At 73.6% G+C, this 56,404-nt stretch carries 51 protein-coding genes (2 of these 51 running past the window's edge); 29 read left to right on the top strand and 22 right to left on the bottom strand.

Translation table 11 applies throughout. From position 1 onward, the window contains the following. From ACZ3KJ_RS07385 to ACZ3KJ_RS07375, 3 genes are all read left to right on the top strand, one after another. Positions 1-86, top strand: the end of a protein-coding gene (locus ACZ3KJ_RS07385) for a MarR family winged helix-turn-helix transcriptional regulator (RefSeq protein WP_467525313.1). 349 nt of this gene lie to the left of the window's left edge; the window shows 86 of its 435 coding nt (coding positions 350-435); its start codon lies off the left edge, out of view; its stop codon occupies positions 84-86. Between the two features lie 79 nt (positions 87-165). After that, positions 166-507, top strand: a complete 342-nt coding sequence (locus tag ACZ3KJ_RS07380; RefSeq protein ID WP_389519170.1) for an antibiotic biosynthesis monooxygenase family protein — start codon at positions 166-168, stop codon at positions 505-507. 114 nt (positions 508-621) lie between these two features. Beyond that, positions 622-1,017: a luciferase domain-containing protein gene (locus ACZ3KJ_RS07375; protein WP_467525312.1), complete on the top strand. Its 396-nt coding sequence runs from the start codon at positions 622-624 to the stop codon at positions 1,015-1,017. A 33-nt stretch (positions 1,018-1,050) separates the two neighbouring features. On the opposite strand, the gene ACZ3KJ_RS07370 is transcribed toward ACZ3KJ_RS07375, so the two are convergent. From ACZ3KJ_RS07370 to ACZ3KJ_RS07355, 4 genes are all read right to left on the bottom strand, one after another. Continuing rightward, positions 1,051-1,425 carry a DUF952 domain-containing protein gene (locus tag ACZ3KJ_RS07370; protein WP_467525310.1) on the bottom strand — a complete coding sequence of 125 codons (375 nt, stop codon included), beginning with the start codon at positions 1,423-1,425 and terminating at the stop codon, positions 1,051-1,053. A 34-nt stretch (positions 1,426-1,459) separates the two neighbouring features. Beyond that, complete coding sequence (locus ACZ3KJ_RS07365) at positions 1,460-1,837, bottom strand: hypothetical protein (RefSeq protein WP_467525308.1); 378 nt, start codon at positions 1,835-1,837, stop codon at positions 1,460-1,462. Positions 1,838-1,916: 79 nt separating this feature from the next. After that, on the bottom strand, positions 1,917-2,243 hold the full coding sequence (locus tag ACZ3KJ_RS07360; protein ID WP_389519166.1) for a putative quinol monooxygenase: 327 nt from the start codon (positions 2,241-2,243) through the stop codon (positions 1,917-1,919). 2 nt (positions 2,244-2,245) lie between these two features. Further along, positions 2,246-2,632, bottom strand: a complete 387-nt coding sequence (locus ACZ3KJ_RS07355; protein ID WP_467525306.1) for a VOC family protein — start codon at positions 2,630-2,632, stop codon at positions 2,246-2,248. 63 nt (positions 2,633-2,695) lie between these two features. Here ACZ3KJ_RS07355 and ACZ3KJ_RS07350 point away from each other — a divergent pair, with 63 nt between their 5' ends. Then, positions 2,696-3,661, top strand: a complete 966-nt coding sequence (locus tag ACZ3KJ_RS07350; RefSeq protein ID WP_467525305.1) for a helix-turn-helix transcriptional regulator — start codon at positions 2,696-2,698, stop codon at positions 3,659-3,661. A 24-nt stretch (positions 3,662-3,685) separates the two neighbouring features. On the opposite strand, the gene ACZ3KJ_RS07345 is transcribed toward ACZ3KJ_RS07350, so the two are convergent. The 3 genes from ACZ3KJ_RS07345 to ACZ3KJ_RS07335 are packed head-to-tail and all read right to left on the bottom strand — an operon-like array spanning position 3,686 to position 5,519. Continuing rightward, positions 3,686-4,351 carry a YdcF family protein gene (locus ACZ3KJ_RS07345; protein ID WP_467525304.1) on the bottom strand — a complete coding sequence of 222 codons (666 nt, stop codon included), beginning with the start codon at positions 4,349-4,351 and terminating at the stop codon, positions 3,686-3,688. A 41-nt stretch (positions 4,352-4,392) separates the two neighbouring features. Then, positions 4,393-4,647, bottom strand: coding sequence for a DUF397 domain-containing protein (locus ACZ3KJ_RS07340; protein ID WP_467525303.1), 255 nt, complete (start codon positions 4,645-4,647; stop codon positions 4,393-4,395). Further along, on the bottom strand, positions 4,644-5,519 hold the full coding sequence (locus ACZ3KJ_RS07335) for a helix-turn-helix domain-containing protein (protein WP_467525301.1): 876 nt from the start codon (positions 5,517-5,519) through the stop codon (positions 4,644-4,646). Before ACZ3KJ_RS07335 ends, ACZ3KJ_RS07340 begins: the two co-directional genes overlap by 4 nt. Before the next feature lie 112 nt (positions 5,520-5,631). Between ACZ3KJ_RS07335 and ACZ3KJ_RS07330 the strand changes: the two genes are divergently transcribed. The 5 genes from ACZ3KJ_RS07330 (at position 5,632) to ACZ3KJ_RS07310 (ending at position 13,425) form a co-directional block, all read left to right on the top strand. Continuing rightward, positions 5,632-6,099 (top strand): ATP-binding protein, encoded by a 468-nt coding sequence (locus tag ACZ3KJ_RS07330; protein ID WP_467525767.1) that lies wholly within the window; start codon positions 5,632-5,634, stop codon positions 6,097-6,099. A gap of 214 nt (positions 6,100-6,313) precedes the next feature. Continuing rightward, positions 6,314-7,201, top strand: coding sequence for a helix-turn-helix domain-containing protein (locus ACZ3KJ_RS07325; RefSeq protein ID WP_467525299.1), 888 nt, complete (start codon positions 6,314-6,316; stop codon positions 7,199-7,201). Positions 7,202-7,379: 178 nt separating this feature from the next. Beyond that, positions 7,380-7,550, top strand: a complete 171-nt coding sequence (locus tag ACZ3KJ_RS07320; RefSeq protein WP_467525298.1) for a hypothetical protein — start codon at positions 7,380-7,382, stop codon at positions 7,548-7,550. 46 nt (positions 7,551-7,596) lie between these two features. Further along, positions 7,597-8,079, top strand: a complete 483-nt coding sequence (locus tag ACZ3KJ_RS07315; RefSeq protein ID WP_467525297.1) for a Uma2 family endonuclease — start codon at positions 7,597-7,599, stop codon at positions 8,077-8,079. A 126-nt stretch (positions 8,080-8,205) separates the two neighbouring features. Then, positions 8,206-13,425, top strand: coding sequence for a hypothetical protein (locus ACZ3KJ_RS07310; protein WP_467525296.1), 5,220 nt, complete (start codon positions 8,206-8,208; stop codon positions 13,423-13,425). A 120-nt stretch (positions 13,426-13,545) separates the two neighbouring features. Here ACZ3KJ_RS07310 and ACZ3KJ_RS07305 read toward each other — a convergent pair whose 3' ends face one another. The 3 genes from ACZ3KJ_RS07305 to ACZ3KJ_RS07295 all read right to left on the bottom strand — a co-directional run bounded on the left by ACZ3KJ_RS07305 (position 13,546) and on the right by ACZ3KJ_RS07295 (position 15,234). Next, positions 13,546-14,469 carry a M12 family metallopeptidase gene (locus ACZ3KJ_RS07305; RefSeq protein WP_467525294.1) on the bottom strand — a complete coding sequence of 308 codons (924 nt, stop codon included), beginning with the start codon at positions 14,467-14,469 and terminating at the stop codon, positions 13,546-13,548. A gap of 160 nt (positions 14,470-14,629) precedes the next feature. Beyond that, a complete protein-coding gene (locus ACZ3KJ_RS07300) occupies positions 14,630-14,971 on the bottom strand; it encodes a hypothetical protein (protein ID WP_401687868.1) in 342 nt (113 codons plus the stop codon). A 2-nt stretch (positions 14,972-14,973) separates the two neighbouring features. Then, positions 14,974-15,234, bottom strand: coding sequence for a hypothetical protein (locus ACZ3KJ_RS07295; protein ID WP_467525292.1), 261 nt, complete (start codon positions 15,232-15,234; stop codon positions 14,974-14,976). Positions 15,235-15,933: 699 nt separating this feature from the next. Between ACZ3KJ_RS07295 and ACZ3KJ_RS07290 the strand changes: the two genes are divergently transcribed. After that, the gene (locus ACZ3KJ_RS07290; RefSeq protein ID WP_467525291.1) at positions 15,934-16,704 is read left to right on the top strand and encodes a hypothetical protein; all 771 of its coding nucleotides are present in this window, start codon (positions 15,934-15,936) and stop codon (positions 16,702-16,704) included. Between the two features lie 378 nt (positions 16,705-17,082). Here the strand turns inward: ACZ3KJ_RS07290 and ACZ3KJ_RS07285 are convergent, their stop codons facing one another. Next, the gene (locus ACZ3KJ_RS07285) at positions 17,083-20,385 is read right to left on the bottom strand and encodes a helix-turn-helix transcriptional regulator (protein ID WP_467525290.1); all 3,303 of its coding nucleotides are present in this window, start codon (positions 20,383-20,385) and stop codon (positions 17,083-17,085) included. Between the two features lie 306 nt (positions 20,386-20,691). Here ACZ3KJ_RS07285 and ACZ3KJ_RS07280 point away from each other — a divergent pair, with 306 nt between their 5' ends. From ACZ3KJ_RS07280 to ACZ3KJ_RS07270, 3 genes are all read left to right on the top strand, one after another. Continuing rightward, positions 20,692-21,417, top strand: a complete 726-nt coding sequence (locus ACZ3KJ_RS07280) for a helix-turn-helix transcriptional regulator (RefSeq protein WP_467525288.1) — start codon at positions 20,692-20,694, stop codon at positions 21,415-21,417. Between the two features lie 150 nt (positions 21,418-21,567). Continuing rightward, on the top strand, positions 21,568-22,221 hold the full coding sequence (locus ACZ3KJ_RS07275; RefSeq protein ID WP_389519152.1) for a Pvc16 family protein: 654 nt from the start codon (positions 21,568-21,570) through the stop codon (positions 22,219-22,221). Then, positions 22,218-24,206, top strand: coding sequence for an ATP-binding protein (locus ACZ3KJ_RS07270; protein ID WP_467525286.1), 1,989 nt, complete (start codon positions 22,218-22,220; stop codon positions 24,204-24,206). Before ACZ3KJ_RS07275 ends, ACZ3KJ_RS07270 begins: the two co-directional genes overlap by 4 nt. A 21-nt stretch (positions 24,207-24,227) precedes the next feature. Here ACZ3KJ_RS07270 and ACZ3KJ_RS07265 read toward each other — a convergent pair whose 3' ends face one another. From ACZ3KJ_RS07265 to ACZ3KJ_RS07245, 5 genes are all read right to left on the bottom strand, one after another. Next, positions 24,228-25,610, bottom strand: coding sequence for a ricin-type beta-trefoil lectin domain protein (locus ACZ3KJ_RS07265; RefSeq protein WP_467525285.1), 1,383 nt, complete (start codon positions 25,608-25,610; stop codon positions 24,228-24,230). A 131-nt stretch (positions 25,611-25,741) separates the two neighbouring features. Further along, positions 25,742-27,175 carry an RICIN domain-containing protein gene (locus ACZ3KJ_RS07260; RefSeq protein WP_467525283.1) on the bottom strand — a complete coding sequence of 478 codons (1,434 nt, stop codon included), beginning with the start codon at positions 27,173-27,175 and terminating at the stop codon, positions 25,742-25,744. An 88-nt stretch (positions 27,176-27,263) separates the two neighbouring features. After that, positions 27,264-28,676: a hydrolase gene (locus ACZ3KJ_RS07255; protein WP_467525282.1), complete on the bottom strand. Its 1,413-nt coding sequence runs from the start codon at positions 28,674-28,676 to the stop codon at positions 27,264-27,266. A 216-nt stretch (positions 28,677-28,892) separates the two neighbouring features. Further along, complete coding sequence (locus ACZ3KJ_RS07250) at positions 28,893-30,458, bottom strand: peptidoglycan-binding domain-containing protein (protein WP_467525281.1); 1,566 nt, start codon at positions 30,456-30,458, stop codon at positions 28,893-28,895. 113 nt (positions 30,459-30,571) lie between these two features. Beyond that, positions 30,572-32,284: an eCIS core domain-containing protein gene (locus tag ACZ3KJ_RS07245; protein ID WP_467525280.1), complete on the bottom strand. Its 1,713-nt coding sequence runs from the start codon at positions 32,282-32,284 to the stop codon at positions 30,572-30,574. Between the two features lie 221 nt (positions 32,285-32,505). Between ACZ3KJ_RS07245 and ACZ3KJ_RS07240 the strand changes: the two genes are divergently transcribed. The 12 genes from ACZ3KJ_RS07240 (at position 32,506) to ACZ3KJ_RS07185 (ending at position 46,811) form a co-directional block, all read left to right on the top strand. Continuing rightward, complete coding sequence (locus ACZ3KJ_RS07240) at positions 32,506-34,110, top strand: phage tail sheath subtilisin-like domain-containing protein (protein WP_467525279.1); 1,605 nt, start codon at positions 32,506-32,508, stop codon at positions 34,108-34,110. Between the two features lie 61 nt (positions 34,111-34,171). Continuing rightward, entirely contained in the window at positions 34,172-34,615 is a 444-nt protein-coding gene (locus tag ACZ3KJ_RS07235; RefSeq protein ID WP_385073941.1) for a phage tail protein, read from the top strand. Beyond that, positions 34,615-35,109 (top strand): hypothetical protein, encoded by a 495-nt coding sequence (locus tag ACZ3KJ_RS07230; RefSeq protein ID WP_389519143.1) that lies wholly within the window; start codon positions 34,615-34,617, stop codon positions 35,107-35,109. Before ACZ3KJ_RS07235 ends, ACZ3KJ_RS07230 begins: the two co-directional genes overlap by 1 nt. Next, positions 35,106-35,264 (top strand): DUF6760 family protein, encoded by a 159-nt coding sequence (locus ACZ3KJ_RS07225; protein ID WP_389519142.1) that lies wholly within the window; start codon positions 35,106-35,108, stop codon positions 35,262-35,264. The genes ACZ3KJ_RS07230 and ACZ3KJ_RS07225 overlap by 4 nt, the downstream gene beginning before the upstream one ends. Before the next feature lie 2,730 nt (positions 35,265-37,994). After that, positions 37,995-39,284, top strand: coding sequence for a hypothetical protein (locus tag ACZ3KJ_RS07220; RefSeq protein ID WP_467525276.1), 1,290 nt, complete (start codon positions 37,995-37,997; stop codon positions 39,282-39,284). Between the two features lie 72 nt (positions 39,285-39,356). Beyond that, positions 39,357-39,779, top strand: a complete 423-nt coding sequence (locus ACZ3KJ_RS07215; protein ID WP_389519138.1) for a phage tail protein — start codon at positions 39,357-39,359, stop codon at positions 39,777-39,779. Between the two features lie 36 nt (positions 39,780-39,815). Continuing rightward, complete coding sequence (locus ACZ3KJ_RS07210; RefSeq protein WP_467525274.1) at positions 39,816-40,541, top strand: CIS tube protein; 726 nt, start codon at positions 39,816-39,818, stop codon at positions 40,539-40,541. Next, positions 40,541-42,448 carry a VgrG-related protein gene (locus tag ACZ3KJ_RS07205; RefSeq protein WP_467525273.1) on the top strand — a complete coding sequence of 636 codons (1,908 nt, stop codon included), beginning with the start codon at positions 40,541-40,543 and terminating at the stop codon, positions 42,446-42,448. Before ACZ3KJ_RS07210 ends, ACZ3KJ_RS07205 begins: the two co-directional genes overlap by 1 nt. Positions 42,449-42,488: 40 nt before the next feature. Further along, positions 42,489-42,932 (top strand): GPW/gp25 family protein, encoded by a 444-nt coding sequence (locus ACZ3KJ_RS07200; RefSeq protein WP_389519135.1) that lies wholly within the window; start codon positions 42,489-42,491, stop codon positions 42,930-42,932. Then, positions 42,932-44,890: a putative baseplate assembly protein gene (locus tag ACZ3KJ_RS07195; protein ID WP_467525271.1), complete on the top strand. Its 1,959-nt coding sequence runs from the start codon at positions 42,932-42,934 to the stop codon at positions 44,888-44,890. Before ACZ3KJ_RS07200 ends, ACZ3KJ_RS07195 begins: the two co-directional genes overlap by 1 nt. Continuing rightward, a complete protein-coding gene (locus ACZ3KJ_RS07190) occupies positions 44,887-45,456 on the top strand; it encodes a phage tail protein (RefSeq protein ID WP_467525270.1) in 570 nt (189 codons plus the stop codon). The genes ACZ3KJ_RS07195 and ACZ3KJ_RS07190 overlap by 4 nt, the downstream gene beginning before the upstream one ends. Then, positions 45,453-46,811: an NADase-type glycan-binding domain-containing protein gene (locus ACZ3KJ_RS07185; protein ID WP_467525268.1), complete on the top strand. Its 1,359-nt coding sequence runs from the start codon at positions 45,453-45,455 to the stop codon at positions 46,809-46,811. The genes ACZ3KJ_RS07190 and ACZ3KJ_RS07185 overlap by 4 nt, the downstream gene beginning before the upstream one ends. A 333-nt stretch (positions 46,812-47,144) precedes the next feature. Here ACZ3KJ_RS07185 and ACZ3KJ_RS07180 read toward each other — a convergent pair whose 3' ends face one another. The 3 genes from ACZ3KJ_RS07180 to ACZ3KJ_RS07170 form a co-directional block, all read right to left on the bottom strand. Continuing rightward, a complete protein-coding gene (locus ACZ3KJ_RS07180; protein ID WP_467525266.1) occupies positions 47,145-48,443 on the bottom strand; it encodes an LCP family protein in 1,299 nt (432 codons plus the stop codon). Positions 48,444-48,799: 356 nt separating this feature from the next. After that, positions 48,800-49,930, bottom strand: coding sequence for a hypothetical protein (locus ACZ3KJ_RS07175; RefSeq protein WP_467525265.1), 1,131 nt, complete (start codon positions 49,928-49,930; stop codon positions 48,800-48,802). A 93-nt stretch (positions 49,931-50,023) separates the two neighbouring features. Next, a complete protein-coding gene (locus ACZ3KJ_RS07170) occupies positions 50,024-50,701 on the bottom strand; it encodes a flavin reductase family protein (RefSeq protein WP_467525263.1) in 678 nt (225 codons plus the stop codon). Positions 50,702-51,024: 323 nt separating this feature from the next. Here ACZ3KJ_RS07170 and ACZ3KJ_RS07165 point away from each other — a divergent pair, with 323 nt between their 5' ends. The 3 genes from ACZ3KJ_RS07165 (at position 51,025) to ACZ3KJ_RS07155 (ending at position 54,238) form a co-directional block, all read left to right on the top strand. Continuing rightward, positions 51,025-51,975, top strand: coding sequence for a glycoside hydrolase family 26 protein (locus ACZ3KJ_RS07165; protein ID WP_467525262.1), 951 nt, complete (start codon positions 51,025-51,027; stop codon positions 51,973-51,975). A 53-nt stretch (positions 51,976-52,028) separates the two neighbouring features. Beyond that, the gene (locus ACZ3KJ_RS07160) at positions 52,029-53,168 is read left to right on the top strand and encodes a M23 family metallopeptidase (RefSeq protein ID WP_467525261.1); all 1,140 of its coding nucleotides are present in this window, start codon (positions 52,029-52,031) and stop codon (positions 53,166-53,168) included. Between the two features lie 188 nt (positions 53,169-53,356). Then, positions 53,357-54,238, top strand: a complete 882-nt coding sequence (locus ACZ3KJ_RS07155) for a sulfotransferase family protein (RefSeq protein WP_467525259.1) — start codon at positions 53,357-53,359, stop codon at positions 54,236-54,238. Positions 54,239-54,281: 43 nt separating this feature from the next. On the opposite strand, the gene ACZ3KJ_RS07150 is transcribed toward ACZ3KJ_RS07155, so the two are convergent. The 3 genes from ACZ3KJ_RS07150 to ACZ3KJ_RS07140 form a co-directional block, all read right to left on the bottom strand. Continuing rightward, complete coding sequence (locus ACZ3KJ_RS07150) at positions 54,282-54,470, bottom strand: hypothetical protein (protein ID WP_389519125.1); 189 nt, start codon at positions 54,468-54,470, stop codon at positions 54,282-54,284. Between the two features lie 14 nt (positions 54,471-54,484). Next, the gene (locus tag ACZ3KJ_RS07145; protein ID WP_467525258.1) at positions 54,485-55,087 is read right to left on the bottom strand and encodes an ArsR/SmtB family transcription factor; all 603 of its coding nucleotides are present in this window, start codon (positions 55,085-55,087) and stop codon (positions 54,485-54,487) included. An 85-nt stretch (positions 55,088-55,172) separates the two neighbouring features. After that, positions 55,173-55,709, bottom strand: coding sequence for a DUF7144 family membrane protein (locus ACZ3KJ_RS07140; protein ID WP_467525256.1), 537 nt, complete (start codon positions 55,707-55,709; stop codon positions 55,173-55,175). A 208-nt stretch (positions 55,710-55,917) separates the two neighbouring features. On the opposite strand from ACZ3KJ_RS07140, the gene ACZ3KJ_RS07135 reads away from it, so the two are divergent. Then, on the top strand, positions 55,918-56,404 hold the 5' portion of the coding sequence (locus ACZ3KJ_RS07135; RefSeq protein WP_467525254.1) for a hypothetical protein. 26 nt of this gene lie beyond the right edge of the window; the window shows 487 of its 513 coding nt (coding positions 1-487); its start codon is at positions 55,918-55,920; the stop codon falls past the right edge of the window.

Here is a 56,404-nt window from a genome sequence, read left to right as displayed (position 1 = left end):
ACACCTTCAGCCCCGAAGAGCAGGGACAACTGCACGACTGCGTCCTCCTGCTGTCCCGCCTGACCGCACGCCTCACCGGCAGGTGACGGACCGGCGCCTGACGCCTGACGCCGCCACGGCCGGCGGGAACCGCTCCGTCCGGGCCCGCTGCGGGACAATGGGCCCATGAGCATCGTCAAGATCAACGTACTCACGGTCCCCGCGGAGCAGCGCGAGACGCTGGAGAAGCGGTTCGCCGCCCGGGCCGGCGCGGTGGAGGGCTCCGACGGCTTCGAGTGGTTCGAGCTGCTGCGGCCGGTGGAGGGCACCGACACCTACCTCGTCTACACGCGCTGGCGCAGCGAGGAGGACTTCCAGAACTGGATGTCCGGGCGGGCCCAGGCGGCGCACGGCGGCGGCTCCGGCGCCGGCTCCGCGGAGGGCGGCGAGCGGCCGAAGCCCGCCGCGACGGACGCGACGCTGTGGTCCTTCGAAGTGGTCCAGCAGGCGGCGCCGAAGCAGGACTGACGTCCCGTCGGGCCGGGGCGTGAGGCGGAGCCGGGGCCTCCGGTCCACCTCACGCCCCGGTTACGTTTCCCTCAACCCCTGGTTGCGGCGCGGTGATCGGGCGACCATGGGCACATGACTCTGGCCGAGCGTGCCCTGGAACGACTTCAAGTCTGGCCCGATCTCACCGCGGTCGACGCCAGTTGCGGCGCAGGGCGGGCGATGCGCTCCGTTCACAGCGAGATACTCCACTTCCACTCCGGGCACGACGTGGACCTCCACCTCACCGTCCCGGCGATCCAGCGCATACGTGACGACCTGCGGGCGTCGACGGCGGTCCGGGTGGTGCCGGGCTCCCGCTGGGTCACCGTCCACCTCGACTGCGACGCGGACGTCGACCTGCTGATGAGCCTGGTCAGCATGGCGCTCAAGGCACACCTGGCCACCGTTCCGGGGGCCGTTCCGGCCGCCGGCTCCTGCAACCTGCACCGGGTGACACTGGTGCCACGGGACGACCCCGACGAGCGCTGACCGACCGGCAGGGCTCACCATGGCGCTGAGCGGTCAGCCCGCCGCCTCCGCCGGGTCCACCAGTCCCGTCGCCCGGCCCCGTCCGTCCCACCGCACTTCCAGTACACGGGTGACCGCCTCCCGGTCGAGCGGCCCGAAGACGTGCGGGAACAGGACGCCCTCGGCGACCCCCGGCGGCGGGACGGGGTCCGGCGCCTCCCACGCGCAGCGCGCGGAGAGCCGGTCCTCGTCGAGGACCACGGCCAGCAGCGGCCGGGGCGCACTGCGGTAGAAGAGGTTCACGACGGCGAGGGTCGTCTCCTCGTCGGGGGAGCAGTGGACGAAGCCGTCCGCCGCGAGCGAAGCGGGCGCGTAGGGCTCGCCGGGGTCCGCCTCCCACTCGTCCTTCGGTACGACGTGGTAGATCATCGTTCGGTTGTACCAGGCGCTGCCGGTACGCCGCTCATCCGGCCGCCGCCGTGGCCAGCAGCCCGTACGGCAGCAGGACCGCGGGCAGCGTCAGCAGGCGCGGCCCGAGCGGGTGCTTCCTCGCCCGGGGACGCAGCACGTCGAAGACCAGCACCAGCACCGCGACAAGAAGCCCGGACCCGACCAGCCCGATCAGCACGAACCCGCTGTTCTCGATCTGGTCGTACGTGCACCCGTCCAGGTCGCGCCGCGCCAGATCCCCGTTGTCGCAGTGCCCGTGGGCGGCGTACCAGCGGGCGCACACGACGAGCACGACCGTCGGTACGCCGATGGCCAGGTTCACCAGCAGCGCGGCGACGTAACCGCGGACGATCGCGGCGGGGGTGGTGGCGGCGGATGTGGTGGCGGGCATCCCGCCACCCTACGGGCGTGCGCCCTCCCGACCGCAGGAATGACTGCCGAGCGGGCCCCCTCGCCGTAAGGGGCGTGTGTCAGGGTCGGCCGTCGGAAGCGGGGAGGCCCACTCCGCCCAGGACGGTGAGGTCGGTGCGGCGCGGCGGGGACGACAGCAGCGCGAGGACGTCCGCGGGCTGGGGGCCGTCGGGGCGCGACGGAGCTGCGAGGGCCGCCTGCGCACTGGCCTCGTCCCGCCAGACCTCGGTGACGTGCACCGTGTCCGGGTCTGCCGCGTCCTGGCTGATCAGGTAGATCTCGCAGCCGGGGAAGCCGTGCAGCCCGTCCGCGACCCTCAGCAGGACGGCGGCGAGTTCACCGCCCTTGCCCGGGTGCGCGGTCATGGTCATCAGTCTGCCGATCATGTTCAGACCAGGGTGGTGATGCAGAACGGGTGGCCGGCGGGGTCCAGCAGGACCCTCCACCGGTCGGGCCGGGGCTGGGTCGGGGGCTCGACAGCCCCCAGGGTCAGCAGGTGCGCCTGCGCGGAGTCCAGGTCGTCGACGCCGAGTTCGATGTGGGCCTGCTTCTCCTGGGAAGGGTCCGGCCAGGTGGGGCGCCGGTAGTCGGCCAGGCGGTTGAACCCCAGTCCGGCCGAGCCCTCCCGGCCGAGCAGGACGAAGTCGTCGCTGGAGTAGGCGACGGGCAGACCGAGGGCCTCGCCGTAGAAGCGGGCCAGTTCGGCGGGGTCCGGGCAGTCGAACGTGACGGCCGCGTAGCGGATCGCGGGTGCGGACGTGCTTCCAGTGCTCATGAGGAGGACGCTATGACGGGACCAGGACAGTTTCGGTCCTGGTCGTGCGGGACACTTCCCGATGTGATCAGCACATCCGCCCGCCTGCTGCGACTGGTGTCCCTGCTGTCCGCGCGGCCGTCGTGGACCTGCGGCGAGCTGGCCGACCGGATGGCGGTCACCGAGCGCACGGTGCGGCGGGACATCGCGAGGCTCCGGGAACTCGGCTACGGCGTCGAGTCCGACCCCGGGCCATGGGGCGGTTACCGCCTCCGTGCCGGATCCCGCGTGCCGCCGTTGATCCTCGACGACGAAGAGGCACTCGCCGTGGCCGTCGGGCTGCGCGAGGCCGCGCTCAGCGGCGTCCTCGGCGGCGACCAAGCGGCACTGTCCGCACTCCTGAAACTACGTCAGGTGCTCCCGGGCCGGATCGCCGACCGACTGGGCGAGATGGACGCCGCCTTCGTCCACACCACACGGCCCGACGCGCCGCAGATCGCGCCCGGCATGCTGCTGGACCTGGCCGGCGCGTGCCGCCGGGCGGAGCGCTGCCGCCTGTCGTACCGCGACCGGCAGGGGACGGCCACGGTCCGGGACGTCGACCCCTACCGCCTGGTGCACACGGGACGCCGTTGGTACTTCGTCGCGCGGGACGTGACGCGGGACGAGTGGCGCACCTTCCGGGCCGACAGGGTCGGCCGGATAGAACCGACCGGGCGCCCGGTGGAACTCCTCGACCCACCCGACCCGGCGGCGCTCGTCTCCCGCTCCATCGCGACCGGCGCCTACCCGCTCCACGTGACGATCCGCCTCCCGCTTCCCCTGGACCAGGCGCTGCGACTGATCCCGCAGACGGTCGGCACCCACCGCCCGGATGGCCCCGACGCCACGCTCGTCGACATCGGCGGCCCCGACGCGGACGGCCTCGCCAGGTACCTCCTCAGCCTAGCCACACCCCTGCGGGTCCTCACCCCGGACGCCGTACGGGAAGCCCTGCTGCACCGCACCCGGGAACTGTTCGAGGAGAACGCGAACGGTCAGCCCCGGTAGAGAGACGTTGTGGCGGCAGGGAGCTCAGGAGATGAGGCGGCGGGTGAAGCCTTCGCGAATGAGGGATTCGTACGCTGCACGCACGTCCTCCGGGACCTCCTGCTCGATGGCGAATCCGAGCTTCGGGTACTCGATGACCCGCTGAAGATCGCCGACGAGCATGTCCAGGACCAGCTTCTCGTCGCCGATGGACTTCACGTAGTCGTCGAACTCAAGCGGCGCCGAAGCACAGAGGATCTCGACGTCGGGCCACAGCTTGCGGGCGGTCGCGAACGACCGCCTCTCCATATAGGGCTTCGAGACCAGCAGCACCCTGGTCGGGTGGATGCCGGCCGCCGCTAGGACCTCACGGGACAAGGTGATGTTCTGTCCGGTGTTGCCCGCGTTGGGCTCCAGCAGGATCGCGGCGGCGGGGACACCGAGATCGATGGCGTGCTCGCGGAAGTGGACGGCCTCGCCGCGCGGGAAGACCTTGGCGGTGGTGCGGCTGGTGCCGCCAGTGAACACCAGGTGGGGGAAGAACCCGGCGCGGTACAGCTCGGCGGTGTGGGCCGCGACGCCGAGGTCGTGGCTTCCCAGCCCGATCGCCACGTCGACGGGCCGCAGCTCGTGGTGCATCCGGTGGTAGTCCCAGATCAGCTCCGCCTGGCGCCGCTGGCCTTCGGTGATGACCTGCTGATCGTTGCTCACGCGTGTTCTCCCTGGTCAGCGTTGCCGAGGCCTAGCGCGCCTCAGGTCCGGGCCGCGGCGTACCGGACGAAGTCCGCCCAGGGCCGGGGCGCGAGGGCGAGGCGGGGGCCGTCGGTGACCTTGGAGTCGCGGATGTGGATGGTGGTGGGGGTGGGGGCTACTTCGAGGCAGGAGTCGCCGTCCGGGCCGTCGCTGTAGCTGCTCTTGAACCAGGCAAGCGCTACTTCGACGCAGGAGTCGCCCTCGGAGCCGCTGCTGTAACTGCTCTTGAACCAGGCCAGGTCCTCGCGGGTCATGTCTCCCCCAGCAGTCGCTCGATAAAGGCCAACGACTCACGCGGCGTGAGCGCTTGAGCCCGGATGATGCCATATCGCAGTTCAAGGATACGGAGGTCCTTGGGTTCGGAGACCGGTCGGCCGTTGCTCACGGCCGGCGAACGACCCACCGATGAGCCGTCACCGAACTTCAGCACCTCGATACTGCCGTCAACCCCGGCGTGCTCCTCCCGATTCATGGGCATGATCTGAAGCTCGACGTTCCGCAGCTGTCCGATTTCCAGCAGGTGTTCCAACTGACGGCGCAGCTGGACCTTTCCGCCGAGCGGTCGCCGTAGCGTCCATTCCTCCAGGACGAAGCCGAGTTCAGGCGCCGGATCCCGCTCGAAGATCGACTTACGAGCCACACGAGCCGCGACGAACCGCTCCACCTCTACCTCGGAGTACGCGGGTCGGCGCATGAGGAGAAGCCCGCGCCCGTACTCCGGTGTCTGCAACAGCCCATGGATGCTCAGCGGATCGTAGAGCTGTAGCTCAACCGCCTTACCTTCCAACTCCGCGATCTGCCGCACCTTCTTCGGATACTGGACCCTCTCCACATCCGCCTTCATCGCCGAGAGCAGCCCACCCGCCCCCAGCACCTCGTCCGCCTTGTCCAGGTACTCCGGCCGGGGAATCCGCTTGCCGCCCTCGATCTTGTAGACGAGGTCGTCGCCGTACCCGACCGCCGCCGCGAACTCGGTGGCCCGCATGCCCACCGCCTCGCGGCGGAGCCGCAGTTGCCGTCCCACGGTCGCAACGACCGCGACGCCCCACTCGTCGTCGGGGTCGACCTCCCACCCCGGCTCGTCCGCTTCCCCCTTGAGGCGCGCCGCCTCTCCGTCGACCAGCATCCGGTCTCCCCTCTCCACCCCGCCGACGTGCCCGGACACGCCCGGACAAGCGACCGACAGTGACCCTACGTATCGATGTCGTCACTGTTCACGGTAGGCGAGCCCGGCCACTCTGGGTGATGTGATCCACGAAACACACCAACTCGACTCGCCCCTCCGCCACTTCCACGCGCAGCTGTCCCCCACGCCCCGAGGGGCCCGACTCGCCCGGCTGCTCGCCACCGAGCAACTCCGCAGCTGGGGGCTTCCGCCCGACCCGGCGGCGCTCATCGTCGCCGAGCTGGCGGCCAACGCCGTCACGCACGGCCGGGCCGACGGCCGCGACTTCCGGCTGCTGCTCTACGTCATCGGCGACACCCTGCGCATCGAGGTCTCGGACACGCGCGGTGACCGTACGCCGTGCGTCGGGCAGGTGCCGCCGGACAGCGAGTCAGGCCGGGGGCTGGTTCTCGTGGACGCGCTGGCGGCCCGATGGGGGGTGAGTGAGGGTCCGGCGTCGCGCAAGACCGTCTGGGCCGAGGTGTCTTCGTCACCGGAACTCGCGTCCCCGTGCTCCGGTGACACGGGCGGTCTCTTTTAAGAACCACCAGGGTGAAAGAACCCCACCAAGCCCCACCCCTCCCGCCCGCGCGGCAAACTCACCCGGGTGGGTGAAAATGCCAACTCGGCGGGGTTTGGGGGGCATTGCCTGCCCTACGCTCAGCGCGACGACACAGCAGACATGCGTCGGCCCCCGCCGGGACTGCCATCCCAGTGCGAGGGCCTGACCACCGAGGAAGGCAACAACTTCCCCAATGGGTACCGAAAACCCTAGCGCGCCCCCGCCCGCCCAGCCCCGGCTTGGCGCCAACCACCACCCGAACCGGCGGCATTCCGGCGGACTGCACCACGAGAACGCCCGCCACACCACCCACTTCACGGTGGTCGGCAACCACCTTGCCCAACACCCCGAGCTCTCGCTGCTGGCGATCGGACTCGGCGTGCACATCCAGTCGCTGCCCAAGGGCGCCCACGTGGACATCAAGTCCCTCACCGCCCGCTTCCCCGAGGGCGCGGCCCGGATCTCCGCAGCCCTGCGGGAGCTGGAGGCGCACGGCTACCTGCGGCGCGAACGCACCCGCGTGCCCGGCGGCCGGATCGTCACCCGCACGATCTCCTGCAACCGGCCCGGCCACCACCGTCAGGGCACGGCAGCCGACGGCCGCCGCCCCGCACCGGCGCCCACACCCACACCCACGCGGCAGCGCCCGCCCGCCGCTCCCCGCAAGAAGGCCCTCCCGGACGTCCCCCGGCCGTCCTTCCCCGCCGCCGCCCTGCTCCAGACGGCGACGGACCTCCTCGCCTCCCTCCGCCGGCTCGACTCCCGCCTCCTCTTCTCAGCCGACGACACGGCCCACCTGGCGCCCGGTGTCGCCGCCTGGCTGGAACGCGAGGTCACCCCCACGGCCGTACGCCACGCCCTCACCTCCGGCCTCCCCGAGGAGCCGCTGCACCGCCCCGCGGCCATCCTGGCCCACCGCCTCACCGCCCTGCTCCCGCCGCCACCGCCCGTCCGGCCGTCCGGCCCGCCCCCACCCGCCCGACACCCCTTCCAGACCTGCCCCGGCTGCGACCGCCCCTTCCGCGCCCCCGAGCCGGGCCGCTGCCGCGACTGCCGCGATCACATTCACTCGGATGTCTGAATGCACGGTTCACACCTCTCGCGCTCCCCGCTCCTGGTTCCTCGTCCCGCGCGGACCCCTGACGCCCTTCGCGCCGCCCTCGCCGTCGTCGCACCCGGCCGCCTGGCAGAGATGCGGGCCACGAAGGACGAGGCCTTCGCCAACGCGGTCGAATGGACTCCCTCAGCCCGGACGGAGCTTGGTCCTGACCTGGGCCCGGGACATAGAGATCGCCCGCCGTCCCGACCTCTCCAGCCGCTACGCCCGTGCCAGGAGCAACCTGGAGCACGAGGACGCCGTCGTCGCGGAGGAAGCCCTGGAAGAGCTGAGCGCCGTACTGGACGACGCGATGAGAGCAGTACGCGAGTGACCTGGAAGCCCCGGAGGCGCCCAGCAAACGACGAGGAGCGAGCGTCATGACCATCGCCCCGGACGACGTGCCGCAGGGCGCCTCCCACCGGTACCGGGCCATGCGGGACTTCGTTCAGTCCATGGACGACACCCTTCCCGGCAAGTTCGAGGTGACCAAGGAAGGAATCGTCCACGACATGACGACGCCCGTCGGCCCGCACGAGCTGACCACCCTGCACCTGCGGAAACGCCTCGAAAAGGTGATGCCGGACGAGATCGTGGCCCACACGGGCAAGCCGGATGTCGAGGACGAACCCGAGGGCATCATGCGCCACCCCGACGTGATGGTGATCGCCGAGGCGGAGATGGAAGGAGAGGGGTCCTTCGACCCCCGCACCGGCACCGGCGCCGTCCTCTCCGACATCCACTCCACCCCCGACGGCCCCCGCTACGCGACCCGCAAGGACTTCGTCTACGGCGAGGACGTCACCGTCGCCGAGTGGACGATCTCCACGGAGGGGCTGCCGCTGTACCCGGACCCGCGCTGACCCGGACCCGCCCGCAGCGCCCCGCACACACCCCCGCTGACCGGCGACGATGACCTTTTGTCGTACACGAGTTGAACACTCGACGCTCAGCCCCCGCAGGCGGCCGGCCGTTCCTACGCTGACGCGGTGCGAGGACAGCGGCAGACGACGGACGACCGTCACGGCATCGGCACCGAGCGGGCTCCCTGGGCGTCCCGGACGTCCCGGACGCCGCGCTCGGCCGCGCCTCCCCTGCTCGGGCTCCAGCAGACGGCGGGCAACGCCGCCACCGCACGCGCACTGAGCGCCGGCGGCCCCTCCACCGCGCGCGGCGGACAGCCCCTCGAAGCGCTCACCGAGGTCGCCGACGACTCCCTCGAACTCCCGCCGTACCTGAAGGACATGGACGCGCCGGGGCTGTCCTCGGCGTACGGGCTGAGCGGGCACGAGTTCGTCGCCACCACCCTCGTCACCGTCGTCGGCCACCGCGACGAGACGATCGACGACATCGCCACCGAACTCGCCGGACGCCCCGAGAGCTTCTACGGGCAGGGCCGCGCCTTCGCCGTCACCGGGCCGCGCGGCCGGGACCGCTACGACGTCACGGTCACCGTGACGCCCGCCGACGACGACCGGCCCCCGACCTTCGCCCCCAAGAACCCGGACGCCGAGGGCGCGGCGACCAAGGTGGACGTGCACCACAACACCTCCGCCACCGTCGCCCAGTCCACCGGCTCCTCCGCCGCGAAGGGCGCCGCCTTCACCGCGTTCGGGCTGGCGCCCGTCGCCCCCGGCGTGTGGGCGGGCGGGGCGGTGACCGCGTCCGCCCAGCCCTGGCAGTCCTCCCGCGACTCCCGCAGCCAGCGCAACGTCGCCGAACCCCGCGTCCTGCGCAGCGACAAGGGCACGGTGGAGGTGCCGCGGAAGGTGCGCTACGGCGTACGGATCGCCAAGGACGGCACCCCGGGTGCCCAGACCTTCGCCGCGACCGGCGGGCTCACCATGCGGGTGCCGACCGAGCACCTGGTGCCGGTGTCCATGGGTGCCCCGGCCCGGCCGCGCCGGGTGAGCGCCGCGACCGCCCGGCGGGTGTCGCTGGCCGACTCCATGGCGCCCCTGGCCGTCGCCGACCGGGCCGCGCCGCACGGGGGCGGCGGCGGGCTGTTCGACGCGGTCGCCTCCGTGCTGCCCCCGTCCCTGACCTGGCCCGGCGCCCCCGGCCGGGCCCGGCTGTACGAGGCGACGGCCGCCTCGACCGTGCTGGAGGACATGCCCCGGCTGCTGCGCGACGGCGTCGTCGGCGAGGACCTCACCAGCCGGGACGGCTCCACCACCGGCACCTACCGGATGCGCGCCGCGATCACCGCGCTGGCCCCCGGCTGGGGCACCGGCAAGACCCAGCTGCGCACCCACCAGCAGACCCAGCAGTCGGTGACGGACACCGCCGGGAAGGGCCGGGGCGGCATGTTCGGCGCCGGTCCCGCGATGGGCGTGGGCGTCCTCGGCAGCGCCGCCGCCGTACGCGGCACCGTCATGCCGATCACGGGCGCCCGCAAGGCCCGCTTCACGGTCGCCGACCAGACCGTCTCCAGCCGGCAGGGCGCGGAGGTCCGCGGCGACAAGGTCCTCTACCTCGGCACCGTCCGGTTCACCGTCGAGGGCAGCGGACCCGAGTCGCCCCTGGTCAAGGGCGACCGTACGGCCCACCACTCCATGAAGGTGTGGATCACCCTGCGCGCCGACGAGGCCCGGGAGCTGGGGCTGCCGCTGCCGGACGGGGTCACCGCCGGGGACTTCCTCACCCGGCCGGAACGGCCCGCCGACGACCCCAAGGGCAAGGGCAAGGCGAAGGCCAAGGGTGCCAAGGGGCGGGCGCCGGTCGGCGTCCGGCAGGGTGAAGCCGGGAGTTCCACCGGGCCGGGCACCCTCGCCGGGCAGGAGACCGAGGAGGCGGTGGACGCCGTCGACGCCGTGGAGGAGGCGCCCGAGCACATCGTGCGGCACCTCCCGTTCGGCGCCATGGGGTCGAGTGTGGCGATCAGCCAGCTCGACACCGCGCCGATGATGAAGGCGGTGCTGGACCTCTTCGCCACCGACCCGCGCCTCGCCGGCTACCTGCCCGCCTTCGGCGCCGAGCGGCAGGCGGGGAAGGTCAGCGCGGAGGAGGCGGAGGTCCAGCGGCGCAACTACCGCGAGCTGGTGACCGTCCTGTCGGAGACCAACCTCCGCGTCCACAAGGACCAGTTGCTGTCCACCGGCGTACGGGTGCGGCTGCGCCGCAAGAGCACCTTCCACGCGCACGACGTGCAACTGCGGGTCACCGGCTCGCTCCGGGAGACCGGCTACCTCGGCGACGCCAAGGACTGGCTCGTGCGCAGCCACACCGGCGTCACCACCAGCGCGCAGAGCGGGCGGGCCAGCTCCCGCACCATCGGCGGCATGGCCCTCGGCCAGTTCCGGCTGATCCCCGGCGCCCTCACCGCGTCGGTCCGCGCCGACAAGACCCGTACGACGACCCGGCGCGGGCAGGCCGGGCCGACCACCCGCACCGACGTCCTCACCAACGGCTCCGAGGACGCGAGCGCGTTCGGCGCGGCGCTCGGGCTGAACGTCGACGTCACCATGACGAGCCGGCAGCGCAAGGCGGCCCGCGCCGTCACCCTCGGCGCCCCCGGCCACGACGTGCCGGAGGCCACGACCCTCGCCGGGCTGCGCCTGGACGAGCAGGACGTACGGCTGCTCACCCCGACCGCGTTCACCCTCGACGACGACGGCAAGCAGCGGCTGGACGACGCGACCGCCGCGCGCGCCGCCGCCCACCGGGACGTCCGCACGGACTTCGCGGCGGCCGGCATCGGCGACCTCGCCGGGCTCGCGCCCCGCCAGCTGGGCGGCAAGGGGGTGCGGGACTGGACGCTGGTGGAGACCGTCGGCGACGGGCAGCCCGTACGGGACCTGGCGTTCGAGCTGCTGGCGAAGGCCGCCGCCCGCAACAAGGAGGCCCGCGAGGACCGGGCCCTCCAGACGGAGGGACTGGCGCCCCGCGTCACCCTGGAGGACCGTTTCAGCCCGCAGGCCCTCACCGCCGCGCTGCGCCAGGGCGTCTCCGCCGGGTGGGTGGTGAAGAACCTGCGCCACCCGCGCCGGCTGAACGGGCTGACCGGCGCGGTCGGCACCCGGTTCGCGCTCAGCGGGGCGCGGGTGGTGCACCAGGGGACGGGCCCCGGTACCGAGACGTTCGTGCTGGGCGGCCACCAGGTGACCGGCCAGGAGGGCAAGAACCACGGCACGTCCGTGCAGGGCGGCCTCATGGGCTCGGAGAACGGCCCCGAGTGGCGCCTCGGCCAGGGCGTGTCCGCCGGCCGCAGCCTGGGCTCGGGCGACACCTCCGCCCTCACCCTCTCCGGCACCGTGGAACGCAACGCCCACACCTCCCGCAAGAGCCCGCTGTACCTCGTCCAGTGCGACCTCGTGCTGCGCATGGTCGCCGAGGTGGCGGTCACCGGCGGCGGCCCGTACGTCGCCCGGGGCGGGCGCACGGCGCCGGGCGCGGTGGCCGTGTGGATGACGGAGGCGCAGGTGCGGGCGGCGGGGCTGCGGCTGCCGGGGGAGACCTCCGCGGACAAGGACGGCGGCAAGGGCAAGGGCAAGGACGCCGCGTCGGCGGGGAAGGACGGCACGTCCGCCAAGGGCAAGGAGACCGCCCGCGACGACGGTGGCGCGCGGGGTTCGACGGCCGGGGGCGCCCCGAAGTCGGCTTCCCTCGTCCCGCCCGCTCCCGTTCCCGACCTCGCCCAGGGGCTGCCGCTGGGCTTCGGGATGATCGAGGACCTGCCCGACTTCGTGCCGCTCCTGGAGCGGCTGCGCGGCCGGCTCGACCGCTCCCTCGCCGACGACCTGCTGCCGCGCACCCAGTCGACGGACCGCAACGACAACGTGCAGCGGCTGCTGCGGGTCCTCGACCGGGACGGCTCGGCGGGCCTGCTGTCGAGCGCGATGGACGGCGGCGTGGGCGTCGAGCTGTTCGACGGGCGCAAGCGACCCTACCGGGCGGTGTTCCACGTCCGGCGGACCGGGCGGGGCAAGTACGCGGAGACGGCGTCCGACGGGCGGGACATGGAGTACATCACCTCCGCCGCCGCGCAGAAGGCCTCCGCGCACGACGAGAGCGACTCCCGGGGCGTCGAGGCCGTCCTCGCCGGCGCCGGGAAACCCGACGGCGGCGCCGGACAGCTGAAGAACGTCGGCGGGGCGGCCGGCCTGGGCCTCGGGCGGAGCGACGCGCGGCGCACCGCGTCCGCCGGACGGGCCCAGCTCGGTGTCAAGACGGTCGCCGAGGCGTCCTCCGCGTCCTCGTCCCGGATGAGCGTGCCGATCGACGCCACCCTGGAACTGTGGAACGGCAACCGCCGGATCGCCCTCACCGGGCTGACCGGGCTGTCCCTGACCCACCGTGTCCTCGACGCCGACCTCCACGCCCTGTCCCGGCTCGCGCCGCCACCGCCGCGGCAGGTCGGGCGGCGGTCCGCCCCGGCCTCCGACGCGCGCGCCGACCGGCTCGGGTCCTGGCGGGCCAACGGCGTACGCCTGCCGATGGAGTCGCAGGTCAACGGCTTCCAGGGCACGCCCAGGGTGCAGCAGGCGGTCGACGACGCCGTCCAGCGGGCCGGCGGCGGCGACCGCTTCCGCACCGGCGGCGAGGCGGCCTTCCACCTGCTGCGCGAGGCGGTCTCCACCGAGTGGCTGATCGCGGCGCTGCCCCTGCTGACCTCCGTGGGCGTGGACCTGCCGCCGGTGCACGCGACCGGCGCGTCCGGCCAGGACCTGCGCGCCTCGCTGCACGCGCGGCTGCGCGAGGGCCGGGTGCTGGGCGTCGGCGACACCATGACCTTCGAGACGGTCGCGCAGAGCGGCCTGGACGCGCCGCGCCCGACGGGCGCGGACGGGCAGCAGTCCAACGAGCACGGCTCGTCGGCGCGCGGCCTGTTCGGCGCGGGCGTGCTCAACGCGGACGAGTTCCGCATGAACCAGCTCCTCGGCACGGTCGACGGCTCCGGCAGCGGCACGTCGACCGCCGCGAACGCGGCCGGCTCGATGCCGATGCACAAGCCGAAGTTCAAGTCCGTGCTGGTGCAGTTCACGCTGGACGTGCGGGTGGTGGCGCGGGTGACCGACCGGGTGCGCGGCGGCCGCCCGTCGGTGGCCGTGCAGGAGGTCACCCTCCCGGCCCCCGTGGTGATCCGCATGCCGGACCCGGCGGTCCGCCGGCTGCTCGCCGACCCGGCCAACGCAAGACGGCTGAGCGACCCGGACGACCGGCTGGGCCTGCGCGCGGCGGCCCGGGCGACACCGCCCGAAGGGGCCTGAGGACGCCCGGTGTTCCGGGAGGGCCGGCCCGGTGGCGGGCCGGCCCTCCGTCGGTCACCCATCCATGGACGGGCGGTCACCCCTCCACGGACGGGCGGTCACCCATCCATGGCCGGACGGTCACCAGTACATGACCGACGCGTTCCCCGCGCCCCACGTGGAGTACATCCGGAGGCGGAGGACGTAGCGGCGGCCCGCGAAGAGTTTGACCTCGAACTGGCCGTTGCGGTCCTCTCCGCTGTCGTCCTCTCCGGTGACGAAGCGCAGGTCGTGTTCCGCCCCTTCGAAGAGGACCATCCGCACGTCGGCGTCCCCGAAGGTACGGAACCGGTACTTCTGGCTCTTCTCCGGGACGATCTCGAAATCGGCCTGCTCTCCGGTACCGAGGCCGAGGACCGCCGACCGGAACGGCTGGAGCGCCTCCATGTGCGGAGCCAGCGGCGGATACCACGTGCGCACGTACTCCTTGTCCTGTTCGGACAGCCCCCGCGGGGAGGGAATGCCGTTCCGGTACGCTTCCGGCCGCTTGATCAGACCTGCCCCGAATCCGTAATGCATGATCGATGTCGGGTCCCAGTGCGAGCCGCTCACCTGGTCCGTGGAGAGTTTTCGGACGATGTTGTGGTAAGTCGTCTCCGGTGGCCAGAAGTTGGGCGGGCCGCCCATGTACGCGTACAGTTTCGGCTCGTCCCACTCGATGCCCGCGAACGGATTCTGGTGTTCGTGGCAGTAACCGAGCGCGTGCCCTATCTCGTGCCGGACCGTGGTCTTGCCGTAGGGCGAGGTCGGATCCCATCCGAAGTTCATCGTGGCCTCGTCGACACCGATGCCGAGACAGTCGGTGCCGACGTACGACCAGGATCCGTCATCGGCGAAGGTGATCCGGATCTCCGATTCCGCGGGGTTGTCCTCGGGGCGGAAACGCAATCCGATCCCGAGGTCCTCCCATTCCTGGAAACCGTTGTGGACCTCGGCCAGCCACGCCTTCTCCACCCCGTTGTCGGCGCCGTCGAGGAAGCAGTACCGCAGCGGTGTACCGTTCACCCATTTCGAGTGGTTCTGTAGTATCGCTCTGGTCCGCGGAAGGCTGAGATCCGGACGGAGCGCGGGAATTCTCTGCGGGGGCTGGGCGCAATACCGCGGAGTTTCGTTGTCGTTCTGAGCGACCATGACGATTGCTCCTGGGTCCTGCTCGTGGTCGGGCTCACAGATCGACGTTCACGCCGCCGGGGAAGGCGTACGTGTCGTGCTCGCGCATCGTGACCGTCTTCCACGCGGCGGTCGAACCGATGCCCAGGCAGGAGTCGAACGGGTAGAGGTAGGTGTAGACGGGCCCGTAGCGGCCCTCCCACTTGTTCCCGTCGTCGGATTCGGCGTACCAGTAGAAGAACTGGTTGTTGTTGGGCGCGATGAGGATCCGCTCGTAGGGCTTGATGCGCCACCAGCCCACGGTCCGGTAGTTGCCGTAGGCCCCGCAGGCCTGCGAGTCCCAGTACATCCCGACGACCTGGATCGTCGAGGAATGGCTGTTGCGGAAGTACGGCATGGTCATGCTCCTTGCTGTCGGGAGGCCTCCACGTGCTCGCGCCAGCGCTCCGCGAGCGTGGTCCGCGGCACGTCCTCCACCGCCACGACGGGAGGTCGCCGCACCGCCGTGGTCTCGTCGGCTCCGGCGGTCGGTGCCTCGTCGTGGACCGTCGAGTCGAGCCCGCCCCGGGCGTCCTCCTCCGGCGCCTCCTGGAGCAGTTCGACACCCGGCTCGAAACTCTGGAGCGGCGCCGGGAATCCGGTCGGTTGATTGTTGGACATGTCGAAACACCCCGTCGCTTTCCCCTGGCGCGGGTATCCCGAACCCTTCCGCAACGAAACTGATTGACCTTTGAAGGGCCCGGCCCGGCCCGGCCTGTCGTGTGATCTCGAAACGTTCAACGGGTAATTACCGTCGTCTTCCACAGAATCCCCGCCGAACTGATTCCCCTACCACCGATCCTGCTCCTGGTCCTGCCGTCGCGCATCCCGGGAACCGCGTTCACCGCAGTAATGAACGGCGCGACGGGCCGACGGACGAGACACCGTCTCCCTTTTGAATTCGTCTGGTTCAAGGGGTCATGAACCCCAGGGCCCCGGGGAGAGTCACGTTCGCCCGTTCGATCACGGGATGCCGTGGAGGGTCAGGACGGCCTCGGGTTGACCGCGCGCGCGTCGGGCGCTGACGGCGTTGGCCCAGCCGACGCAGTGGAAAGTGGCGTGTGCCGGTCGCGCAGGACGGTCATGACGGTGGGGGTGCGGTGGTGCTGAACCTGGCTGGCGTCCTCGGCCGCCGGGATCGATCACGGGCCGGTCGCGGTGCGGCTGTGCGCTCCAGAAGGAAGGGCAATCCTGACGAGAAAGAAGGGCAGACCCATGTCAACGCCTCGCAAAATACGATGAGTTGAAGAGAAACTGTGCGACGATGCCTTCTCCGCCTGTCGCTGCGGAGATGTCGACACGTCACAAACGGAGTTTTCCATGCAGAAGGTCATTGACTACATCGAAGAACATCGGAAAACGTACGAGAACCATGAATTCTTCACTCGTCTACTCGCCGACGAGTCGCTCCCCGGAGAAAGGCGTCTGGCGTGGGGGCCCAGCGTGGTTCCCTTCATCATGGGCTACTCCGACCTGAACAAGTACGTCTTCCGTAAAGAAGAAGGCGATGCCCGGCCCGATCAGCTGCAGGCCCTTCTGAACGCGCACACGTACGAAGAGGACTTCCACTGGCAGTGGATGCTGACCGACCTGGAGAAGCTGGGGGCCGACAGCAACATGCCCCTGTCGGACGCCACGCGGGTCCTGTGGAGCGCGGACTTCAGCCACTCTCGACGTCTCTGCCTGGAACTGGCCGCGCTCGCCGCGGGCGCCCCCACGTACGCCGTTTTCGCGATGGTCGAGTCCATCGAGGCCGTCTCCCTCACGATCTTCACCCACTGCCGGGGAATCGCCCTGCGGGACGGTCGCGAATGTGAGTTCTTCGGCACCAAGCACTACATGGCGGAGGCGTCGCACAGCATAAAGTCGCCCGAGGTAGAAGAAAAAAGCCTGCCGTCCCTCGACGACGCACAGCGCGAGGAAGCCAAGCGGATGGTGGACCGCACGTTCTCGCTCTTCGACAACTGGTCCGGCGCGCTCCTGCGGTTCGCTCTCGAAAGCGGAGACCACGAGCGCACGTACGAGAGGTTGATCCAGGAGAGCAAGGACTTGCTGCCGGAAGCCGAGGCAGCGGCCGCTGCCGCCTTCTAGCCTCGATCGTTGCAGGTCAACTGCAGAGCCCGGGGAGAGTCACGTTCACCCGGTCGAGTAAGTGACGCTGTGGACGCGGCGCCCCTGCCCTCCTCGCCGCCGGGGACGCTCGTGCCTGCGGGGCTGGTGGAGGCACGTCACCTTCGCCGAGGACGCCAGCCAAGTCCGGCGCCACGGCACCCCCGCCGTCATGAGCGCCCTGCGCGATCTGGCCCGCGCTGCACTCCACCGCGCCGGATGGGCCGACATCGCCAGCGGACGCCGCGCCCACACCGCCCCCGAAACCGCTCTCACCCTCCATGGCATCCCATGAACACAACGGACGAAGGCCACTCTCCCCAGGGCCCTGTCATGGACCCTGCGTCCACGGGACGGCCCTCAGGGCCTGGCCAGGGCCTCCCGCAGCTCTCCCCGCCGCCGTATCCCCAACTTGCGGTAGGCGCTGGTCAGATGGGTCTCGACGGTGCGGCGGGCCACGTGCAGGGAGTCGGCGATCTCCGTGTTCGTACGGCCTTCCGCGGCGAGTTCGGCGATCCGGCGCTCGCTGGTGGTGAGGGCCGCGGAGCCGGTGCGGGCGGTGCCGCTGCGGCGGGCGCCGCCCGCGCGCAGGGCGTGCTCGGCCCGTGTGCGCAGGCGGACCGAGCCGAGGCGTTCGGCGCGCTCGGCGGCCTCGCGCAGGCACTCCCGGCCCCGGGCGCGTTCCCCCGTGGTGGTCAGCAGCAGGCCCCGGGTGAGCAGGGCGGCGATCAGTTCGCCGTCGGCCGGTGACGTCCGCAGCAGGGCGACCGCCTCCTCGGCGAGCTCCAGGCCGTGCCGCCCGCCGGTCGCGCGGGCCAGGACGCGCAGCGCCCGGCCGACCGTACGGGGGGTGTCCCAGACCCGGGCCAGCCGCAGCTCCTCCTCCGCGAGCGCCCGCGCCTCCCGTACGGTGCCCAGGGCGATCTGGCACTCCGCGGCGGCCGAACGCCACGGGGTGACGACCGGGCTGAGCACGCCCCGGCCGGACTGGCGGCGGCCGCACTCCAGGAAGTCGTGCAGGGCACCGGTGACGTCGCCCTCCGAGAGCCGCAGGACGCCCCGCGCGTACAGGAAGCGGTTCAGTTCCCAGGAGTCGTGGGCGGCCCGCAGGTCGAACCCGTCCGCGAGACGCCGTGCCTCCGCGCCGCGGCCGGTCTCGACGAGGGCGAGCAGGGCGTGGGCGTCGGCGTTGGTGGGACCGGCGTCCTCGGGTGCGCGGCCGGCGAGGAGCAGGTCGTACCGGCCGCGGGCGGCGGCCACGTCCAGGCGGACGTCGTGCAGGGCCCGCTGCATCGGGTGCAGCAGGGAGGGGAGCTGCCCGGCCATCCCGCGCTCGGCGAGCCGCTCCGCCTCGTCGAGCTCGTCGGCCCACTGGGCGACCGCGGCGGCCGTCCCCAGCAGGAACGGCTCGGCCAGCGGATCCGCCGGCTCGGTCAGCAGCGTCCGCAGCCGGGCCATCGCCGACCGGGCCGAAGAGGCTCCGGCGGTCGCCGCGTACCGCACGAGCAGGGCCTGGCCGGTGGCGCCGACGAGCTCCGGGGAACGCCCGGCCGCGTCGGTCAGCCACCGGTAGGCCTCGCGGCGGACCGTCTGGTCCCGGTCGGACAGCAGCGCGGACGCCGTCCGCACGGTCCGCACCAGCTCGGAGTGGCCGGCCAGCCGGTCCTCCAGCCGGTTCAGCACGTCCACCGCCGTACGGACCTCGCCGCGGGCCGCGAGCGCGGTGCCCAGCGCGATCGCCGTCCGCACCCGGTCGCGGGGCTCCGCCGGCAGGCTCAACGCCTCGGCGAGACGCGGGATGCCGGCCGGGGCGCCCGCCGAGGCGTACTCCAGCGAACCGAGTTCGGTCAGCAGCCGTTGCCGCAGCTCGTCGGAGAGCGGTTCGGCCAGGGCGCGGCGGAGGTAGGCGACGGCGTCACCGGGACGGCCCTCGCGGACGGCGACGGCGGTGGCGTACCGCAGCACCCGCAGCACCCAGGGCAGGCCGACCGGGCCGCTGCCCAGCAACTGCCGCGCCACCGGCTCGGCCCGGTCCCCGCGCCGCAGCATCGCCTCGGCCACCGCGAGCCGAGCGGCCCGGCGACGGGCGGTCGGCCAGCCCGCGAGCACCGCGTCCCGCAGCAGGGGGTGCGCGAAGCGCGGCCGCCCGTCCGCGTCCGGCCGCACCACCCCCAGCCGCGTCATCGCGGTCAGCCAGCCGGCCACCCGGACGGGATCGGCACCGGTGGCATCGGCGAGGAGAGCGGCCAGGGCGGGGGCGGGGGCCGGGGTGGTGCCGTGGGCGGGGGGTGGGGTGGCGGGGGCGCCATGCGCGGGGGGCAACGTGGCGCCGTGGGCGGGCGGCGGGGTGGTGCCGTGAGCGGGCGGCGGGGTGGTGCCGTGGGCGGAACTCGACGCGCCGTCACCGGCGGTCGTCGCGCCGGGGAAGCCCGCAGGCCCTCCGACGGCGGTGCCGGTCCCGTCGGCGGGGACCGGAGGAGCGACAGGGGCGTCGGTGCCGTGGCCGGAGGCCGGACGAACGACAGAGACGTCGGTGCCGTAGACGGAGGCCGGACGAACGACAGAGGCCTCGATGCCGTAGACGGAGGCCGGACGAACGACGGAGGCCTCGATGCCGTAGACGGAGGCCGGGGGGCCGACGGGGGTGCCGGCCGCGTCGGCGGGGGCCGGGACGTCGAACGGTCCGTCGGCGGGGGCCGGGACGTCGAACGATGCGTCGGCGGGGGCCGGGACGTCGAACGATGCGTCGGCGGGGGCCGGGACGTCGAAGGCGTTGGCCGGGACGTCGAACGGCGCCCCGGGGAACGCCGGACCGCCGCCCGGCGCGGGGGCCTCGGCGGTGGGCGTCCACGAACCCTCCAGTGCCGCCAGCGTGCGGGCCACCTCCGCCGTCGCCGGGCCCGCGCTGTCCAGCCACCACGAGACGGCCGCCGGGTAGGCGCCGGGGTAGAGGGCGGCGCAGGTCTCCGGTACGGCCGTCGGGGGCGGGGTGCCGTGCAGGTCCTCCAGGAGGGCGCGCAGCAGCAGCGGGCTGCCGGCGCCCGCGCGGACGCAGTCCGCCGTCCACCCGTCGGGGGCGGTGGGGAAGGCGTCCCGGACCAGTCGGGCGGCGGTGGCGTCGGTGAGCGGGGCCAGGGTGTGGGTGCGGACGAGGGACGGGGAGAGGGCATGGGTGAGGCCCGCGGGCTGCGGGTCGACGTCGTACTGGCTGCGTTCGGTGGCCACCACCAGCACCGCTAATCGGTCGACGCGGCGGGCCGCCTCGGCGAGCCAGCGGCGGGAGGCCCCGTCGGCGAGGTGGACGTCGTCCACCGCGACCAGCAGCGGCGACTCGGCCGCGTACGCGCGCAGCACCCGCCACAACCGGGCCGCGCTGCCCCGGTCGTCGGCGCCGGGCGCCATGTCGGCGAACTCCGGTACCGGACCGAGGAGATGGAGGACGGAGGAGAACGGTACGGCGGTGTCCTCCGGGGAGCAGCGGGCGCGCAGCACGCGCAGGCCGCGACCGGCCGCGTGGGCGACCGCCGCCTCCAGCAGTGCGGAGCGGCCGGTCCCGGTGGCCCCGCGCAGCAGGACGAACCGGCCGGCACCGGCGCGGGCGCGCTCGGTCTCGGCCGCCAACAGCGCGTACGCGTCCTCGCGTTCCCGCAGCGGTCCGGTCATGCCTGCCTCCAGGGGTGGACGGGAAATCCCGCGCACGGGTTCCGACGGGGGCGTACGGTCGTTGTGGCGATGCTCACGGCGGACTCCGGACGGTCCCCCACCTGCACCACGGCTCCCGTCGCACCCCGGTTCACCTGCGACGACACCCATCGGCGGCGCTTCTCGTGGTGGCTGTCGCGCTGCTCTCGTGGTCCGCCTCGTGGTGCTCCACGATTGCGCCCGCCCCAGCGGTCACAGAAGGGTGGAACATGACCTGCCGTCACCGGCCTCTGCCGGTCGACGGGTTCGTGAACAGGGGGGAAACGGTTGCTCAGCGCACCCCGGACACCAGAGACCGGCACCGGAACGGGACTCGGCATCGGCGCCGGCACCGGCACCGCCATCGGTACCGGCACAGGTGCCGGGCACGGCGGGTCGCGCCGCACGCCCGTGGCCGTGCAGGCCTCCGACCCGATCTCCCGCGAGGGAGCCGTCAGCCAGCTGCGGTCCCGCCCGGAGATCGAGCTCCGCGAGGAGTACGGCGCCGGCACGGTGGCCCTGCTGATCGAGGACACCCTCGACGAGGCCGCCCTGGCCCGGCTGCGCCGGGTCGTGCGCAGCGAGGGCGCGCGGGCCGTGCTGGTCGTGGGCACGATCCGGGAGACCGAACTGCTGGACGTCATCGAGTGCGGGGTCGGCGCGATCGTCTGGCGCCGCGAGGCCACCGCGCACCGGCTGGTGCAGGCGGTGACGGCCGCCGCACGCGGCGACGGCGACCTGCCGGCTGATCTGCTGGGCCGGCTCATCAGCCAGGTGGGCACCCTGCACCGGGGTGCGGCGAACCGGCCGGGCGCGCCCTCCCTGGGCCTCGCGCCCCGAGAGGTGGACGTCCTGCGGCTGGTCGCCGAGGGCTTCGACACCGGAGAGATCGCCAGCAAGCTGTCCTACTCCGAACGGACCGTCAAGAACGTGATGCACGGGCTCACGACACGACTGCATCTGCGCAACCGGGCGCACGCCGTGGCATATGCCCTCCGGGAAGGCTACATCTGACCGAACGGGCAATCGAAGGAGGACACGCGGGCAACGCCCCCTGCCCGCCCGCCGTCCCCGGCGCGCCTGCGGTCGGCGCGGTCCGGACGGCACGATCGGCACGGTGGGTGAAAAGGCCCGGCGAGCAGGGCGGTTGAGGAGCGCACGACGGTGATCCACGAGGTGGACGAGGTCCTCAAGGGCCTCCTCGGCGGCGGTGCGCTGGCGGGCTCCGGCATCGACGTCTCCTTCGAGGCCCCGACCCGCGACTGGGCGGCCCGCCGCAACGCCCCCACGATCAACACCTACTTGTACGACATCCGCGAGGACGTGTCCCGCCGGCAGCGCGGCCAGATCTCGGTGCGCGACGAGCGGGACATCGTCGTACGCCGCCGCCAACCCCCGCGCTGGTTCCGCCTGTCGTACCTGGTGACGGCCTGGACCCGCACCCCCCAGGACGAACACCGGCTGCTGTCCGCGGTGCTGGCGACGCTGCTGCCGCGCGAGCTGCTCCCCGCCGACGAACTCCCCGGCGCGCTGGGCGCCCTGGGGCTCGCCGTGCCGATGACCGTGGCCGGTCTGCACACCGAGTCGCGTTCCCTCGCCGAGATCTGGTCCGCGCTCGGCGGCGAGCTCAAGCCCTCCCTGGACCTGGTGGTGACCGCGCCCTTCCCGGCGTACCCCGAGTACGACGCCGGACCGCCGGTCACCGAGGGCGCGGCCGTCCGCGTCCGCGGCCTGGACGGCGACCCGCCCTCCTCCGGGGAACGCGCCCACCGCCCGCACCAGGTGGCGGCGGCCCGTGAGGCGCGGGAGCGGCGATGACGGACGTGCCCCCGGCGGGCGGTCCCGCCCTGCTCTCCCGCCTGGCCGGCCTGCGCGACCGGGTCGCCGCCCTGGTCGACCACCGCACCGCCACCGACCCCACCGCCGACGACCCGCTGCGCGGCCTCTACCTGTCGGAGGAGGCCGTACGCCACCTGCTGAGCACGGCGCCGGCCGACCCGTCCGGGGAGGCGCCACCGGGAGACACCCCCCACTCCCCGCACGACCCCCACGACCCCCTCGACCGGCTGGCCGCCCGCCTCCCCCTCACCGCCCTCGACACGGCGGTCCTGCTCATCGCGCTCGCCCCCGATCTCGACCGCGGGTTCGAGCCGCTCTACGGCTACCTCAACGACGACGTGAGCCGCCGGCGGGCGACCGTCGGGCTCGCGCTGGAGCTGTGCGGGGCGCCCGCGCACCTCGCGGCGGCCCGGGCCCGGTTCCACTCCTCGGCGCCCCTGCGCGCCCTCGGCCTGCTGGACGTGGAGGAGCCCGAACGCCCCTTTCTGTCCCGGTCGTTGCGGGTCCCCGACCGGGTCCTGGCCCACCTGCTCGGCGACGACACCCCGGACGCCGCCCTGCACGGCCACCTGCTGCCCCTGCCGGAGCTGCTCCCCGCCGACGACGAGGACTTCGTGGCCCGGCTCGCCGCCCGGCTGCGGCGCGGGCCCCTCACCGTCCACCTGCGCGAGCACCGCGAGGGCGACGGCCTGGCCTGCGTCGCCGCCGCCCTGGCCGCCGCCGGTCTCGGCGCGCTGCGCTACACCGGCCCCGAGGACCGCGTCCCCGAGCTGCTGCGCGAGGCCCGGCTCGGCGGGCGCGCGGTCGTCCTGTCCGGTCTGCCCGAGCAGCCGGGCCCGCTCATCACCGCGCTGACGGCGGCGACGGACGTGACCGTGCTGCTGTCCGACCCGCGCCCCTACGACCCGCACTGGAGCGTCCGCGACCCGCTGGTCCTGGACGCCCCCCGCCGCCGCGCGGGCGGCACGGCCGCCTGGGCCGCGGCGCTCGGCCCGGACGCCGACGCGTTCGACCTGGCGACCGCCGTGGCGCCGTACCGGCTCGGCGGGGAACGGGTGGCGCGGGCCGCGCACGCCGCCCTCGGGCTCGCCGCCCTCGAGGGCGGACCGCTCACCGCCGCCCACATCCGCCTCGCCGCCCGCCAGCAGTCGGCGTCCGGCCTGGAACGGCACGCCCGCCGCATCCGCCCCGACGTCACCTGGGACGACCTCGTCCTGCCCGACCGCCCCCTCACCCAGCTCCGCGAGCTCGCCCTGCGCGCCCGCCACCGCGACCGGGTCCTGGGCGACTGGCGGCTGAGCGCGGGCGGCGGGCGGGGCCGGGGCGTGCTGGGCCTGTTCGCCGGGGAGTCCGGCACCGGCAAGACCCTGTCCGCGGAGGTCGTGGCCGCCGAACTCGGCCTGGACCTGTACGTCGTCCAGCTCTCCTCGGTCGTCGACAAGTACGTCGGCGAGACGGAGAAGAACCTGGAGCGGATCTTCACCGAGGCCGACCGCACCGACGCCGTGCTCCTCTTCGACGAGGCCGACGCGGTCTTCGGCAAGCGCTCCGAGGTCAAGGACTCGCACGACCGGTACGCCAACATGGAGAGCGCCTACCTGCTCCAGCGGCTGGAGTCCTTCGACGGCATCGCGCTGCTCACCACCAACCTGCGCGCCAACATCGACGAGGCGTTCACCCGCCGGCTGGACCTGGTGGTCGACTTCCCGTTCCCGGACCCCGAGCAGCGCCTGGCCCTGTGGCGGCACGGGCTCTCCCACGTGCCGTGCGCGCCCGGCATCGACCCGTCCCCGCTGGCCAAGGAGTTCGAGCTGGCCGGCGGCTCGATCCGCAGCGCGGTGGTCACCGCCGCCTACCTGGCCGCGGCGCGGGACGAGCCGGTCGGCGACGGGGACCTGCTGGAGGGCGCCCGCCGCGAGTACCGCAAGGCAGGCCGCCTGGTCCCCGGAGAGGCCAACTGGTAGCCCCGCCCCCGCCGGGCCGCGTCAGTCCTCGACGCGCCACTTCTGGTTGGGGGTCCCGGCGCACGTCCACAGCTGGAGCTTGGTGTTGTTGCCGGTGCCGTTGTCCTTGGCGTCGACGCACTTGTCGGCCTGCGGGTTGACCAGGTCGCCGTCGACGCTCAGCACGAACTGCTGGGCGGGGTTGCCGCTGCACCGGGCGAGCTGGATGACCGCGCCGTCCTCGCTCGACCCCCAGGCGACGTCCATGCACATGCCCAGCGAGCGGACGGTGCCGTCGCCCCGGAAGTCCCACTTCTGGTTGGCGGTGCCGGCGCAGTCGTAGATCTGGAGCGGGGTGCCGTCGCGGCCCTCGCCGTCCTGGGAGTCGGTCACGTCGATGCAGCGGTTGGAGGCCTGGCCGATGATCTGCGTGCCGGGGACGGCCTCGGGGCTGGACTCCGTGTCCGATCCGCCGCCGCCCGAGCTGCTCGAACCGCCGCCGGAGGACGACGAGGAACCGCTCGTGCCGGAGCCGGTGTCCTGCTCCTGCTCGGCCTCGGACGGCACCGCGGCCTCGGGCACCGCCTCGGCGGAGGAGTCCGTCTTCGGCGCGGACGGCGAGGAGACGGCGGGACTGGGCAGCGAGGTGCTGCCCGCCTCGGCGAGCTGCTCGGTGGCACGACTGTTGACCTGCGGCTTGTACGCGATCCAGATCATGACGAACGCGATGGCCAGCGCCATGCTCACGCTGAGCGCGGTGGCCAGCCAGCGGGGCAGGAACCCGCGCTGCACGAACGTCCCGTCCACCGTCAGCGGCAGCTCGCCCGACCGCTGCACGGTCAGCGCGTACGGCCGCTGCTCCTTCGACCCGAACCAGATGGTCTCCCGGGGCCGCAGCGTGGCGTCCACGAACACGGCACGGCCGGGCTCGATCTGCACACTGCCCGGCCGGATCTCGTAGGACAGGTTGTCCCCGGTGTCGGAGCCGGCGACCGACGCGGTCAGCCGGGTGTTGCCGAGGTTGTCGACCGCGAGGCGCGGCCGCCCCCGGAAGCGGCCCTTCACCACGGGCGGCACCAGCTCGGCCCGCACCTCCGTGAACGGCGTGACCGTCAGGTTCCCCTCGGGGACGGTGACCGCGTCGGGGTTCTCCGTCGGCGTGATCCGTACCGCGTACGGGTTCGGGCCCGCGGTCGCGTCCGGGGTGCGGGGCGGGGCGAAGGTCAGCTCCACCGTCCCCGTCGTCCCGGGGTAGAGCCGCAGCGTCGGCGGCTCCACGGTGGTCCAGGGCGCCACCGCGCCGACCGGCTCGAAACGGTACTCGTCGACGACGTCACCGGTGTTGCGCACCCGCAGCCGCACGGTCGTACTGCCGCCCGGGTCCACCGTCGCGGCAGCCGGTTCCAGAGAAGTCCACAGAGTCACCTGTCGACGCTAAGGCGCGCGGCGGTGCCCCGTCAGGAAGCGGCGGGGCAGGACCGGTGCCCGAAAGGGACGTACCGCCCTGCCCGTTCACACCGCGTCGGGCCGTCAGCCCCTCCCGGTGTCCCGCGCTGCTACTCGGAGGCGGGCCGGATGATCAGCCACTCCTGGTCGTCGCTGTTGGAGCAGTCGTACAGGGTGAGGTTGGTGTTGTCGCCGCCGGTGCTGAAGCCGGCCACGTCCAGGCACTTGTTGTTGGACGCGTAGTTGCGGATCCAGTAGGCGCCGCTCTTCTGCTTCTCCAGCCACCACAGCTGGTTGTCGGCGGTGGTGCCGTCACAGGTGAACTCGGTGATGGGGGTCCTGACCGGCTGCGCCCCGTAGTTCGGCAGGTCCATGCACAGCTCGTCCTTGACGTTGCGGATCTGGAAGAGCTGCCGGCCGCCGGGGCCGAGCTTCGGGTACTTCACCTCCAGGTTCCACAGCATGTTGTCGGCCTCGGACTCGTCGCAGGTGAACTGCTGGACCGTGCCGTCCAGGCTGCCCTTGCCCTCGCCGGGGAGGTCGGCGCACTTCTTGGTGGTGGTGTTGCGCAGCAGGATCTTCGTGGCGGGCAGCACGCTCTCGGCCTTCTTCGTCGCCGTCGGGGACGGGGACGCCTCACCGCCGCCGGAGCCGCTGTCGTCGTCCTCTTCCTCGGTGGCGGCCGGCGCGACGGACTGGACGGGTGCCTCCTCGACGGCCTTCGGTGCCTCGATCGTGGCCGACGGGCTGGGCGGCGCGAGCGTGCTCACCCCCGCCTCGGCGAGCTTCTCCGCGGCGAGGCTGCGCACCTGCGGCTTGTAGGTGAGCCAGATCATGATGAACGCGATGGCGAGCGCGACGGTCAGGCTGAGCGCGGTGGCCAGCCAGCGCGGCAGGAACCCGCGCTGCACGAACGTCCCGTCCACGTCCAGCGGCTGGGCCCCCGAGCGCCGCACGGCCAGGCGGTACGGATGCTCCTCCTTGGACCCGAACCAGATGGTCTCCCGCGGTCGCAGCGTGGTGTCGACGAACACGGCGCGGCCCGGCTCGATCTGCACGTTCGCCGGCTTGAGCTCGTACCCGAGCCGGTCGCCGTTGTCGGAGCCGCTGAGCGAGGCGGTCAGGCGCGTGTTGCCCAGGTTGTCGATCGCGAGACGGGGACGGCCCCGGAAGCGGCCCTTCACCACCGGCGGCACCAGCTCGGCCCGCACCTCCGTGAACGGCGTGACCGTCAGGTTCCCCTCGGGGACGGTGACCGCGTCGGGGTTCTCCGTCGGCGTGATCCGTACCGCGTACGCGTTCGGCCCCGCGGTCGCGTCCGGCGTGCGGGGCGGGGCGAACGTCAGCTCCACCGTCCCCGTCGTCCCCGGAAACAGCCGCAGCGTCGGCGGCTCCACCGTCGTCCACGGCGCGACCGCACCCACCGGCTCGAAGCGGTACTCGTCCACCACGTCACCGGTGTTGCGCACCCGCAGCCGCACCCGCGCGCTGCCGCCCGGGTCCACCGTCGTGGAAGCCGGTTCCAGGGAAGTCCACAGAGTCACCTGCCGACGCTATGGCGGGGAGCGGGACGCCGTCAGGAAGCGGCGGGGCAGGACCGGTGCCCGAAAGGGACGACCGGGCCTGCCCTTCTCACACGGTGAAGCGGACCGCCTCCAGCTGCTTCCGGTCCTCGAACGGGGCACCGCCGTAGACCCATTTGCCGGCCTCGGTGCAGCCCAGCCCCAGCCAGCCCTTGTCCGCGACGTGGGCGTTCTGGCAGACGGAGCCGTCCGTCACCTTGATGGTGTAGCCCATCATCGCGGAGTCCGCCTCCTTGGTGGACCCGATGTACATGTCGATCCCGTCGGCCGCCGCCGACCACTTGTCGCCCGTCTTCCAGCCCTCGACCATGTGGGCGCCGTTGCCCGACACACCACCGGTCCCGGCCACGGCGATGTTGAGGGCCTTGATGGGCAGGTTCTGGCCCGTCGTACCGGCCTCGGCACCGTCGCACACCGGGTCCTGCCAGCCCTGGTCGGCCACGTAGGCGCGGTAGCAGATGTGCCGGCCGTCGCTGCGGGCGGCCAGCTCCTGCACGGCCGTGGCGGCGGTCACCTCCGGCTCCTCCTCCGCCTCTTCCTCCTCGCCCGACCCGCCGCCGCCTCCGCTGCCGCCGTCGTCGTCGGCGGGCGCGCTGGTGGCCGGTGCGGCGGCCTCGGCGGGCGCCTCCTCGACGGCCTTCGGTGCCTCGATCGTGGCCGACGGGCTGGGCGGCGCGAGCGTGCTCACCCCCGCCTCGGCGAGCTTCTCCGCGGCGAGGCTGCGCACCTGCGGCTTGTAGGTGAGCCAGATCATGATGAACGCGATGGCGAGCGCGACGGTCAGGCTGAGCGCGGTGGCCAGCCAGCGCGGCAGGAACCCGCGCTGCACGAACGTCCCGTCCACGTCCAGCGGCTGGGCCCCCGAGCGCCGCACGGCCAGGCGGTACGGATGCTCCTCCTTGGACCCGAACCAGATGGTCTCCCGCGGTCGCAGCGTGGTGTCGACGAACACGGCGCGGCCCGGCTCGATCTGCACGTTCGCCGGCTTGAGCTCGTACCCGAGCCGGTCGCCGTTGTCGGAGCCGCTGAGCGAGGCGGTCAGCCGCGTGTTGCCCAGGTTGTCGATCGCGAGACGGGGACGGCCCCGGAAGCGGCCCTTCACCACCGGCGGCACCAGCTCGGCCCGCACCTCCGTGAACGGCGTGACCGTCAGATTGCCCTCCGGCACGGTCACCGCGTCCGGATGCTCGGTCGGGGTGATCCGCACCGCGTACGCGTTCGGCCCCGCGGTCGCGTCCGGCGTGCGGGGCGGGGCGAACGTCAGCTCCACCGTCCCCGTCGTCCCCGGAAACAGCCGCAGCGTCGGCGGCTCCACCGTCGTCCACGGCGCGACCGCACCCACCGGCTCGAAGCGGTACTCGTCCACCACGTCACCGGTGTTGCGCACCCGCAGCCGCACCCGGGCACTGCCACCCGGGTCCACCGTCGTGGAAGCCGGTTCGAGAGAAGTCCACAGAGTCACCCGTCGACGCTACGGCCCCGGTGGTGACGGCGTCAGGAGCCCGCGGGGCACGACCGCTGCCCGAAGGGCTCCTGCCTCGTCCCGCGAGGGCCGACGGGGGCCGGCGGCCCGGACGGCCCGGAGGCCCGGACGCTTCGGGAGCGGTCCGGAGGCCCGGACAGTCCGGGAGCCCGGACAGTCAGAGGTCCGGACGGGGCCCCGTCGGCGCACCGCGGGCTACTGGTCCGAGGACGTGGCAGGCGGGTAGGGATCGGCGGTGACCGTCCCCGGGTCGTCCTGCGACACCACCTTCCCGGCGTGCAGCAGCGCGAAGGTGTCCGCGTCGATGGTGCCGGTGGCGGAGAGGCCCATCGCCTGCTGGTAGAGGATCACCCGGGTGCGCAGGGCGTCGTCCGCGGCGGCGTGGGCGCGGTTTCCGACGTTGCGCAGGTAGTGGATGTCCTGCCCCACGGTCAGGATCTGGGCGGCGACGACGTCGTCGGTGTAGGTGTCGTAGCCGGCCCACAGCAGCACGCTGTCGATCCACACCACGTCCGGGTTGTCGTCACCGGGCTGGACGCTGGAGGTGTCCGTGCCGAAGTGGGCCATCAGCAGGCCCGTCATGGTGGCGCGGCCCAGGTTGCCCAGGCCGTCCGTCTCCACCATGACCCCGCCGTAGTGCTCGTCGAGTCTCTGCTGGGAGCACTTCAGCGCCTCGACCGTCGCCGCGTCCATCACGCCCAGCGTGTGCTCCGCGGTCAGCCGGCAGGGGTCCGTCGATTTGAAGGTGGCCATTCTGGTCTGGGCGAACTGCACGAAGAGGTTGGGTCCGTCGCCCGCGCGGAACGGCAGCGGGCCGGCGGGTTCCGCCTGCTCCGTCTCCTCCGCGGCGGCTCCGCCGGAGTCCTCCTCGCCGCCGTCACCGCCACTGTCGCCGTCACCGCCGGTGTCCTGCCCGGCCGCCGCCTCCGGCGCCTGCGCCGAGGGCAGCGGCGCCTGGGAGGTGGGCACGGCGGGCAGTTCGGCGGCGGCGACCTCCTCCACGTGCTCCACGGCCCCGCTGTTCACCCGCGGTGTGTAGCCGAGCCACAGCGACACGAACGTGATCGCCAGCGCCAGGCCGACGCTGAGCGCCGTGGCCAGCCAGCGGGGCAGGACGCCGCGCTGCACGAACGTCCCGTCGACGGTGACGGGGCTCTCCCCCGAGCGGTGCACGGCCAGTGCGTACGGCCGCTGCTCCTTCGACCCGAACCAGATGGTCTCCCGGGGCCGCAGCGTGGCGTCCACGAACACGGCCCGGCCGGGCTGCACCTGGACCGAGCCCGGAGTGAGGTCGTACGACAGGTGGTCGCCGGTGTCGCTGCCGCTGACCGAAGCGGTCAGCGGGGTGTTGCCGAGGTTGTCGACCGCGAGGCGCGGCCGCCCCCGGAACCGCCCCTTCACCGTCGGCGGGACGAGCTCGGCCCGCAGCTCGCTGAAGGGCGTGACGGTGAGGGTGCCCTCGGGCACGGTGACCGCGTCGGACTGCTCGGTCGGGGTGATGCGCACCGCGTACGGGTTCGGGCCGGCCTTGGCGTCCGGGGTGCGGGGCGGGGCGAAGGTCAGCTCCACCGTGCCCGTCGTCCCCGGGTAGAGCCGCAGCGTCGGCGGCTCCACGGTCGTCCAGGGCGCCACCGCGCCCACCGGCTCGAAACGGTACTCGTCCACCACGTCGCCGGTGTTGCGCACCCGCAGGCGCACGGTCGCGCTGCTGCCGGGATCGACCGTGACGGAGGCGGGCTCCAGGGATGTCCAAAGGCTCACAGGAAGACGTTACGGAATGCCCTTCGCGGTGCCAGGGGACGAAGGGGCACGAGCGGCTGCGCGAAAGGACTCCGTCACCGGAGGCCGGCCGGCACGGTTCACCGGGGCATGGTTCACAGGGGCATGGTGGCGCCGGTCGCGGTCAGCACCAGCTGGGCGTAGGAGTCGGCGTTCATCAGCGCGCGCCGGCCCATGGCGTACCAGTTCTGCTGCTTCGCCGGGCGGGACTTCTCGTCCTGGCCGGTGTAGGTGTCGGACGGCCGGACGGCGCGGTTGCCGACCACCTCCGCCATGCGTGCGGCCTGCTCGGCCGGTGTCCGCAGCGTCGCCATCGCGTTCTCCGCCGCGTCCTCGCCGATCTCGAAGTCGTACGAGCTGTACTGGTAGTCGAGGGTGCCGGCGAAGCGGTGGGTGGCCTCGTGGATGACGAACCAGGCGTTGTCGCCCTGGAAGTTGAGGTTGATGGGGCCGGTGCGGTCCGTGTCCATGGGCGGCAGCGGGTTCTCGGGCGCGAGCCGGTTCGTGGTGGCGTTGGTGATCCGCTCGCTCATGGTCGGCTCCACCCAGCCGACCGCTCCGGCCGCGGAGGCCCCCTGGGCGTTGATGTCGAAGAGGCCCGGTGTGCCCACCACGGCGATCTGCGCGCCCTGCGCGTTCAGGCCGGCCTGGACCCGGGTGATCGCCTGGGTGATGTGCCCGATCACGGACACCAGTTGGGCGGGGGTGAGCGACTGGGTGAAGGGGAAGCTCCGGTGGAGGGCGTGCAGCAGGGTCGGGTCGGGGGCGCCCTGCGTGGCCGCGTGCAGCATCTGCAACGTGGTGGCCATCCGCTGCTTGGACTCCACCACGGCCTGGCGGATCCTCCTCTCCCGCTGCGCGTAGGCGGTCTGCCGCTGGTGCGCCTGCGGGCTGTCCTCGAAGGTGCCGCGCTTGGAGAAGGCGATGTTGCCGCTGCCGTGCAACTGCCGCGTGGTGTCGTCGTACTTGTCGCCGTGGTGCACCCGGTCCGGGTTCAGGCCGAGGTCGGTGGTGCTGCGGGTCTGCTGCGGGTTGGCCTCGTCGTGCCACAGGCCCGAGTTCTGGCCGCCCACGTGGCCGTGGGTCCGGGTGCTGCCGTTGTACTTCCACACCGTGCGCTGCACGGCGGCCGGCGCGTCCGCGGATTCCCTCGACGCCTCGGCCGCCGTCCCGCCGGGGCCGTGCGCGCCGTGCCGGCCGTGCGCGTGCTCGCCGTCCGCGGCGACCCGCTGCACCGGCGGCACCGGCCCGCTCATCACCTGGCGCGCGTTCTCCACCGCCCGGCGCTCCCCCGAGTCGCCGGGGTCCGAGACGTTCAGGCCGGACCCGTTGTCCTTGCCGGGGACGGGACCGGCCTGCTGGTCGATGTAGTGGGTCAGTTCGTGCGCCCAGTCCTCCTTGGACATGGAGCCGCCGTCGACGATGTGCGGTCCGGAGGTGTACGCCTTGGCCTCGATCTCCAGCGCCGACCGCTGGGCGACGGTGTCGGAGTGGACGCGCACCCCGCTGAAGTCGGCGCCCCCGAAGCGTGACTCCATCTCGGTGCGCAGCGGGGCGTCCAGGGGCCGGCCGGGCGTGCGCAGCACCTCGTGCACCAGGGAGCGGCGCTGCACGGCCGGGGCGTGACCGCAGTGCGCGTCGTGCTGGTGGCGCTCCTCCGCCACGGCCTGCGCCACGGCCGCGTTGCCCGCCGTCCGCTGGAGTGCGAGCAGTCCGGCGGCAGGCCCGGTGACGGCGTTCCGCCCGACGGGACGGCCCGTAGCGGCCTGGTTGCTGCCGCGGTCGCTGTCCCTGTCCTGCGCGCGCACGGGCGCTCCCCTCGACTGCCGGTAGACGTCAATCCCCCAGCATGCCGGGAAGCCGTGGGCCGGCGGAAGGAACTCCGGGGCAATCACGGGGGCACCGCCCGGAGTCTGCCCTTCCGGGCAACGAGTCTGCCTCCGGTCCGGTACCGGAGGACGTTTCAGACGACGCGCTTCGCGCGTGAGGGTGGGAACCGACCTGACGCGTACCCCGAGGAGAGCACAGCATGCCGTCCTACCTGTCGCCCGGCGTATACGTCGAGGAGGTGGCCAGCGGCTCACGCCCGATCGAGGGAGTGGGAACCTCGGTGGCGGCCTTCGTCGGGCTCGCCCCGACCGGCCCGCTGAACGAGCCGACGCTGGTGACCAACTGGAGCCAGTACGTCGCGGCGTTCGGTGACTTCACCGACGGCTACTACCTCGCCCACTCCGTCTACGGGTTCTTCAACAACGGCGGTTCGGCGGCGTACGTCGTCCGGGTCGGCGGCTCCGCGGCGGGCGCCGCCGGTGACGCCGGGTCCGCCGGCTCCCCGGCCGCCGTGACCGGTGCCCCCACCCCGGCGGCACTGCCCGCGGCCGAGCCCGCGCAGCTCGGCACCTTCACCGTCACCGCCACCGCGCCCGGGCAGCACGGCCCGCTGAGCGTGGAGGTCGCCGACGCGGAGGGCGAGGGCCCCGCCGAGCGGTTCAAGCTGATCGTCAAGGACGGCGACAAGCCGGTCGAGACGTTCGACGTGACCGCCAAGAAGGGCAACCGCTCCTACGTCGTCACCCAGGTCAAGGAGCGCTCCAAGCTCATCACCGTGGCGGAGGCCGCGCCGTCGGCGCAGCTGGCCCGCCCCGAGAACCAGACGGTGGCCCTGGCCGCGCCGGCCGCCGCCGCCCCCGCCGCCCCGGCCGCCGGGGAGGAGCCCGCGCAGACCGCCGGGCCCGCGCAGTACCTCGGCGACAGCGCCGACCGCACCGGCTTCGGCGGCCTGGAGGCCGTCGACGAGATCTCCATGGTCGCCGTCCCCGACCTGATGGCCGCCTACCAGCGCGGCGCGATCGACCTGGAGGCCGTGAAGGCCGTCCAGCTCGGCCTGATCGCGCACTGCGAGCTGATGGGCGACCGCGTCGCGATCATCGACCCGCCGCCGGGTCTGAACGCCCGCCAGATCCGCGTCTGGCGCCAGGAGACCGCCGGCTACGACTCCAAGTACGCGGCGCTGTACTACCCGTGGATCAAGTCCTTCGACCCGGCGACCGGCCAGGCCCGCCTGGTCCCGCCGAGCGGTCACGTGGCCGGCATCTGGGCCCGCAACGACTCCGAGCGCGGCGTGCACAAGGCGCCCGCCAACGAGGTCGTGCGCGGCGCGGTCGACCTGGAGCTCCAGATCACCCGCGGCGAGCAGGACCTGCTCAACCCGATCGGCGTGAACTGCATCCGCGCGTTCCCCGGCCGCGGCATCCGCGTGTGGGGCGCCCGCACCCTCTCCTCCGACCCGGCCTGGCGCTACCTGAACGTCCGCCGGTACTTCAACTACCTGGAGGAGTCGATCCTGATCGGCACCCAGTGGGTGGTGTTCGAGCCGAACGACCACGCGCTGTGGGCCCGCATCCGGCGCAACGTCTCGGCGTTCCTGGTCAACGAGTGGCGCGCCGGCGCCCTCTTCGGCGCCAAGCCCGAGGACGCGTACTACGTCAAGTGCGACGAGGAGACCAACCCGCCGGAGTCGGTCGACGTCGGCCGGGTCGTGTGCGAGATCGGCATCGCGCCGGTCAAGCCCGCCGAGTTCGTGATCTTCCGGCTGGCCCAGTTCTCCAGCGGCAACGGGGAGCTGGAGGAGTAGGCACCGCCTCCGCCTCCGCAGCCCGTCGCCAACCCCCAGAACCCCCTAGAAGGACAGCCAGATGAGTCTCCAGCCGGGTGACGCCCTCACATCACACAATTTCGGGCTCCAGATCGACGGCGTGCTGGTCGAGTACCTCGCCGAGGTCAGCGGCCTCAGCATGGAGCAGGACGTCATCGAGTACCAGCAGGTCTCCGCGCAGGGCAAGCCGGTCACCAAGAAGATGCCCGGTGTGCAGAAGGCCGGCACGTGTACGGTCGTGCGCGGTATGACGCAGTCCGCGGCGTTCAACGAGTGGATCAGCAGCTCCATCCGCGGCGACATGGGCACCGCCCGCAAGAACGCCACGATCATGGTGATGGACTACCAGAACAACCCGGTCAAGCGGTACAACATGCGCAACGCCTGGTGCAGCAAGATCGACACCAGCACGGTGAAGGCCGGTGAGGCATCGGCCCTGACCGAGACCGTGACCATCACGTTCGAAGAACTGGTCATCGAGTAATGCGCCGCACGGCTGTCCGGGCGGCCGACGCGGGAGTGGGGACCAGCCCGGATTCCCCCGCTCCCGCCCCCGCCGCCGCGCCCGCGCCCGTTCCCGCCGCCGCACCGGCCCCGGAGGCGTACCGCCTCCAGACGGAGTTCCCCTTCGAACTGCCGCGCGGCTACGTCGACGAGGCCGGCACCGTCCACCGCGACGGTGTGATGCGTCTGGCCACGGCCCGCGACGAACTGGTGCCCCTGCGGGACATGCGCGTCCAGGAGAACCCCGCGTACCTGTCGGTGGTGCTCCTGGGCCGGGTCATCACCCGCCTGGGCACGCTCCCCCTGGTCCACGACGGGATCGTGGAGAACATGTTCGCCTCCGACCTGGCGTTCCTCCAGGACTTCTACCGCCAGGTCAACGCCGAGGGGCACACCCGCGCCTCGGTGCAGTGCCCGCACTGTTCGGAGCCCTTCGAGGTGGAACTCGGCGGGAGCCGCCTGGGGGAATCGTGACGTACGCGACCGACCGCATGCACGAGGAGATCGCGTACGTCGCCTACCACTTCCACTGGGCCCTGGACGACATCCTGGACCTGGAACACCACGACCGGCGCCGTTACGCGGACCAGATCACGACCCTGGTCACCCGGAGCGGGGCGGAGGGCTGAGACATGGGGTTCCTGGACCGGTTCCGGACGGGACGAGGAGTTCCGGCGACGGGCGAGGACGGCGCGTCGGGCACGGGCACGGGCACGGGCACGGGTACGAGTGCGTCGGGCGCGGGTACGGCGGGTGCGCCGGGTGCGGGTGCCCCGGGTACGTCGGGCACGGGTACGCCCGCGCCCGCCGTGCCCGTGGCACGTCCCCGCCCGGCGGCCTGGCCCGCGCTGCCGCCCATCCAGCGCACGGCCACGGGAGCGGCCGGGGTCGCGGACCGGGGCTTCGGCGGCCGGCTGGCCACCTGGCAGAACCCCACCTTCGCGGGCACGCGTTCGCACGCGGTGCTGGACGGCACCCGGGGCGGCGTGCTCTCCGCCCCGGCCTCCGTCGAACAGCCCGCGCGCACCCGGCCGGCGGCCGCACCGCCGCACCCGGCGGAGCCGGCCCCGCGGCCGGCCGCACCGTCGTTCCCGGCGCACGGCATCCGCGCCGACCCGGTGCCGCCCGCGCCCCCGACGCCGGCCCCGGCGTCTCTGACGAAGTCCGCCCCGGCCCCGGTGCAGCGGCGTACGCTGCCGGCCCGGATCCCCCCTGCCCCGACGGCCACGACCGCCCCGACCGGCTCGGGTACCGGCGCGGCCCCGGTGGAGAGCGGCAGCGGTGGGGGGAGCGACAGCGGTGAGGAGCCGGTTCCGGGACCGGCCGTGAACCCGCGGCCCGCCGTCTCCGGTACGCGGCCGACCGCACCCGAGCGCGGGTCCGCTCCCGACGCGCGGCCCGCGCCCTCGGTGCAGCGAGCCGTGACACGACCGGCGCGACCGGCACGGCCGGAGGGCGAACGCCCGGCGGCACGGCCGCAGCAGGGAGACACCCGTACCCCGCGGCCCGGTCCGGCCCACACCCCCGTCCCGAGCGACACCCCGCACCGGCACCCGGTGCAGCGGACGGCGACGCGGCAGGACGGGCCGACCCCGGGCGCCTCCACGACCCCGGGCGCCACCGCGACCCCGGCGTCCACCGCGACCCCAGCGTCCGCCGCGACCCCGGGCGCCGCCGTGACCCCAGCGTCCGCCACGACCCCGGACGCCGCTACGACCCCGACGGCCGCCACGCCCCAGTCGGCCGGGCCCACCCGACGCCCCGATGTCCCCGACCGGCCCGCGATCCAGCGGACGGCGGCACGACGGGACACCCCGGCTCCGGAGAACCGGAGGAGCGGGGGGCCTGCGGCGACCTCGGCGGCTCCGGCGGCTCCGGTGACGTCGGCGTCCTCAGCGACGTCGGCGCCCTCGGCGTCTTCAGCGTCTTCAGCGACCTCGGCGACCGAGTCACGCACCGGCTCGGGCGCATCCGGCGGTGCCGCTACGACCGGCCGTACCCCGGCTCCGGCCCCGGCTCCGGCACCGGCACCGGCATCAGCACCCGGCGGCACCACGCCGTCGGCCGCCCCCCGGCCGAACGTGCAGCGCGCCGCGCTGGACGGCGACAGCACGCCGCCCCGCGGTCCGGTGAACGCACCCGCGCCGTCCAGCACCCCGCCACACCGCTCCGCCACCGGCACTCCGTCCCCCGCCCCGGCAGGCGACGCGGTCCCGGCGACCCCGGCGGCCCCCCGACGCGTCACTCCCCCGGCCTCGGCGCCCCGTTCCGCGCCCGCCGTCCAGCGGGCCGTCTCCCCCGGGGCGACTCCGTCGCGCCGGCTCGGGCTGGGTGCCCCCACCTCGCACACCCCGGTTCCCGAGGCCGCCCCCGCCGCACCGCACCCGGCCCCCGTCCAGCGGTCCACGCCGCGTCCGGCGCCGCCCGCCACGGACACGCCGGCCCGGCAGCCGGCCCCGGCCGCACCCGCCCCGAGCGCGACCACGCCCCCCGCGGCCCCCCTCCAGCGCGCCACGACGCCGACCGCCGCTCCCCTCCAGCCCACCGCCCCGGCCGCACCCGCCCCGGGCGCCAAGCCCCAGCACCCCACCCCGGCCACACCCGTACCCGCCGTCACCGCCTCCCCCGCGACTCCCGTCCAGCGCGCCACGACGCCGACCGCCCCTCCGGTCCAGCGCGCCACCCCGGCCACGCCCACCGCGGCGGCCCCGGCCCGGCACACCACCTCTGCCACACCCACCCCCGGCGCCCCGGCCCAGCACCCCGCCCCGGCCACGCCCGCCCCTCCCGCACAGCGCGCCGAGCGGGCCGCCCCGCCCGCCACGCCCCCCTCTCCAGCGGGCTCCGCCGGTGCACGCCCCCCGGCCACGGGCCGGCGCGCCGAGCGGACCACCCCCGCCCCGGCCCCCGTCACGCCCGCGGCGACTCCCGTCGTACCGCCCGCGGCCCCCGTTCAGCGCACCCCGTCCTCTCCGGTGCACGCTCCCGTCGCCGTGCCGCCGCCCGCGAGCCCGGCCACCGCGGAACCGGCCCCCGCGCGGCGACCGGGTCCGGCGCCCGCGCCGTCACCGGTGTCCACGCCCGTACAGCGCGCCACCCCGGCCGTACCGCCGACGAGCCCCGCCCCGACGGGCCCGGCTCCCGTACCGCGCGCCACCCCGGCCACCGCACCGGCTCCGGCCGTCACACCCGCCCGTGCCACGCCCGCCCCCGGCACACCGACGCGCCCCGCAGCCGCCTCCACCGACCCGGCCCCCGCTCCCTCTTCCGTACGTCCGCACGCCGGTCCCGGCACGCCCGCCGTACAGCGCACCGCACCGGCCTCCGTGCCGGCGCCGGCATCCACCCCAGGGACGCCCGTGAACAACAGCCCCGGACCAGCCGTTCCTCCCGCAGCCGCCCCGGCGCCCGTCGGCCGACCGCCCGCGCAGGCCGGCTCACGGGCCGACGGACCGCGCCCCGCCGTCCAGCGCGCCTCCGCGCTCGGCGCCCCCCGGTCCCGCGAGGTGACCGCCCCCGACCGGGCGGACACCGCCGAGCCCGCGCCGCTGCGGCAACGCCCCGCGCTCGGCGCCCCGCTCACCGCCCGCCCGGCCGACGCGAAGCCGCTCGGCGCCCCCGTCGTACAGCGCGCCACCCCGCCCCCGCCGAGCGCGACCCGACCGGCACCGGCCACCGCGCCGGCCCCCACCCGGACGGCACCCGCCACCACGCCGTACCCCACCGGGCCGGCCGCGGCCCCGCCGCACACGCAGCCGTCGGCGCCCGCCGCCCCGAGCCCCGGCCTGCCGCCCGCCGTGCAGCGCACCGCCGCACCGGCCACCCCGCACGCGCCCCTGCCGACTCCCCCCGGCCGGCACGTCGCCGCCCCCGTACCCTCACCGGTCGCGCCGCCGCAGACCGCCGGCCCGACGCCCGGCCCGGCCCCCGCGGTACGCCACACCACCGCCCTGCCGCCCCGGCCCGCCGCCCCCGCCCCCGTTCAGCGCGCCGTCGCCGCCACGCCGGTGCCGGTGGAACCGACCGCGTACCGGCCGGCGTCCGCGCCCCAGGTGCAGCGCCGGGCGGTTCCGGCCGCCGTACCGCTGCGCCGTACCCCGCCCGGCGCGGAGCCGCAGCCCGTCGCCCGGCCCATGCCCGCGAGCGCGCTGCCGCCCGCCGTGCAGCGCCGGTCGCTGCCTCCCGTCGTCGCCGGCCCGCAGCCGTTCCCGTCCACGGCGCACCCCGTCACCGCGGCCTCCCAGCCGTTCCCCTCCACGGCGCACCCCGTCGCTCCGGCCGCCGCCCCGCCGTTCCCCACCGTCGCGGCGCCCCCGGCCGTCCAGCGGTCCGCGGCCGTGCCGCCGCCCTCGGCTCCCCCGGCTTCCGCGCCTCCCGCGGTCCAGCGACGCAACGCGCCCGCGGTGACGTCCACCGGTTCGGCGCCGCCCCACGATCCCCCCACCGGCCACCAGCGGACCGGCGGCGCGTCGGCGCCACCGCCCGCCTACACCGAGGTACCCAAGGGCGCCTTCGATCCCCGGGCGCTCACCGACTTCCAGCTCGACGAGCTGACCCACCGGCTGACCGGCCGGATCACCCGACTGCTCCGTACCGAACTACGGCTCGACCGGGAGCGGATCGGCAGACTCCGCGACCCCCGCGGCTGAGCACCCGCAGCCACGCCCCGCGCGGGCCACCGTTCCGCACGTCCCTACCGGCCGCCCAGAAAGGCCCTCTCGATGTCCGATCTCGATCCGGGCTCCGCCATCTACTTCACCCTGACCATCGACGGCGAGAGCCTCGGGTACTTCAACGGGTGCGAGGGACTGTCGTCCTCGGTGGAGATCGAGCAGCGCCAGGAAGGCGGCAACAACGGCTTCGTCTGGCAGCTCCCCTCCCGCGTCACCTTCTCCAACATCAAGCTGACCCGCCCGCTCACCCCGGACACCAGCAAGGTCGCCGCGTGGATCTCCTCGATCACCACGGGCGTCACCCGGCCCACCGCCCAGATCGCCGCGCTGCGCGCGGACGGCTCGGAGGTCGCCCGGTGGGGACTGATCGACGTCCTGCCGGTCAGCTGGCAGGGGCCGACCCTGGACCCGGCCAACCCGGCCGTCGCCACGGAGGTCCTGGAGATCACCCACCACGGATTCACGGACTGACGGCCCCAGCGGACCACGGGAGAGGACGGAAGCAGCATGGCCAAATCCAGCAGGGGCGGCGCCGGCAAGAGCCTGGTCCACGCCACCCTCGCCATTCACGAACCGCCGCTGGGCACCAGCACCACGCCGGGCGGGCTGATCAAACAGTTCGAGCTCGAGTTCAACCCCTCGCAGCTGACGCTGTCCCGCCAGTCCCAGTGGAAGTCGACGCCCACCCCGGCGGTCCGCGACGGCGTCGTCCCGGAGTTCATGGGCCCCGAGCCCCGCGAGATGAGCGTGGAGGTCTTCCTCGACCGCTCGGACGACCCGGACAGCAACGACGTGATGAAGCAGGTCGAGTCGCTGCTCGAATGCTGCGAGGTCACCTCCAAGTCCATCGCCGCCAAGCAGCCCTCCCCGCCCTGGGTGATCTTCCAGTGGGGCTCCTTCTCCACCGCGCGCTTCACCGCCTATGTGCGCAGTGTCGAGGTGAGCTACTCCCTCTTCGGGACGACGGGCATGCCCATCCGGGCCACCTGCCAGGTCAGCCTGCACGAGATCCCCAGCAAGACCAAGGGGCAGAACCCGACGTCGGGCGCCCTGACCGCGCAGCGCGTGCACCGGGTCGTGGCCGGCGACTCCCTCCAGTCCCTGGCCTGGCGCGAGTACGGCGACGCCAGTGCCTGGCGGGCGATCGCCGAGACCAACGGCATCGACGACCCCGGCCACCTGCCGACCGGCACCGAACTCGTCCTCCCCGCCGCCGAGGAGGTGCGGCACTAGTGGTGCAGATCGCCTACTCCAGCGTCATCAAGGTCACCATCGGCGGCAGCCCCCTGCCCTCCGACCTCGAACCGATGCTCGTGGACGGCTGGGTCGACCAGGGCCTCGGCGTCCCGGCCGCGTTCCGGCTCACCTTCCGCGACCCGGGCCGGCTGCTCCTGGGCAAGCTCAACGCGACGTTCGGCACCGAGGTGGTGATCACGCCCATCGCCGACGGCAAGGGGGCCGGCGATCCCCTGCTGACGGGCGAGGTGTGCGGTCTGGAGAGCGACTACGAGGGCACCGGCACCTTCACCATCATCCGCGGCTACGACCACGGCCACCGCCTGATGCGCCAGCGCCGGGTCGCCGCCTACCGCAACCAGTCCGCCTCCGACATCGCCCGCAAGCTGGCCGCCCTGGACGGCGTCCCCATCGGCCGGGTCGAGTCGACGAAGACGGTGTACGAGTTCATCAGCCAGGCCAACGTCACCGACTGGGACTTCCTCGCGCGGCTCGCCGACGAGAACGAGATGGTGATGTCCATCGACAACAAGGGCAAGTTCCAGTTCGTCAAGCCCGACCCGGCGTCCGGCGCCCCGCCCGTCAGCTCCTCGGGGAAGAACCCGTTCGAGCTGAAGGCCGGCATCGACATCCTGCGGCTGCGCACCGCGGTCACCGCCGCCGAACAGGTCGGCACCGTCGAGACCCGCGGCTGGAACGTCACCACCAAGAAGGCGCTGACCGCCACCGCGCCCGCCAGGACCAACCCCGGCTTCACCATCGGCACCACGCCCGGTGAGGCGGCCGGCAAGTTCAAGGCCGCCAAACTCGTCGACCCGCAGATCCCCTACGACCAGCAGTCCGAGGTGAAGTTCGCCGCCGACGCCCTCGCCGCCGACGTCACCTCCTCCTTCACCGAGATGGAGGTCGTCGTCCACGGCGGCCCCAAGCTCCGCCCCGGCATCCCCGTCACCCTGTCCGACGTCGGCTTCCCCTTCGAGGGCAAGTACACGCCCACGTCCGTGCGCCACGTCTTCGGCGACGGCAAGCACTACGAGACCTGGGTGACCGTCAGCGGACGCCAGTGGCGCTCCCTCTACGGCCTCACCTCCGGCGGCGGCAACGGCGCGGACAACGGCCTGCGGCTGCCCGGCGTGGCCAACGCCCTCGTCACCGACGTGCAGGACCCGCTCAAGAAGGGCCGGGTCAAGCTCCAGTTCCCCTGGCTGGACGACACCTACATCAGCGACTGGACCCGCGTGGCGCAGTGGGGCGGCAAGGGCGGCGGCTCGATCTTCCCGATGGACGTCGGGGACGAGGTGCTCGTCGCCTTCGACCGGGGCGCCCTGGACCACCCGTACGTCATCGCCGGCCTCTACAACGGCAAGGACGACCCGACCCCGGTCAAGGACGTGCCCCTGCACGACGGCATGCGGGGACGCGCCTCCCGGCACACCCTGTCCGACCGCACCGGCAACCGCGTCGACCTGCTCAGCCAGCGCACCGGCGGCAAGCAGGGCGTCCGGGTGACCAGCGGCGACGGCAAACTCGTCATCAACCTGGACCGGGTGCAGACGGAGATCACCGTCGACAGCAAGGGATCGGTCAGCATCAAGGGCAGCCGGTCGGTGTCGGTGAACGCGGGCACCGACCTCACGCTGAACGGACGCCGGTCGGTGACGGTCAAGAGCGGGGGACCGCTCACCCTCCAGGGCCAGGGACTGGTCAGCCTCAGGTCGCTGGGCGGCGCGGTCAGCGTGAACGCGCTCGGCGCCCTGGACATGAAGGCGGCCGGTGTCGCGTCGCTCACCGCCACCGGGGCCGTGGCGATCAACTCCGTGGCCAACGTGAACCTCACCGGCATCAGGATCGGGCTCCAGGGACTGGTGTTCGTCAACAACGTCAAGTACCCGCTCCCGGCATGACCGGGTCCGTCAGCAGAAGGAGAAGGCAGGTGGCCCTCTGATGGCCGAACAGTTCGTCGGGTCCGGGTGGGCGTTCCCGCTCCGGATCGGGCCCACCGGAGGCATCGCCCTGGTCAGCGGGGAACGCGAGATCGAGGAGGCCGTCCGGCTGGTGCTGTCCACCGCGCCGGGTGAGCGGCCGATGCGCCCGGAGTTCGGCTGCGCCATCCACGACCTGGTGTTCGCGCCGGTCAACGAGGCCACCGCCGGCCGCATCCAGCACGAGGTGTACGTCAGCCTCGACCGCTGGGAGCCGCGCATCGAGGTCCACGACGTCGAGGTCACCGCCGGTACCCAGCAGGGCGTGCTCTTCATCGACGTCCGCTACTCCATCCGCGGCACCAACAACCCGCGCAGCCTCGTCTTCCCCTTCTACGTCATCCCGTCCCACGACGAGCCGGACCTGCCGGGCTCCACGGGTACGGCTTCCGAAAGCGACCGCTGATGGCCCTGCCCTCCCCCAACCTCGACGACCGCCGCTTCCAGCAGTTCGTCGACGACGCCAAGCGCTACATCCAGCAGCGCGCCCCGGAGTGGACCGACCACAACGTCTCCGACCCCGGCGTCACCCTCGTCGAGACCGTGGCCCACATGGCCGACCAGATCGTGTACCGGCTCAACCGCGTGCCGGACAAGAACCACCTGGCCTTCCTGGACCTCGTCGGCATCACCCTCTTCCCGCCCTCGGCCGCCCGCACGGACGTCACCTTCTGGCTCTCCGCCCCCCAGGAGGAGACCGTGCTGCTGCCGCTGGGCACCGAGGTCGCCACCGTGCGCACCGAGAGCGAGGAGTCCGTCGTCTTCGCCACGGAGCGCGAACTGGCCGTGGTGCCCTGCTCGCTGGACCACCTCGTGGTGCAGCACAAGGGGGAGCCGGTCACCGACCGCACCAACGACCTCGCCGAGGGCAAGGACGTCTTCTGCTTCGCCGAGTCCCCCGACCCCGGCGACTGCATGCTGCTCGGCCTCAGCGCCGCCGTACCGCACTGCGCGGTGGTGCTGGAGCTGGACAGCCGCGTGGACGGCGTCGGCGTCGACCCGCGCCAGCCGCCCCTGGTGTGGGAGGCGTGGACGGAGGACGGCTGGCAGGAGTGCGAGGTCGACCGCGACGGCACCGGCGGCCTCAACCGGCCCGGCGAGGTCGTCCTGCACGTCCCCGGCGGGCACGTGCTGTCCCGCTCCGGCGGCCAGGAGGCCGGCTGGCTGCGCTGCCGCGTCACCGAACCCCTCACCAACCAGCCCTTCTACACCACCTCCCCCACCGTCCGCTCCGCGGAGGCCTTCACGGTCGGCGGCACCGCGCCCGCCGTGCACGCCGAGACGGTGTACGACGAGGCGCTCGGCGAGTCGACGGGCCTGCCCGGCCAGCGCCTGCGCCTCGCCCACACCCCCGTCGTCGGCGACGACCCGCCGCTGCTGCTCCAGACCGCCGAGCACGACGGCTGGGTGGACTGGCGGGTCGTCCCCCACTTCGCCGCCTCCGGGCCGCAGGACCGGCACATCACCCTCGACGCCGCCACCGGCGAGATCACCTTCGGGCCGTCCGTCCGCGAACCCGACGGCACCCTGCGCCAGTACGGCGCCGTCGCCCCCAAGGGCGCCGTCGTCCGCGCCCGCCGCTACCGCACCGGCGGCGGCCGCTCGGGCAACGTGGCCCGGGGCGCCGTCCAGGTCCTGCGCACCTCCGTCCCGTACGTCTCCGAGGTCGTCAACCGGGAGGCCGCGCGCGGCGGGGTCGACGGCGAGACCGTCGAGGAGGCGAAGGTCCGCGCCCCGATCACGCTGCGCGCCCAGGAACGGGCCGTCACCCTGCGCGACTACGAGGAGCTGGCCCGCCGCGCCGCCCCCGAGACCGCGCGCATCACCTGCCTGGAGGGCAGCCCGGACGAGCACGGCTCCTACGCGGTACGGGTCCTGGTGGTGCCGCAGGCCGTCCCCGACCCCGGCGGCCGGCTCCGCTTCGAACAGCTCGTGCCCGGCGACGCCCTGCTCGACCGCATCACCCGCCACCTCGACGAACGCCGGCTGATCGGGACGCGGCTGGCGGTCGGACCGCCCTACTACCAGGGCGTCACCGTCGTCGCCACCGTGCACGCCTTCCGCGGCGTCGACACCGACCGGGTGCGGCGCCAGGCCCACGACGCCCTCTACCGCCACCTCGACCCGCTGACCGGCGGTGCGGACGGCAAGGGCTGGCCGTTCGGCCGTCCCGTGCAGTCCGGCGAGGTCTTCGCGGTCCTCCAGCGCGTCCCCGGCGTCGAGCTGGTCGACCAGGTCACCCTGCACCCCGCCGACCCGCTGACCGGCAAGCGCGGCGACGCCACCGACCGCATCGACCTGTCGGCGCCCGCCCTGGTGTTCTCCTACGACCACCGGGTCCGCGTGATCGGGGACGGCGCGTGAGGGGCTCGGTGGACGGGCTCGGCTCGTCCGCGCCGATCGGGGCGATGCTGCCGGCCGTCTTCGCCGACGACGACCTCGCGCAGCGGTTCGTCGGCGGCCTCGACGACGTCATCGCGCCGATCCTCAACGTCCTCGACTGCCTGCCCTCCTACTTCGACCCGGCGCTCGCCCCCGTCGACTTCACCCGGTGGCTGGCCGGCTGGGTCGGCGCCGAGACCGACGGCACCGAGCCGGAGCCGAGGCTGCGGGCCGCGGTCGCGGCCGCCACCCACCTGCACCGGGTCCGGGGCACCCGGCGCGGGCTGGCGGAGGCGATCCGCCTGGCCTTCGGGGTGGAGCCGGAGATCTCCGAGAGCGGCGGCGCCGCCTGGAGCGCCCGCCCCCTGGGCTCGTTCCCCGGCGAACCCCGCCCCCATCTGCACGTCACGCTCCGTCTGTCCGACCCCGGCCCGGCGGACGAGCACCGGCTGGACGCCCTCGTGGCCGCCGCCCGGCCCGCCCACATGCCCTACACGGTCAAGGTGACGCCTGCCCTGACCGCCGCCGAAAGGATCCCGGAGAGATGACCACCCAGAACTGCGCCGAGTGCGGCACCCGGGCGGAGCCGGGCCAGTCCTTCTGCGACGGCTGCGGAGCCGTACTGAGCTGGACGGACCGCTCCCCGGCCCGCACCGCGGCCGAGCCGGCGCCGGAGGCCCGCCGCCGGTCGGCGGAGGAGCCGGAGACGGCCGCCGCGCGCCCGGCGGCCGCCGTGGCCACGGCCGGCACGCCCGACACCTCCCGGACGCCGGACGCGTCCGCGGCGACGGCTGCCTCCCCGGCGCCCGCCGCCACCGCGACGGCGGACGACGACGACACCGCGGAGACCCCGCTCCCGGCCCTGCCGCCGGACGAGCACGCCCCGGCGCACGGCGAGGCCGGCCGGCCCTCGGCCCCGGCCGCCGACGACACGGCCCCCACCGAACCGGTCCCCGCCGCCGCGCCCGCCGCTGCCGCCGCCTCCACCGCCGCCCCGGACGACACCATGACGGCCCGGGCGCGTTCCCTCCTCGTCCCGGTGGCGGACCCGGAGGCGCGGCCCACCCCGCCGCCGACCGTCGTGCCGGTGCTGCCGGGCCGGCCGGTCGCGGAGCGGCCGCAGGTGCGTGCCGTGGGCCCCGAGCTGGGCGACGCGAACGGGCTCCCGTGCCCCTGGTGCTCCACGCCCAACCGCCCCGACCGGCACTACTGCACCCGCTGCGCGATGCCGATGACCCGGGAGGACCACTCGTACGAGCGGCGGCCGTGGTGGCGCCGTCTGGTGGACTGGCGCAACCGCGAGACGCCGTGGGCGGGCGACCGTCCCCGGCTGCGCCGCACCTTCGACCGGATCGTGACGTGGGTGGTGGGCGCGGCCGTCCTCAGCCTGCTGATCTGGGTCGGGGTCAACACGCCGGACTGGATCCAGGCCACCCGGGACCACTTCGCCAAGCGGGCCCCGGTCGCCCCGGACACGATCGCCGCCTCCCGCTCCTACCCGGGGCACAAGCCGGAGCTGGCCTTCGACAAGATCAACAACAGTTGGTGGGGCCCCGGTGTCTCCCAGTCCGGCGAGGGCGAGTGGATCGAGGCCCGCTTCTCCGAGCCGACCCGCCTGCTGGACCTGATCATCACCCCGGGCGTCTCGACCCGCGCCGAGCAGCTGTCCGAGTCGGCCCTGCCGCACCGCGTCAAGGCGACGATCACCCTGAAGGACGGCACGACCACGACGAGGGAGCTCACGCTCGACCAGAGCGCCGGCGGCCAGCGCCGCGCCTTCCGCGTCGGTGAGGTGACCAAGGTCCGCTTCACCATCGAGTCGGCCTACGCCGCCTCGGCGAGCAAGCAGGTCGCCATCGCGGAGATCGAGTTCTTCGGCCGCTCGAACGCCAACGCGACCTGACCGACCCGCCCACCCGCGCCACCGTCCGGGCCGCACGGCCCGGACGGTTCGGACTACCCGGACGCGATGTCAGCCGGGAGCCCGGCACAAACGAACGAGGCCCATTCCGTGTGACACGGAATGGGCCTCGCGCTGGAGCGCCGGGCAGGCCTTGCACCTGCATCTCCCCGCAGGAAGCGGGACGTCTTTCCTTGGACCACCAACGCAGAACCGTTTCGCCGCTGTTGTTGTGGCGACCAGCTCGTGATCAACTCTACAGCACTCCGGCCGTCACGCAAACCACAGCCGCACCACCCGTCACACCACCGGTCACCCCGCCACCCCCCGTACCGGTCAGTCGAGTTCGTCGACGTCCAGGTCGGGACCCACGACGAGCGTGACCACGTCCGCGTCCGCCTCCGCCGACGCCGCCGAGGGCACCCCCGCGACCGGCAGGCGCGAGGAGAGGACGGCGGCCTGCCGCTCCAGGCCCGCCGGGTGGCTGACGGTGGTCTCGCTCGCCGGCTCGGGCGCGTTGCCCGTCCCGGTGACGGTGAAGCCGGCCGCGGTCAGCTTCTCGGCCACGGCGGCGGCGCGTCCGCCGATCCCGGTGCCGTTGAGCACCCGGACGCGGACGGCGGAGGCGTACACGAGGTCCTTCACGGCCGTCTGCAACTGCGTCTTGGTCGTCTCCTCGTCCTTGGCCAGGGAGGTGAACAGATCGGCGGCCTGCGGGTACTGCCAGACGACGTTGGCCTTGTCCGACGGGACGTCCGCCTCCCGCGGGTAGTTGGGCACGGTGAGGAAGGACAGCCGGTCGGCGGGGATGCCCTTGAGCTCGTCGGCGAGGGCGTAGACCGGCTGGATGCCGGCCAGGTCCGGGTCGGTCGTCAGCGACTTGGTCGCGGACCGGAGGAAGCCGTACAGCGCGTTGGGGCTGGTCAGCTTGGACTTGGCCTTCTTCATCAGGGCGTTCATGAACTCCTGCTGGCGGCCGATGCGCCCTATGTCGGAGCCGTCGCCGACGCCGTAGCGGACCCGGACGTAGCCGAGGGCGGTCTCGCCGTCGACGCTCTGGCAGCCGGCGTCCAGGTCCAGGCGGGCCTTGTCGGAGGTGATGGCCTGCTCGGGGCAGACCTCGATGCCGCCGAGGGCGTCGACCATGCCCTTGAAGCCGGAGAAGTCGACGGACATGAAGTGGTCGATGCGCAGGCCCGTGTGGGCCTCGACGGTCTTGATGCTGCACGCGGCGGCCCCGGCGACCTCACCGCCGGCGCCGCCGATCGCGAACGCCTCGTTGATCTTGCCCTTGTGCGGGGTGGACGTCCGGCCGTCGCCCATGTCGCAGGCGGGTATCTCCACGTAGGAGTCGCGCGGGAACGACACGACCGCGGCCCACTTCCGGTCGGCGGGGACGTGCAGCACCATCAGCGTGTCCGACTGCATGGTGGTCAGGTCCTTGCCGTACTTCGCGTTGGCGCCGTCCCGGCTGTCGGAGCCGACGACCAGGATGTTCTGCGAGCCCGGACTGAGGTTCTCGGGCCGGTCGCCGCCCAGCTTGTCGTCCACGTCGGCGGCGCTGATGTTGTCGTTGAGGTCCTGGTATATCCACGCGCCGACCCCGCCGACCGCGAGGACGACCACCGAGGTCACCCCCGCGCCCCACGCCAGGACCCGGCCGCGCCGGGTCAGCCGGGTCTTCCCCCTGCCCCGGCTCCTGCCCGCGCCCGTTCCCCTGCCCGCGCCGGACCCGCCGGTCCCGCCGGGCGGTGTGCGCCGACGCCTTCCCGTACCGCTCACCGGCACTCGCCCTCCGCTCGGCCGTCCACCCCGTACACCGTGCTCGGATCGTTCGGCGTCGGTCACCGCCGGACGACGGGAACCTCCACACGCGGAGGAATACGTCCCTGGAACACAGACGACTCATCCGTCCCGAACGTTGCGTTCCCTGTGAAAGTCCGTCGACGGCGGCGGACGGTCCCCCGCGGCACCCGGCGGAGCCGGTTCCCCTACCGGGGCCGCAGCGGTCCCGCCATGCGCTGCACCTCCGGCCAGGTCGCCGGCCGGGCCTGCTCGGTGAAGGTGAAGACGAAGGGCCACAGCACCGGATGGCCGTCGTGGAAGAGCGGGGAGGCGCCCCAGACGACGCCGTTGCGGTCCGTGTACCGCTGCCAGAACTGCGCGTGGCCGAGGTTGACGTCCGTGCGCAGGCGTTCGACGAGGGCCGGGGGCAGGGTGGGCGGCGGGGGCGGCGGGGGCCGCCAGTGCGGCAGCGGGCCCCGGAAGCCGACCCCGTGGCGGCGGCGCAGCAGGACGATCTCGACCACGGCGGTCACGGTGACGCCGACCGGACCCGTGAACAGGGCCACGTAGTAGGACGGCGTCGGGTGCGACCCCGGGTAGGCCTCGACGGCGTCGACGAGGACGGAGTGCGCGATGGCCGTCAGCCACACCAGCGGGACCGAGGCCAGGGGGCGGACGAGGGGGTGGCCGCCGACGCTGAAGGAGTTGCGGTGGATGAGGTAGAGCACCGAGCCGAAGAACACCGTCAGCCAGGGGAGGAAGACCAGCAGGAGGACGTACCAGGCCGTCTGCTCGGGTTCGTAGTCGTAGCCGTTCAGCATCCAGACCACGAACAGGGCGCAGAAGCCGGCGGTGATGAAAGCGGTCAGCAGCGGGCGCAGGCACAGCCGGGCCACGGTGGCGCGGGCGCCGGGGCGGGCCAGGGCGATGAGCGGGAGGCAGGCCACGAGCAGGGCGACCGGCCCGGTGGCCAGCATCAGGAGGCTGTCGGTCATGGCCTGCCCGAGGGAGTCGAAGAAGCCTCCGCCGGTGAACAGGTGGATGAGGAAGAAGAGGACGCCGAGTCCGAGCAGCGCCCTGGGCAGCAGCAGCCGTTCGATGAGCGGGTCGGCCGCCTGCCCGGCGAGGGTGGTGACGACGGGCTGCCCCGGCGCGGCGAGACCGAAGGCCGCGGCGGCGTCGAACCGGAAGGCGTGGAACGGGCCGTAGATCCGCCGGGCCAGCCGCCACGGCAGGAGCACGTCCAGCACCCAGGCGACGGGCCCGGGCACCAGGGCCGGGGCGGCGGGAGGTGTGCGGTAGGGCGGCCGGTCGTAGCCGTCGGCGGTGGTGCTCATGACGTCGTTGACTCCCCCGGGTCGACGGATCACGTCCAGACCCTCATCCTGACATGTCCGCCGCCAACCCTCCTGTGAATAAAGGGCCGTTGATCAGGCGCGTTCCCCGTCCCGGTCCCGTTCCCGGTCCCGTTCCCTCGGCGTCTCGGAGCGGAATCCGTGGCCGAGTCCGGGGGTGAGGCCGTGGTAGTGGCGGAAGTTGTAGATGAGCGGGCTCCACGCCGACGGGTCGATGTGCTGGGTGCCGGGGACGACGACGGAGGCGTCGGCGTGCACGCGCAGCACCGCGCACTCGACCGTCCAGAAGTGCCCGTCCGCCCCGCCCGGCGTCATCGACCGTACGGACGCCTCCAGTTGGAGCGCGCACTCGGCGACCCTGGGCGGCCGTACCCTCTCGGAGGGCTGCGGGGTGAGTCCCGCGGCCGCGAACTTGTCGCCCTCGTGCCGGTAGACCGGCCGCTTGGCCTCCGGCACCGGGTCCGCGCCGGTGAGCGGGGCGAGCGCCTCGACCTGCCGCCACAGTCCCGGCCCCGGCAGGTTGATCACCACCTCCGGCCGGGCGGCCAGGTTCTCGGCGGTACGGCTCTCCCGGCCCACCCCGAGCACGACGGTGTACCCGAGCGCCCACGCCGAGGAGACGGGGGCGAGGTTGGGCGTGCCGTCGGCGTTCTCGGTGGCCAGCAGGGCCACGGGCGTGCCGAAGTACAGGATGCTCGGGGAGAGGACCACGTGCCGCCCGGCGACGGCCCCTCCGACTGCTGCTGCGCTCATGCCGGGAACGCTAGGCGCCCGACGCTTCGCCGCCCGCCGAAACGTGGTCGCACGCGCGTCCGAACCGTGTCCCCGGTCCGGGTGCCCGTGGGGCGAGTCGGCCCGCCGGGTGGGGCGGTGACCGGCATGCTGGGCCGGTGTTACGGCTCCCGCGCGCTTTCCCCCGCGCTGTTCCCCGCGCGTTCTCCCGCGTTGTTCCGCGCGCTTTCCCCGGCGTTGTTCCCCGCGCTTCCCCCCGCGTTCCCTCGCACGTTCCCCCGCGGTCTTCGCCGCGCTGCCCGCGCTCGCTCACGCGTGTTCTCCCGTTCGTACTGGCGGCCCTCGTGCTGCTCCTCCCGGGTCCGGCCTGTGTGCCCGTCGGGGGCGGCACGACGGACGGCCGGGCGAGGGCGGCGGCGGGGGACGGGACCGCCTTCGGGGCGTACGTCGGGTACGACGCGGCCGCGGTGCCGCGGATCGCGGGGCTCGGCGCGTGGGTGGGGAAGGCCACGCCGGTGGTCGGCCGGGCCTACCTGCCCGGGGACCGGTGGAACCGCATCGAGGGGGAGCCCGGCCATCTGGAGCACTGGGGGCGATGGCGCCGGGCGCGTCCCGAGCGCATGTTCGTGCTGAACGTCCCGATGCTGGAGCGGAACGAGGCGCGTCTGCCCGACTCCGTCGTGCGGCACGAGCTGGCGAAGGGCGCGGGCGGCGCCTACGACGGGCACTTCCGGGTGCTGGGGCGACGGCTCGTCTCGCTCGGGCTGGCCGACACGGTGCTCGTCCTCGGCTGGGAGATGAACGGCGTGTCCTACACGCACCGCTGCGGACCCGACCCGGCCGCCTGGAAGCGGTACTGGGCGCGGATCGTGCGGACCATGCGGGCCGTGGACGGGGAGCGGTTCCGGTTCGAGTTCGCGCCCAACCGGGGGCGCGACGCCGTCCCGTGGACCGCGTGCTACCCCGGTGACGCGCACGTCGACATCATCGGCATGGACGCCTACGACCAGCCCGCGGGCCTGTCCTTCGCGGGGCAGGTCGCCGAGCCGTACGGGCTCGCGGCGCACGTGCGGTTCGCCGCCGAGCACCGCAAGCCGATCGCGTACCCGGAGTGGGGGCTGTACCGCAACGGCGACAACCCCGACTACGTGCGCGGGATGCTCAATTGGTTCGCCCGGCACCGGCCGCTCTACCAGAGCATCACCGACTACTGCCCGCACGGCGTGTGGCAGTGCCGGGAGAATCCCCGGTCGTCTGAGGTGTACCGGGCCCTGGTGGGTGGGCCGTTCGGCTGAGGGCGCGGCGCGTCTGACGGACCGTCGGCGAGCGTCGGTCCGATGATCCCAAGATGCGACGAGAAGACCCCGCGCACTCCCTCCGCCCGTGCCTCGACGGCACGCCCGATCCCGGGTGCGCGGCGACCACCGATGCCGTGACCGGGGCGACGGCCGACGCCGTGGCCGAGGCGACGGCCGACGCCGTGGCCGGGGCGACGGCCGACGCCGTGGCCGAGGCGACGGCCGTGTCCGCGGACCGTGCCCCTGCCGATACGACAGCCGGCGGCCCCGGCGGGACGGCGGTCGGCGTCCCTGGCGGGACGAGCGTCGGCGTCCCCGCCGGGGCCGCCGTCCTGGCCGTGCTGCTGGCCGCCGCTCTGGTCGCGCTCGCCGCGGTGCCCGCCGACGCCGGGAGCGACGGCGTCCGCGAGCGGGCCGCCCGGGTCGTGCACGACCACGAGCAGGCGCGCGAACGGGTCGACCGGCTCCGGCGGACGGACGCCGGCACCACGGAGGTCAAGGCCGCCGAAAGCCGCCGCAAGACCCTCCGCGACGATCTGTGGGACCTGCTGGGACCGGCGGCGCACGACAACGGCGACCCGGTCGCCGTCGACCCGGCGGGCCGGGCCGGACACTGCGCCGTCCCGGACCCCGCCCCCGCCACCGGCCGGACACCCGATCGCGACCGGGACCGGGACCGGGACCGGGACCGGGACCGGGACCGGGACCGGGACCGGGAGAAGGAGAAGGAGAAGCGCGGCAAGGAGGAAGGCGACCGTGCGGAGTGGACCGCGCCGACCCGCGGCTACTGGCTCTCCGCCGGCTACGCCGACAAGGGCTCCCGCTGGGCCCACCGGCACACCGGCCAGGACTTCGCCGTGCCCGCCGGCACTCCGGTGTACGCCGTCGGCCCGGGCGTGGTCCGCGTGACGACGTGCGGCGACGGCTTCGGGAACCAGGTCGTGGTCCGCCACGCCGACGGGTACTTCACGCAGTACGCCCACCTCTCCCGCATCGACGTCCGCAAGGGCGAGCGGGTGGGAGCGGGGCAGCGCCTCGGACTCGCGGGCGCCACCGGCAACGTCACCGGCCCCCACCTGCACTTCGAGGTGCGGATCACGCCGTACATGGGGTCGGCGGTGCCGCCGTTGCCGTGGCTGCGGAGGAAGGCGGTGCGGGTCACGCCGCCGGAGCAGCCGGGCACCGACTGAGGCCTCACCACCGGGGGGTGTGACGGGCAACTGACAGCAACTCACAGCAACACCTAAGAAATCGGTGAATGCCCAGCTCAGGCCCTCCCTGACGGCGTTTCCGGCTCTCGTTGTTCGCCTGCGGGACACGTGTTGTCCGCTTGGGGCACCTGGGATGCGGAGCCGGATCCAGGGAGGAAGGTGTCATCGTGCGAGACCCGCGTCTGACCGCGATAAGCAAGGGACTGAAGCGCCGGGGGAGGCTCGTGGCGCAGGCGGTGAGCCCGCCGCGGCGCGCGGTGGGCACCGTACCGGCGCCGCGGCCGGCGGCGGACGGCGGTGACGGCTATGTCGCCCCGCGGGCCGCGCGGCTGGTGGAGTCACCGGTGTTCGTGCTGTCCTCCGTGCGCTCGGGGTCGACACTGCTGCGGGTGCTGCTCAACAGCCACAGCCGCATCCGCGCCCCGCACGAGATGCACCTGCGGACGCTGCACGTCCAGCTGACGCGCGGGTTCACCGCCGCCGCCATGAAGGAACTGGAGCTGGACAAGGCGGAGTTGGAGCACGTGCTGTGGGACCGGGTGCTGCACCTGGAGCTGACCCGCAGCGGCAAGGACGTCATCGTCGACAAGACCCCGCCCAACAGTCTCATCTGGCCCCGGCTGCACCGATGTTGGCCCGACGCGCGGTTCGTGCTGCTGCTGCGGCACCCGGGCGCGATCGTCGCGTCCCTGACCAGTCGCCGTACCGATCCGGACCGGGAGGCCATCCTCGCCGAGGTGCTCGGCTACTGCGAGAAGCTGGAGGAGGCCCGGCAACGCCTCGACGGCGCCCACGTGATCACGTACGAGGAGCTCACCGCGGAGCCGGAGCGCGTCACCCGGGACCTGTGCGCCTTCCTGGGCGTGCTCTGGGAGAGCGGGATGCTCGACTACGGGCGCAACGACCACGGCACGTTCCGCCCGCAGCTCGGCGACTGGAGCAGCACCATCAAGTCGGGCCGCATCCAACCCGCCCGCACCGCCGACCCGGACGCGGACCTCCCGCCCCGGCTGGCGGAGTTCGCCCGCGCGTGGGGGTACGAGGCGTAGGACCCGGTGCGGTTCCGTGGGACCCGGTGCGGTTCCGCCGGATTCAGGCGACGGCCGCGGCCGTCCTCGGCGGGGTGGTCAGCCGCAGGCCGACCTCCACGAGGGCCCAGCCGAGGCGGGTACGGAGGTCCCGGGGGCGCCGGGCCGCCATGGCGAGGCGGTGGGCATCGGCCTCGGCGCGCAGTTCGGCGACACGGAGGCGGTGCGGGGCGAGGTGGGTGTACGAGTGCATCGGACTGCGGCCTCTCATTCCGTGGTGAAGGGGAACGCGTGGGTATGGATGCGTACGTGGGCGGTGTCCGTGGCGTCGTCCTCGTCGGCGACGCGGTCGCGGTAGGTCTCGACGAGCGCGTGCATCTTCTCGACGAGTTCGCGGGTGAGTTCGGGCGTCAGCCGTAGCGTCGCGCTGCTCATGTCCCAGGTGCTGCGCCACTCCTCGGGCCAGGCGTGACGGTTGCCGAGCCAGGCCGACAGGTCGCGGGTCTGGGTGGTCGCGACCTCGTGGAGGTACAGGTCGGCGGCCCCCCGCACATCGGGGTCGGCGTCCGTGAGCAGGGCGTCGTCGAAGCCGACCCCCTGGTGGACGGCCTGCCACCAGCGCTCCCGCCCCTTGCCCTGCTCGGGGGCGTCCTCGATGAAGCCGTGGGCGGCGAGCTGGCGGAGGTGGTAGCTGGTGGCGCCGCTCGACTCGCCCAGCTTCTCGGCGAGTCGGGACGCGGTGGCCGGGCCTCCGTGGCGCAGGGCGTTCAGCAGCCGCATGCGCAACGGGTGGGCGAGCCCGCGCAGGGAGCGGGCGTCGAGCGGGCGGACCCGCGAGCCCTCGGGTTCCGTCGTGCCGGGTTCCGTCATGTCTCCCACCGTAGCCATGCAAAGAACCCGTTGCAAGGCTTCCTTTGCAACGGGTTCTTTGTAGGTGCTGTGCGGGTCGTGCGGCTCAGACGGGACGGGCCCTCGTCACCGCCGCGCCCGTCGGCCGGTACACGGCCAGCGCCCAGATGACGAACACGTCGATCGCGATCAGGATGATCGACCAGAGCGGGGCGTACGGCAGGAACAGGAACTGGAGGACCAGGCTCAGCGCGGCCAGCGCGATGCCGACGGCGCGGGCCCAGGCGGCGCCCTTGAGCAGGCCCCAGCCGGTGACGGCCGCCACGACGCCCACGATCAGCAGGATCCAGCCCCACCCGGTGAGGTTGATCTTGTAGACGTAGTCGCCGATCCGGGTGTACACGTCGTCCTCGGCGATCGCGGCGATGCCCTGGAGGACGGCGAGGAGGCCGTTCACCAGCATCAGCACACCCGCGAAGACGACCCCGCCGGCCGCCCAGCCGGCCTCACCCGCCGGGTGGCCACCGCCCGGGCCCGCCATGTGGTACCCCGTGCCCTGGTGGGACGGGTCCCACACGGGCGACTCCTGGGTACTGGCATCGGGATGCCGGGTCGGGTGGGACTGCGACGGCTGCTCGCTCATGACGTACCCCGCTCTTCTCGCTGCCCCCGCGCCGGGCGGTTCCGTCGCGGGCGGTTCTCCCTCGACCATCCGCGCGACGGCGGCCCGTCACCACGAGGGGTGGGCCGTCCGGGTGAACCGGGGTGCGGGGGGCGGCGTGGCGTCTTTCACTGGAGTCGGTCCCCGGTAGGGGCCGGACCCGACCGGACGCCGCAGGAGGTAGATCCCCATGGCAGCTCACCGAATACGCGGGGCGGGCGCAGCCGCGCCGACGGCAGCGGCGGTGGCGGTGGCGGTGGCGTGCGCCGTCCTGCTGTCCGCCACGCTGTCCGGCTGCACGGACGACACCAACCCGTCGTCCGTGACCAGCCGCGCGGCCTCCGCCGCCCAATCGGTCGGCAGCCAGGCCGCGTCCGCCTTCGCGTCGGCGACGGCGGAGGCCGGCCGCAAGCTGGACTCCATCAAGGGCGGCGTCGAGGCCAAGGACGACGTGAAGCTCGGCGCCCCCACCGTCGCCGGCGACCGCACCACGGTGCAGGTGACCGCCACCAACTCCGCCGACTCGGCGAAGTCCTTCGCCGTCCAGGTCGACTTCAACGACCCCGACGGCACCTGGCGGGACACGGTCCTCGTCACCGTCGCGGACGTACCGGCGGGCGGGACGAAGACAGCCACGGCCCGCAGCACCCACCAGCTGCCGGGCAACGTACGGGCGG

Source organism: Streptomyces sp. NPDC003248, assembly GCF_055563235.1.
Note: the sequence above shows the minus strand (reverse complement) of the source record. Positions and strands in the feature narration are given on the sequence as shown.

Bases quoted from the DNA above. Each gene is read 5' to 3' on its own strand.
- ACZ3KJ_RS07380 (WP_389519170.1), top strand. From the start codon at position 166: ATGAGCATCGTCAAGATCAACGTACTCACGGTCCCCGCGGAGCAGCGC.
- ACZ3KJ_RS07375 (WP_467525312.1), top strand. From the start codon at position 622: ATGACTCTGGCCGAGCGTGCCCTGGAACGACTTCAAGTCTGGCCCGAT.
- ACZ3KJ_RS07370 (WP_467525310.1), bottom strand. From the start codon at position 1,425: ATGATCTACCACGTCGTACCGAAGGACGAGTGGGAGGCGGACCCCGGC.
- ACZ3KJ_RS07365 (WP_467525308.1), bottom strand. From the start codon at position 1,837: ATGCCCGCCACCACATCCGCCGCCACCACCCCCGCCGCGATCGTCCGC.
- ACZ3KJ_RS07360 (WP_389519166.1), bottom strand. From the start codon at position 2,243: ATGATCGGCAGACTGATGACCATGACCGCGCACCCGGGCAAGGGCGGT.
- ACZ3KJ_RS07355 (WP_467525306.1), bottom strand. From the start codon at position 2,632: ATGAGCACTGGAAGCACGTCCGCACCCGCGATCCGCTACGCGGCCGTC.
- ACZ3KJ_RS07340 (WP_467525303.1), bottom strand. From the start codon at position 4,647: ATGACCCGCGAGGACCTGGCCTGGTTCAAGAGCAGTTACAGCAGCGGC.
- ACZ3KJ_RS07335 (WP_467525301.1), bottom strand. From the start codon at position 5,519: ATGCTGGTCGACGGAGAGGCGGCGCGCCTCAAGGGGGAAGCGGACGAG.
- ACZ3KJ_RS07325 (WP_467525299.1), top strand. From the start codon at position 6,314: ATGGGTACCGAAAACCCTAGCGCGCCCCCGCCCGCCCAGCCCCGGCTT.
- ACZ3KJ_RS07315 (WP_467525297.1), top strand. From the start codon at position 7,597: ATGACCATCGCCCCGGACGACGTGCCGCAGGGCGCCTCCCACCGGTAC.
- ACZ3KJ_RS07300 (WP_401687868.1), bottom strand. From the start codon at position 14,971: ATGCCGTACTTCCGCAACAGCCATTCCTCGACGATCCAGGTCGTCGGG.
- ACZ3KJ_RS07295 (WP_467525292.1), bottom strand. From the start codon at position 15,234: ATGTCCAACAATCAACCGACCGGATTCCCGGCGCCGCTCCAGAGTTTC.
- ACZ3KJ_RS07290 (WP_467525291.1), top strand. From the start codon at position 15,934: ATGCAGAAGGTCATTGACTACATCGAAGAACATCGGAAAACGTACGAG.
- ACZ3KJ_RS07285 (WP_467525290.1), bottom strand. From the start codon at position 20,385: ATGACCGGACCGCTGCGGGAACGCGAGGACGCGTACGCGCTGTTGGCG.
- ACZ3KJ_RS07270 (WP_467525286.1), top strand. From the start codon at position 22,218: ATGACGGACGTGCCCCCGGCGGGCGGTCCCGCCCTGCTCTCCCGCCTG.
- ACZ3KJ_RS07240 (WP_467525279.1), top strand. From the start codon at position 32,506: ATGCCGTCCTACCTGTCGCCCGGCGTATACGTCGAGGAGGTGGCCAGC.
- ACZ3KJ_RS07235 (WP_385073941.1), top strand. From the start codon at position 34,172: ATGAGTCTCCAGCCGGGTGACGCCCTCACATCACACAATTTCGGGCTC.
- ACZ3KJ_RS07230 (WP_389519143.1), top strand. From the start codon at position 34,615: ATGCGCCGCACGGCTGTCCGGGCGGCCGACGCGGGAGTGGGGACCAGC.
- ACZ3KJ_RS07215 (WP_389519138.1), top strand. From the start codon at position 39,357: ATGTCCGATCTCGATCCGGGCTCCGCCATCTACTTCACCCTGACCATC.
- ACZ3KJ_RS07210 (WP_467525274.1), top strand. From the start codon at position 39,816: ATGGCCAAATCCAGCAGGGGCGGCGCCGGCAAGAGCCTGGTCCACGCC.
- ACZ3KJ_RS07200 (WP_389519135.1), top strand. From the start codon at position 42,489: ATGGCCGAACAGTTCGTCGGGTCCGGGTGGGCGTTCCCGCTCCGGATC.
- ACZ3KJ_RS07195 (WP_467525271.1), top strand. From the start codon at position 42,932: ATGGCCCTGCCCTCCCCCAACCTCGACGACCGCCGCTTCCAGCAGTTC.
- ACZ3KJ_RS07185 (WP_467525268.1), top strand. From the start codon at position 45,453: ATGACCACCCAGAACTGCGCCGAGTGCGGCACCCGGGCGGAGCCGGGC.
- ACZ3KJ_RS07175 (WP_467525265.1), bottom strand. From the start codon at position 49,930: ATGAGCACCACCGCCGACGGCTACGACCGGCCGCCCTACCGCACACCT.
- ACZ3KJ_RS07170 (WP_467525263.1), bottom strand. From the start codon at position 50,701: ATGAGCGCAGCAGCAGTCGGAGGGGCCGTCGCCGGGCGGCACGTGGTC.
- ACZ3KJ_RS07160 (WP_467525261.1), top strand. From the start codon at position 52,029: ATGCGACGAGAAGACCCCGCGCACTCCCTCCGCCCGTGCCTCGACGGC.
- ACZ3KJ_RS07150 (WP_389519125.1), bottom strand. From the start codon at position 54,470: ATGCACTCGTACACCCACCTCGCCCCGCACCGCCTCCGTGTCGCCGAA.
- ACZ3KJ_RS07145 (WP_467525258.1), bottom strand. From the start codon at position 55,087: ATGACGGAACCCGGCACGACGGAACCCGAGGGCTCGCGGGTCCGCCCG.
- ACZ3KJ_RS07140 (WP_467525256.1), bottom strand. From the start codon at position 55,709: ATGAGCGAGCAGCCGTCGCAGTCCCACCCGACCCGGCATCCCGATGCC.